The 57,671-nt window shown below is 39.4% G+C and carries 48 protein-coding genes and 1 pseudogene (2 of these 49 running past the window's edge); 23 read left to right on the plus strand and 26 right to left on the minus strand.

Translation table 11 applies throughout. The annotated features are described in order from the left end of the window. A protein-coding gene (locus ABX891_RS17320) for a substrate-binding periplasmic protein (RefSeq protein ID WP_354630213.1) crosses the window boundary here: on the plus strand, window positions 1-468 show its 3' portion. The gene continues 243 nt to the left of window position 1, outside the view; 468 of the gene's 711 nt are visible here — the last part of the coding sequence; its start codon lies beyond the left edge, outside the window; its stop codon occupies window positions 466-468. A 446-nt stretch (window positions 469-914) separates the two neighbouring features. Here ABX891_RS17320 and ABX891_RS17325 read toward each other — a convergent pair whose 3' ends face one another. From ABX891_RS17325 to ABX891_RS17380, 12 genes are all read right to left on the minus strand, one after another. Continuing rightward, complete coding sequence (locus ABX891_RS17325) at window positions 915-1,124, minus strand: cold-shock protein (RefSeq protein WP_002959120.1); 210 nt, start codon at window positions 1,122-1,124, stop codon at window positions 915-917. Window positions 1,125-1,364: 240 nt separating this feature from the next. Then, entirely contained in the window at window positions 1,365-2,081 is a 717-nt protein-coding gene (locus ABX891_RS17330; RefSeq protein WP_354630214.1) for a hypothetical protein, read from the minus strand. After that, complete coding sequence (locus ABX891_RS17335; protein ID WP_354630215.1) at window positions 2,078-2,818, minus strand: iron transporter; 741 nt, start codon at window positions 2,816-2,818, stop codon at window positions 2,078-2,080. Before ABX891_RS17335 ends, ABX891_RS17330 begins: the two co-directional genes overlap by 4 nt. Further along, window positions 2,805-3,158, minus strand: coding sequence for a cupredoxin domain-containing protein (locus tag ABX891_RS17340; protein ID WP_282338269.1), 354 nt, complete (start codon window positions 3,156-3,158; stop codon window positions 2,805-2,807). The genes ABX891_RS17335 and ABX891_RS17340 overlap by 14 nt, the downstream gene beginning before the upstream one ends. Next, entirely contained in the window at window positions 3,151-4,464 is a 1,314-nt protein-coding gene (locus ABX891_RS17345; protein WP_282338268.1) for an ATP-binding protein, read from the minus strand. Before ABX891_RS17345 ends, ABX891_RS17340 begins: the two co-directional genes overlap by 8 nt. Before the next feature lie 26 nt (window positions 4,465-4,490). Beyond that, a complete protein-coding gene (locus ABX891_RS17350; protein ID WP_282338267.1) occupies window positions 4,491-5,150 on the minus strand; it encodes a response regulator in 660 nt (219 codons plus the stop codon). A gap of 7 nt (window positions 5,151-5,157) precedes the next feature. Next, window positions 5,158-5,805: a tetratricopeptide repeat protein gene (locus tag ABX891_RS17355; protein ID WP_182195747.1), complete on the minus strand. Its 648-nt coding sequence runs from the start codon at window positions 5,803-5,805 to the stop codon at window positions 5,158-5,160. 21 nt (window positions 5,806-5,826) lie between these two features. Then, on the minus strand, window positions 5,827-6,597 hold the full coding sequence (locus ABX891_RS17360; RefSeq protein WP_354630216.1) for an SDR family oxidoreductase: 771 nt from the start codon (window positions 6,595-6,597) through the stop codon (window positions 5,827-5,829). Further along, complete coding sequence (locus tag ABX891_RS17365) at window positions 6,594-7,283, minus strand: iron-containing redox enzyme family protein (RefSeq protein ID WP_354630217.1); 690 nt, start codon at window positions 7,281-7,283, stop codon at window positions 6,594-6,596. Before ABX891_RS17365 ends, ABX891_RS17360 begins: the two co-directional genes overlap by 4 nt. Further along, a complete protein-coding gene (locus ABX891_RS17370) occupies window positions 7,276-8,745 on the minus strand; it encodes an AMP-binding protein (RefSeq protein ID WP_354630218.1) in 1,470 nt (489 codons plus the stop codon). The genes ABX891_RS17365 and ABX891_RS17370 overlap by 8 nt, the downstream gene beginning before the upstream one ends. Further along, window positions 8,742-9,395, minus strand: a complete 654-nt coding sequence (locus ABX891_RS17375) for a thermostable hemolysin (RefSeq protein ID WP_354630219.1) — start codon at window positions 9,393-9,395, stop codon at window positions 8,742-8,744. The genes ABX891_RS17370 and ABX891_RS17375 overlap by 4 nt, the downstream gene beginning before the upstream one ends. Before the next feature lie 152 nt (window positions 9,396-9,547). Next, complete coding sequence (locus tag ABX891_RS17380) at window positions 9,548-11,629, minus strand: TonB-dependent siderophore receptor (RefSeq protein ID WP_354630220.1); 2,082 nt, start codon at window positions 11,627-11,629, stop codon at window positions 9,548-9,550. Between the two features lie 168 nt (window positions 11,630-11,797). Between ABX891_RS17380 and ABX891_RS17385 the strand changes: the two genes are divergently transcribed. The 5 genes from ABX891_RS17385 to ABX891_RS17405 all read left to right on the plus strand — a co-directional run bounded on the left by ABX891_RS17385 (window position 11,798) and on the right by ABX891_RS17405 (window position 16,032). Beyond that, the gene (locus tag ABX891_RS17385) at window positions 11,798-12,421 is read left to right on the plus strand and encodes a fused MFS/spermidine synthase (RefSeq protein ID WP_182195735.1); all 624 of its coding nucleotides are present in this window, start codon (window positions 11,798-11,800) and stop codon (window positions 12,419-12,421) included. Beyond that, the gene (locus ABX891_RS17390) at window positions 12,414-13,298 is read left to right on the plus strand and encodes a spermidine synthase (RefSeq protein ID WP_002959148.1); all 885 of its coding nucleotides are present in this window, start codon (window positions 12,414-12,416) and stop codon (window positions 13,296-13,298) included. Before ABX891_RS17385 ends, ABX891_RS17390 begins: the two co-directional genes overlap by 8 nt. A 133-nt stretch (window positions 13,299-13,431) precedes the next feature. Further along, a complete protein-coding gene (locus tag ABX891_RS17395; protein ID WP_002959150.1) occupies window positions 13,432-13,899 on the plus strand; it encodes a MarR family transcriptional regulator in 468 nt (155 codons plus the stop codon). An 8-nt stretch (window positions 13,900-13,907) separates the two neighbouring features. Continuing rightward, window positions 13,908-14,972: an HlyD family secretion protein gene (locus ABX891_RS17400; RefSeq protein ID WP_165723799.1), complete on the plus strand. Its 1,065-nt coding sequence runs from the start codon at window positions 13,908-13,910 to the stop codon at window positions 14,970-14,972. 10 nt (window positions 14,973-14,982) lie between these two features. After that, the gene (locus ABX891_RS17405; protein WP_024605206.1) at window positions 14,983-16,032 is read left to right on the plus strand and encodes a DUF2955 domain-containing protein; all 1,050 of its coding nucleotides are present in this window, start codon (window positions 14,983-14,985) and stop codon (window positions 16,030-16,032) included. A 113-nt stretch (window positions 16,033-16,145) separates the two neighbouring features. On the opposite strand, the gene ABX891_RS17410 is transcribed toward ABX891_RS17405, so the two are convergent. Next, window positions 16,146-17,303 carry a benzoate/H(+) symporter BenE family transporter gene (locus ABX891_RS17410; RefSeq protein ID WP_354630221.1) on the minus strand — a complete coding sequence of 386 codons (1,158 nt, stop codon included), beginning with the start codon at window positions 17,301-17,303 and terminating at the stop codon, window positions 16,146-16,148. Window positions 17,304-17,681: 378 nt separating this feature from the next. Between ABX891_RS17410 and ABX891_RS17415 the strand changes: the two genes are divergently transcribed. Together ABX891_RS17415 and ABX891_RS17420 are read left to right on the plus strand one after the other, a co-directional pair. After that, entirely contained in the window at window positions 17,682-18,386 is a 705-nt protein-coding gene (locus ABX891_RS17415; RefSeq protein WP_354630222.1) for a protease inhibitor BamI-like protein, read from the plus strand. Window positions 18,387-18,506: 120 nt separating this feature from the next. Continuing rightward, window positions 18,507-19,250, plus strand: a complete 744-nt coding sequence (locus tag ABX891_RS17420) for a zinc-dependent metalloprotease family protein (RefSeq protein WP_002959157.1) — start codon at window positions 18,507-18,509, stop codon at window positions 19,248-19,250. Between the two features lie 90 nt (window positions 19,251-19,340). Here the strand turns inward: ABX891_RS17420 and ABX891_RS17425 are convergent, their stop codons facing one another. Then, window positions 19,341-20,561 (minus strand): alkaline phosphatase family protein, encoded by a 1,221-nt coding sequence (locus tag ABX891_RS17425; protein ID WP_354630223.1) that lies wholly within the window; start codon window positions 20,559-20,561, stop codon window positions 19,341-19,343. Window positions 20,562-20,723: 162 nt separating this feature from the next. On the opposite strand from ABX891_RS17425, the gene dgt reads away from it, so the two are divergent. Both dgt and ABX891_RS17435 read left to right on the plus strand, forming a co-directional pair. Next, window positions 20,724-22,190 (plus strand): dGTPase, encoded by a 1,467-nt coding sequence (gene dgt / locus ABX891_RS17430; RefSeq protein WP_165743992.1) that lies wholly within the window; start codon window positions 20,724-20,726, stop codon window positions 22,188-22,190. Between the two features lie 72 nt (window positions 22,191-22,262). After that, entirely contained in the window at window positions 22,263-23,912 is a 1,650-nt protein-coding gene (locus tag ABX891_RS17435) for a cell surface protein (protein ID WP_354630224.1), read from the plus strand. 184 nt (window positions 23,913-24,096) lie between these two features. Here the strand turns inward: ABX891_RS17435 and ABX891_RS17440 are convergent. The 3 genes and pseudogenes from ABX891_RS17440 to ABX891_RS17450 form a co-directional block, all read right to left on the minus strand. Continuing rightward, window positions 24,097-24,950 (minus strand): annotated as a pseudogene (locus ABX891_RS17440) (bile acid:sodium symporter family protein). Window positions 24,951-25,036: 86 nt separating this feature from the next. Next, window positions 25,037-25,618 (minus strand): uracil-DNA glycosylase family protein, encoded by a 582-nt coding sequence (locus ABX891_RS17445; RefSeq protein ID WP_149603756.1) that lies wholly within the window; start codon window positions 25,616-25,618, stop codon window positions 25,037-25,039. Window positions 25,619-25,768: 150 nt separating this feature from the next. Further along, the gene (locus ABX891_RS17450; RefSeq protein ID WP_354630225.1) at window positions 25,769-26,125 is read right to left on the minus strand and encodes a VOC family protein; all 357 of its coding nucleotides are present in this window, start codon (window positions 26,123-26,125) and stop codon (window positions 25,769-25,771) included. Window positions 26,126-26,352: 227 nt separating this feature from the next. On the opposite strand from ABX891_RS17450, the gene ABX891_RS17455 reads away from it, so the two are divergent. Genes ABX891_RS17455 through ABX891_RS17465 form a run of 3 tightly spaced genes read left to right on the plus strand, consistent with a single transcriptional unit; the run spans window position 26,353 to window position 28,623 of the window. Continuing rightward, entirely contained in the window at window positions 26,353-26,694 is a 342-nt protein-coding gene (locus tag ABX891_RS17455; protein WP_354630226.1) for a hypothetical protein, read from the plus strand. Beyond that, entirely contained in the window at window positions 26,691-28,295 is a 1,605-nt protein-coding gene (locus ABX891_RS17460; protein WP_354630227.1) for a PepSY-associated TM helix domain-containing protein, read from the plus strand. Before ABX891_RS17455 ends, ABX891_RS17460 begins: the two co-directional genes overlap by 4 nt. Continuing rightward, on the plus strand, window positions 28,288-28,623 hold the full coding sequence (locus ABX891_RS17465; RefSeq protein WP_354630228.1) for a DUF3325 domain-containing protein: 336 nt from the start codon (window positions 28,288-28,290) through the stop codon (window positions 28,621-28,623). The genes ABX891_RS17460 and ABX891_RS17465 overlap by 8 nt, the downstream gene beginning before the upstream one ends. A gap of 223 nt (window positions 28,624-28,846) precedes the next feature. Here ABX891_RS17465 and ABX891_RS17470 read toward each other — a convergent pair whose 3' ends face one another. After that, window positions 28,847-29,377 (minus strand): lipocalin family protein, encoded by a 531-nt coding sequence (locus ABX891_RS17470; RefSeq protein ID WP_182195711.1) that lies wholly within the window; start codon window positions 29,375-29,377, stop codon window positions 28,847-28,849. 130 nt (window positions 29,378-29,507) lie between these two features. On the opposite strand from ABX891_RS17470, the gene ABX891_RS17475 reads away from it, so the two are divergent. Genes ABX891_RS17475 through ABX891_RS17485 form a run of 3 tightly spaced genes read left to right on the plus strand, consistent with a single transcriptional unit; the run spans window position 29,508 to window position 30,934 of the window. Further along, on the plus strand, window positions 29,508-29,963 hold the full coding sequence (locus tag ABX891_RS17475; protein WP_002959175.1) for a YaiI/YqxD family protein: 456 nt from the start codon (window positions 29,508-29,510) through the stop codon (window positions 29,961-29,963). Window position 29,964: 1 nt separating this feature from the next. Then, the gene (locus tag ABX891_RS17480; RefSeq protein WP_354630229.1) at window positions 29,965-30,522 is read left to right on the plus strand and encodes a DUF6942 family protein; all 558 of its coding nucleotides are present in this window, start codon (window positions 29,965-29,967) and stop codon (window positions 30,520-30,522) included. 19 nt (window positions 30,523-30,541) lie between these two features. Beyond that, window positions 30,542-30,934: an ACT domain-containing protein gene (locus ABX891_RS17485; protein ID WP_354630230.1), complete on the plus strand. Its 393-nt coding sequence runs from the start codon at window positions 30,542-30,544 to the stop codon at window positions 30,932-30,934. Between the two features lie 182 nt (window positions 30,935-31,116). On the opposite strand, the gene ABX891_RS17490 is transcribed toward ABX891_RS17485, so the two are convergent. The 4 genes from ABX891_RS17490 to ABX891_RS17505 form a co-directional block, all read right to left on the minus strand. Continuing rightward, on the minus strand, window positions 31,117-31,773 hold the full coding sequence (locus ABX891_RS17490; RefSeq protein WP_165744002.1) for a class I SAM-dependent methyltransferase: 657 nt from the start codon (window positions 31,771-31,773) through the stop codon (window positions 31,117-31,119). 28 nt (window positions 31,774-31,801) lie between these two features. After that, window positions 31,802-35,452: an AAA family ATPase gene (locus tag ABX891_RS17495; RefSeq protein WP_354630231.1), complete on the minus strand. Its 3,651-nt coding sequence runs from the start codon at window positions 35,450-35,452 to the stop codon at window positions 31,802-31,804. Next, window positions 35,449-36,696, minus strand: coding sequence for an exonuclease SbcCD subunit D C-terminal domain-containing protein (locus ABX891_RS17500; RefSeq protein WP_354630232.1), 1,248 nt, complete (start codon window positions 36,694-36,696; stop codon window positions 35,449-35,451). Before ABX891_RS17500 ends, ABX891_RS17495 begins: the two co-directional genes overlap by 4 nt. 78 nt (window positions 36,697-36,774) lie before the next feature. Next, window positions 36,775-37,011, minus strand: coding sequence for a hypothetical protein (locus tag ABX891_RS17505; protein ID WP_002959190.1), 237 nt, complete (start codon window positions 37,009-37,011; stop codon window positions 36,775-36,777). 579 nt (window positions 37,012-37,590) lie between these two features. Between ABX891_RS17505 and ABX891_RS17510 the strand changes: the two genes are divergently transcribed. The 4 genes from ABX891_RS17510 (at window position 37,591) to ABX891_RS17525 (ending at window position 42,334) form a co-directional block, all read left to right on the plus strand. Continuing rightward, window positions 37,591-40,038 (plus strand): M1 family metallopeptidase, encoded by a 2,448-nt coding sequence (locus ABX891_RS17510; protein WP_354630233.1) that lies wholly within the window; start codon window positions 37,591-37,593, stop codon window positions 40,036-40,038. Further along, the gene (locus ABX891_RS17515) at window positions 40,038-40,532 is read left to right on the plus strand and encodes a DUF6702 family protein (RefSeq protein WP_354630234.1); all 495 of its coding nucleotides are present in this window, start codon (window positions 40,038-40,040) and stop codon (window positions 40,530-40,532) included. The genes ABX891_RS17510 and ABX891_RS17515 overlap by 1 nt, the downstream gene beginning before the upstream one ends. A 313-nt stretch (window positions 40,533-40,845) precedes the next feature. Next, window positions 40,846-41,463 carry an HAD family hydrolase gene (locus ABX891_RS17520; RefSeq protein ID WP_002959195.1) on the plus strand — a complete coding sequence of 206 codons (618 nt, stop codon included), beginning with the start codon at window positions 40,846-40,848 and terminating at the stop codon, window positions 41,461-41,463. A gap of 145 nt (window positions 41,464-41,608) precedes the next feature. Further along, a complete protein-coding gene (locus tag ABX891_RS17525) occupies window positions 41,609-42,334 on the plus strand; it encodes a YebC/PmpR family DNA-binding transcriptional regulator (RefSeq protein WP_002959197.1) in 726 nt (241 codons plus the stop codon). A 200-nt stretch (window positions 42,335-42,534) separates the two neighbouring features. On the opposite strand, the gene ABX891_RS17530 is transcribed toward ABX891_RS17525, so the two are convergent. After that, on the minus strand, window positions 42,535-44,724 hold the full coding sequence (locus tag ABX891_RS17530) for a malate synthase G (RefSeq protein ID WP_354630235.1): 2,190 nt from the start codon (window positions 44,722-44,724) through the stop codon (window positions 42,535-42,537). Window positions 44,725-44,966: 242 nt separating this feature from the next. On the opposite strand from ABX891_RS17530, the gene ABX891_RS17535 reads away from it, so the two are divergent. After that, on the plus strand, window positions 44,967-46,568 hold the full coding sequence (locus tag ABX891_RS17535) for an isocitrate lyase (RefSeq protein WP_354630236.1): 1,602 nt from the start codon (window positions 44,967-44,969) through the stop codon (window positions 46,566-46,568). 819 nt (window positions 46,569-47,387) lie between these two features. On the opposite strand, the gene ABX891_RS17540 is transcribed toward ABX891_RS17535, so the two are convergent. The 3 genes from ABX891_RS17540 to ABX891_RS17550 form a co-directional block, all read right to left on the minus strand. Next, on the minus strand, window positions 47,388-49,406 hold the full coding sequence (locus ABX891_RS17540) for a S9 family peptidase (RefSeq protein ID WP_354630237.1): 2,019 nt from the start codon (window positions 49,404-49,406) through the stop codon (window positions 47,388-47,390). Window positions 49,407-49,561: 155 nt separating this feature from the next. Beyond that, the gene (locus ABX891_RS17545) at window positions 49,562-50,296 is read right to left on the minus strand and encodes a 5-oxoprolinase subunit PxpA (RefSeq protein ID WP_354630238.1); all 735 of its coding nucleotides are present in this window, start codon (window positions 50,294-50,296) and stop codon (window positions 49,562-49,564) included. A gap of 1 nt (window position 50,297) precedes the next feature. Beyond that, a complete protein-coding gene (locus ABX891_RS17550; protein WP_354630239.1) occupies window positions 50,298-52,109 on the minus strand; it encodes a glycoside hydrolase family 3 protein in 1,812 nt (603 codons plus the stop codon). Window positions 52,110-53,115: 1,006 nt separating this feature from the next. On the opposite strand from ABX891_RS17550, the gene ABX891_RS17555 reads away from it, so the two are divergent. Beyond that, window positions 53,116-56,970 (plus strand): S8 family serine peptidase, encoded by a 3,855-nt coding sequence (locus ABX891_RS17555; protein WP_354630240.1) that lies wholly within the window; start codon window positions 53,116-53,118, stop codon window positions 56,968-56,970. Window positions 56,971-57,246: 276 nt separating this feature from the next. Further along, on the plus strand, window positions 57,247-57,671 hold the 5' portion of the coding sequence (locus tag ABX891_RS17560) for a sensor domain-containing diguanylate cyclase (RefSeq protein WP_354630241.1). The gene runs 1,099 nt beyond the window's last position; the window shows 425 of its 1,524 coding nt (coding positions 1-425); it begins with the start codon at window positions 57,247-57,249; its stop codon lies off the right edge, out of view.

Genomic DNA, 57,671 nt, shown 5'->3' on the forward strand with positions numbered 1-57,671 from the left:
TACAGCCTTGCACGTACTTTAGAGCGAGAAGATAAATTTTATTGGATTGGGCCTGTTGGACGTTTCGAACTGGGCTTTATTGGTCTATCAGAGCGTGATGATCTTATTATAAACAATACTGAACAAGCAAAAGTGTATAAAATTGCTATGCAGCGCAATGACTTTTCAACACAAACCCTCGCAAAACTAGGCTTTGAAGTTGTTTTAACCTCTGATATTCAAAAGTCATACTCTTTACTACTAGCTAAAAAAGTAGATTTAATTGTAGACGATCCTTTATATATGCAGCAGATGAGTGACTATTTAAAGCTTGAACCAGGTCACTTAAAATTTGTTTATAAAATTAATGAGCTAACAATTGATGCTTATTTAGCTGCGAATAAAAAAACAGATATGCATTTAATAGAAGCACTGCAAGCTGCATTTTTAAAAATAAAGCAAATAAAAGGGCTCCCTTATGAAAGATAAATCATTGAAGGTAAGTATGCTTATGGGCGACAAAATCATCTTTCATTTTTAACTTTTTATATTCTTTGTTAAATCGCTTTATGACACACAACTACTTACTTATTAAATACGATGCAATTTAGCATGCGCACAAATAGGTAATTTTTGCAGCCTTACAGCACCTTTCCCACTTTATAGTCAAAGGTCCCAGCTAATGCATTACTGTAAATATGAGCCAAGAATTAGATCTATTTTCTTTTTAAAAAATTATAAGAAGAGAAATGGGCGGTATTAATCACAAGCTTAAACTCACTTGCATTAACACAATTGCTTAAAAGAATGGCTTAGAAGAATAGAAAAACAAATACTAGGAGGGGCTAATAACAGGCGTTGCTTGGTTTATGTCAAATTTCAGACACAAAAAAAGCGCCTTAAGCGCTTTTTTTCATTTTACTTAAAAAGTAAAATTATACAGCTGTGATGTTATCAGCTTGTGGACCTTTTTGACCTTGTGAAAGAGTGAACTCTACACGTTGGCCTTCAGCTAAAGTTTTGAAACCTTCGCTTTTGATTGCTGAGAAATGTGCGAAAACGTCTGGGCCATTTTCTTGCTCGATGAAACCAAAACCTTTAGACTCGTTGAACCACTTAACTGTACCTGATACGATGTTAGACATTGTAATATCCTGATATAAAATAAAAAATATGCTCATAAGAGCGGGTGTAGCAAAAAATGAGATGGTACTTTAAAAACTTCAGGACGGTACTACAAGTATTACTTATACAACATCGAAATGGAGATTTATAGCTTACATGCTTTCTTTCTAGCTGCAGCCCACTATATAGATTTTTTAAAACATGTCAAGTACCTATCTATAATCAGAGTAATAAACAACCAAAGTCGCTTTTATTGGTTATTAAAATTCAAATTCTAATGCGAGCCTAAAACTATGGTTTTTTTCTGATTGGCTTATCTCAGTGATGAAACCCGCTTCCCATTTTAATTGCTTTTGCCCATCAAAGCGCTGTAAACCTATAAAGCCAGGCCCTATACCAATAAAGTCTTCACCTACGTAAACCTCAATAGATGGCTGAAAAGCAGAACGGTAGCGATAGCGATATTGCGCTCTAAACTCGCTTTCCCATTCATTTTGAATATCCTGCCCCCACTCGTAAACCAAAAAAGCATTCATAGTTAAGCTTGTTTTGCCAAACTCTTTTTCGATCACAAGACCCGAAGTTGCTTCATACACATCTTCATTATGTTTTTTTTCAAGCTCAAATAATGCCCCCCAATCGGCCCATAATTTACCTTGCTCAATCAATTGCCAGCGTAGTTCAAGCTCATAAGCTTCTAAACCAAAGTCGCCGTTATCATCTCGCTCACCAACTATGTAACCTTCTAGTGCCATTGTATCGTTAATAGCTCCACCACCACCCAAACGCTGCGCGAGTATGTTGCCACTATCTGTTTGGTGCGACACTAACCGCCATTCAAACTCTCGCTCAAAAGGTAAAACATAGGGGTGATATACCTTATCAACAACAATTCCATCGGCCTTTGCTGGGATTGAAAGTACCAATAAACAAAAAACGGTAAAGCTAAGCGCTAAATATAGGTTGAGTGCTTTCATACACGTTCCTTAGTTATTGAAGCCGGAATAACATAACAAAGTGATAAAAATATCACGCTACTTGTACTATATATAAGTACACTCATTAAATCAGGAGTGGCCTCGTAACCAACAAGAGCACGCAATACGCGGCCTAGCTCAGAGTTTTCGCTTAAAAAATCACGTAAATCCCACACGGTTGCGGTGCTGGTAATTAAATCTATTTGGCTTGCCAAATCCAGTGCAACTAATAACTTAGCCGCGCTGTTAAAAGCGAGCAAAGTAAAATGCGGATACATACCAAAGCGGTGCTTAATTGCATTCATTAAAAAGTACAGCAATACGCTAAAACTTAAACAAATTCCAACACCTAATAAAGTGCCAATAAATAAGCTTTGCCCTGCATCATTACTTTGCCAAAAACTGGTGAGGTAAATAATATAGTGGCTTAAATACATTGTTATTGTGCTTATAACAGCAATATAAAAAGCCGCTGATTTTTGTTTTATTGCAAATACTAATACGGCTATAAATATAGTAATACATAGCCCTATTTGTGAGTACTCTAACCCTTGGTGTTCAAACCATTGGCTCACCCACGATGCACTTTGCATGTACAAAAACGACATTAGCGCGCCTATTACTAAAACAGACCCTATTTGCAAAGAGCTCTGTTTTTTAACTACTTGTAGTAGCACTAATAAAATAGCCACCGGTAGTAATTGATTAAGGCTCATGACTAAACTAGTTATTAGCATGCTGCGCCTCCTCATCACCAACTATTACAACGCCCCTTGCTGTATTGGGCGAAAACTCACCAAAAAACTCGTAATGCCCTTTACTTAGCGGTCCTATATAAATAATGCTATTACGATTTGGGTAGAGTACTTTTTCTCTGTTTAGATCAAAGCTATCAAACTCTTCTGGTGTTTTGTCTTGGTTTTCTATCAATAGTTTTACTTTTTTGTTTGCGGGAATAATTATTTGCGAGGGATAAAACAAATGATCTTTTAAAATAATAAGATACTCTTTACTTGCCGCGTTAAACGACAAAAATAGCAAACAACAAAGGCACTGATTAAATAAACGTTTAGTCACTTTTTACTCCTATAAAAGTAACCTTAACGGTTAGTCCGCCTAAAGAGCTATTCGCTAAATGAATACTTGCGCCATAAATAGCAATTATGTGCTGGACAATCGCCATACCTAAACCCGCACCTTGCTCGCCTGATGGATGTTGATCGCCACCCACGCGATAAAAGCGATTGAATATTCGCTCTTTTTGCTCTTCAGTCATGCCCGCACCAGAATCATCAATTTGCCAACTAAAGCCGTTATTACTTGACGCTAATTTAATTATAATTTGACCATTATTGGGGGTGTATTTTATGGCATTGCTAAGTAAATTAGCGATGAGTGTGGTTAATGTAAATTCATCACCATTAATTACAAAATCATCACCTTCGAGGCTAATCGTTTGGTTTTTTCCGTCTATTTTGTCGTATTGCTCCGATACGACTTGCTGAGTAATCGCTAGCAATGACTGTTCACTAAACTGCCTCTGCCATTGCTCAGGCTGAGTGCGCCCTAAAATTAGCATTTGTTCAACAATATTACTTAAGCGATTAATGCCTTGTGACATGGCTTGTAATTCTTGATGGTTTTGCGAGTTACTTTGTTTATTAGCCAAATTATGTACATTAATTTTTAAGCTACTGAGCGGGGTACGTAATTCGTGAGCTGCATCTGAGGCAAAAAAACGCTCTCGTAAGTAAGCTGTTTCTACTCGTTTAAATAAATCGTTTAAACGATTAATAACAGGTTTAATTTCTTCATCGGTTACCTGCCAGTTAATTGGTGTAAAGTCGTTTGCTTGGCGAGTAGCCAGCTGCTTAGATAATCGAGTAAGAGGGGCTAATGCGTATTTAACAAAAAAGCTAATAAAAATAGCAAGCAGAGGGACTGCCCATAGCATAGGTAACATTGCAGATAAAATAACGGCTTCAGCTAATTCAAAACGCTTTGCCAAAGGCTCAGCAACGATGACTCTACGGGTATTTTTTCTCATCACAAACACTCGCATACGCTGCCCTGCTACATTGGCAGTTTGAAAGCCCTCGCTAAAACTAATTTGGTTATTCTTTAAACTCGATGAGCCACTAAGTAAACTATTATTTTGCCAAATTTGATACAACAATTGAGCACTATTATTACTTACTTGTACTGCATCTGTGCTTAGTGCCAATGGTTGTTCAATTAAAACGCCAGCCACTATTTTAAGTTCATTATCAAGCAAGTTTTCGCCGTGGAGCATGCTTTTTTGGTAGCCTTTTACTAATGCTAAAAAACAAGTAAGCACCATCATTGAAAGTAAAATTAAGGTCAGGCGTTTACGAATAGACATTTTCAACCTCGAAATATAAACACACTCTAACGCTTACCAACCACATATCCAATACCACGTAAGGTTTTAATAAAATCGCTAGGGAATTTTTTACGAAGATGGTGAATATGCACCTCTATGGTATTAGAGCCAACTTCTTCACCCCATTGATAAAGTTTGTTTTCGAGTTGTTGTTTTGATTGCACCCTTCCCTGATTTTCCATTAACGCTTTTAAAAGCATGTATTCTTTTCGAGGTAGTGTAAGTGACTGCCCACTTAGCTTAACTGTATGAGCAGAGGAATCCATTACTACATCACCACAGCGCAATAAGCTTGATTGTGTTTGGTTAATACGCCGACTTGCTACACGTAATCGAGCAAATAACTCAGCAGGGTCAAACGGCTTTGCAAGATAATCGTCTGCTCCCATATCTAGCCCTTGGACTTTGTCATCAATACTGCCGCGAGCAGTTAAAATAACCACTGGTATAACTTTTTTTTGTGCTTTAATATGCTTTAAAACTTGCGAGCCATCGCCATCAGGCAATCCTAAATCGAGAATAACAAGTTCAATCTCACCACTAGAAAGGCACTCCAAGGCATATTTTACAGTGCCACTGTGCTCTACGCTGTAGCCCTCTTGGCGCAAAGAGCGGATAAGCCCTTGCGCCACTAAATGATCATCTTCAACGAGTAATAAATGCATTATGTGTTTATCTTTTTAATTTTTTATCTACTTTTTCCAATAGCTGACTTATTGCTTGTTGACGATATTTATCTGCTTTCGCACGAGTATCACGAATTCCCGCCGCTTGTGCTACAAGTAGTCGTGCTCTCGCTTCTTTATAATCGCCTTCGTCATACAAGTATTCACCGTATAAGTAATTAGTATCAATGCCTTCGAGATTAAAAGCTAGCGCTTGTTTAAATAATTTTTCAGCTTTGTCGTCATCACCAAAACCAATTGGCCAGCCAGGTACTTTGCTATAAAGTGTTGCTAGGCTAGCGTAAGCTGAGCCATTGAGTGCAGTGCCATCAATCGAGAGTGCATTTTCGAGTGACGCTTTTGCTTCTTTTGCTAAACCAAGTGCGCCCAAGCCCCCTTTTGCGCCAGCAAAGCTGGCTAACACAATGCCATTCCAAATATGTGTCTGCGCCGAACCTGGATAGTTTTTAACAAATAGTGCACTTTGCTCACTTAGTTGAGTAAACGCGTCTATTTGTGCATCGTCTTCAAGTTCGTAATTAGCAATTGCCCACTTTTGTTGAATATCGGTTAAGTCTTGCGCTTCATCTGCGTGTACTGCAGTCGCAAATACAGAGGTTAGTATTAAATAAAATGCGAGTGTAAATTTATACATAATTTTGCCCTTGTGTGTTTGTTAACTTAAAAAACGTTTAATTTTAGGAAGTTGCTTTGCAATAGCGTTATCAACAACGCTTGGGAATACGCCATTTATGCGTGCAAATAATTTTTCAGGAAAACCAATAAAGCGCCTTGTTTGGTTTGAACTTATAAGAGCTAATAACTCTTGAGCAACTAATTCTGGCGAGTCCATTTTATTGCCGAGCTCTTTATTCATTGCCCGCGCTTTACTGCTATTAATGGATGTATCTGTTGCTCTTGGTGCTAAATAGGTCACTTTAACGCCTGAACCATTCAACTCACGTGATAACGCTTCTGTAAAGCCACGTAAACCAAATTTACTGGCGCAATAAAGCGTTTGAAATGGGTAGCCAATACTGCCAAACGATGATCCCACGTTAACAATAGTGCCTTTGGTATACGCTAACTGCCCTAAAAATAGCTGGCATAATTTAATAGGCACCGACAAATTAGTAATGAGCATATTATCTATTTGCTCATTACTTGTGTGCTCAAGGCTTTGCATTGTATTTATACCTGCGTTATTAATAAGTAATTTAACGCCGCCGAGTTGCTTGGCTTTTATTGCTAGGTTAATACGTGTTGTATCGTCGGTTAAATCGCCCGTAAATATTTCACTGTCTGGGCATGCACGGCTCAGTTTTTCAAGGGCTTGGGTATTTCGCCCTACAAGCAGTAACTTCCACCCTTTTGCATATAGGGCTTTAGCAATCGCTTGCCCTATTCCGCCTGTTGCACCAGTGAGCACACACAAAGAACTACTCATACCAATTTGCCTTGTACACTTGCTTTAAAAAATGGTTCGTCATCGAGTCCACGAAATATATCGCCGTATAAACGATAAAAGCGCTTTGCACCATGAATTATGGCTTGTTGATCCGCCTCGTCTGTTATTTGATTCATTAGGTTTTCAAAAAACTTTACATGCTCTATATCAAGCGCGCCGTGAGAGGTTAAATAACTAAATGCTTTTTTAGGTAAGCCCACAGCATTTGCAATGTTTGAAGCCGCGCCATCAGCAAGCGCTATAGAAGTGCCTTCAAGCACATGCACCATGCCAAAAAAGCTCAACGGATTTTTACGTGCAATGGAGTCGTACGCATACGACACCATCATTTCGGTAGCAAATTGCGGCTGACTACACCGTACTGTTTCTTTGTCAAAACCACATGCTGCAATGTCATTAAGTACCCACTCTTGATGACCAATCTCTTCTTCAATATATTCTGCGACCGCTTCGCGCAGCCATTCTTGATCGTCGGTTAATCGTGCACCAACCGACATCATTAATGGCACAGTGTGCTTAACATGGTGATACGCTTGTGCTAAAAACGAGGCGTATTCTTCAAGTGATGCTTCGCCTTTAAAAACACGCTGAATAATAGGCGCTGCAAGCAGATAGTTTTGCTCTTGTTTAGTTTGCTCTTTAAGGATGTTAAAAAAATCACTCATTAATTACTTCTCCAAGTCGGTAAAATTGCTCAAACACAGCATGGTACTGCTTACTTATGGCATCTCGTTTTGGGCGATTATTTGTTGTTAATAATCTTTGTTGCACACTTAATGGGGCAGCTAAACGATGCCACTTTTGAATTCGTGCATAGTCGGGTAGTTGTTTATTAATTTCGTTAATGTACTGCGCTAACACTGGGTTACTTAGCTTTGTATCGGCGTAAATAATGGCACTGAGAAAAGGTCGCCCCTCACCAAACACAACGGCTTGTAAAATACCGCTTTGACTGAGTAATAGTGATTCAGGCCACTCGGCACTGATGTTACGACCCATGCTGGTAATAATTAGGTTTTTTAATCGGCCTTTAATAAATAAAGTATTTTGATGCTGCTCGACTAGATCGCCGGTTGCATACCACTGGTTTTTATTGTGAGGTTGATGGTTTAAGTAACCTAAAAACAAATCACCTTTTATAAAAAGCTGACCATTTTCAATTTTGGTTTGAATATGAGGTAACACAGAGCCGGCACTGTGGATGTTATCGTTTGTGGACGTATTTAAACTAACGACAGATGCCGCCTCAGAAAGTCCATAACCTTGGTATACTGGTAAATTTAAGCTACGCGCTTTGGTTAATAGCATTTCGCTGACAAGCGCACCACCTACGGCAATAAACTGTAACGAACTAGGCGGTTGCCACCCATCTTCTGCAAAAGTAACTAAGCATGCTAATAGTTCAGGCACTAAAATAAGCGTATTTGGCTTAACTTTATCAATCGCAGCAATAAGCTGTGCGGGCTGTTTTAATGCAGTACCAACAAAGCCTAATTCATTTAACGGCATTAAATGCACTGTACCGCCACTTTTTAAAGGGGCATAAACACCGGCTATATTTTCAAGCAATACAGCAAGCGGCAATAAACATAAATGCACAGGCTTTTTAATATTAATTTTATCGCACAGAGATTGAGCTACCTGCATTTGGCTATTTGCAGATAAACACACGCCTTTTGGTTGTCCAGTCGACCCTGATGTAAACGTTACTTTTTGAGTTTCTGGAAAATAACTGCCGGGGTTAGCTACAACGATTTCGTAAATATATAATGTGTAACACTCAAATAAAGTAATTGATGCGGTTTGCTCCCCAAATAAAGGGTTTAGCGTGTCGCTCATAAATACATTAGCGCCGCATTGCGCTAGTACATATTGAGTTTGTTGTTCACTAAAAAAGTGAGCAATTGGCACAGCCACTTTATTAGAAACCGCAGTAGCGGCATCAATAATAAGCCAAGCTGGCGTATTATCGAGCTTATAAGCAATACATTTGCCGTTAAAGCTTTGTAGTATTTTTACTACTTTTTGTATTTGCTGGTTAAACTCATCACCGTTAATTTCAAGTGTTTGCTCTTTATTGTGGGCAATAATTAATGGCGATATTGCATGGGTATTATAGTAATTCATACATTCACCAATGCATTTACCAAAGAACTGATATTTGAGTGATTTTGCTGCATCAAACTATAAAGCATTGGGGTATTTAATACTTGTTGGTGAGCTTGCTCTAAACTCACAACGCATACGGTAGGCTGATTAGCGTAGTAACTTCCCCAACTTAGCGGATGCTCAACAACAAAACTGTTTGCCACAGCAATTTCAGTGCAGTTAACGCCTAATAAGCGCAGCAGTGCACGCACTTTTTTAGTGGCGCAAAATACTAAATGTTTTGCTCCTACACTTTGCAGGGCTTCATTAACAACAATAAAATGCCCAAGCGTTGCTTTGCGATGTGTAGAGCATAGATTGCCAAGCTCAAATACTTTATTACGCTGAGTGTTCTCAGGTAAAAAATGCTCAATGGGCTGTGCTAAGTATTGCTCTATAAATAGAGGAGCTGTTGCTTGCCTTAAACCCAATGTGCATTGCCCTTCGTTTGTCGTGTATTGGCAAAGTAATGGCATAAAAGAGGTAAGCGTGGCGTTGTAAGCGACTAAAAACCCTTCTTTAACTGTGTTTTCTAACGCACTTCTATGCTCATCATTAACGCGAGCACTAACAAAGCGTGAGTTATTTTGAATATAAACGGGTGATGAAGGTAGGTGTGCTAATTGCATAAACATCGCTCATATAAAGTGTATGTTTGTAACTTAGCGAGCGAAACTTAAAGAAAACTTAAGAAACCTTAATTTAAATAAAAAAGCGCCTTAATTATTAAATTAAGGCGCTTCAGGATGAAAACTGTTTAAAAGCTTAATAAGCTAAGCTATTAAAAATTATAAGCTATCGACATTTTAAATTGCGTAGGCGCCCCCGGATAAACCCACAAAGCGTTGTAACTACTTTGAGCGTAGTCTTCATTAAAAATGTTATTAATGCTCACATTTAGCTCTGTTTTATCTGTTAAATTTAATTGACCAAACAGGCCGACCAATTGGTAACTTGGTAGTCTAAAGCTCAAATCTGCGGCATCACCTAGGCGGCTGCTGGTATATTGGTAACTTGCACCAAACTCAAGCTCTTTACCCATTAATGCTGTTTGATGGCTAAGTGTAAGGTTTAGATTGTTTTTTGGTACATTTACCAGTGGGCTGCCTTTTTCTATTGGCACGCCCCAATCGGCATTAATAATGTCGTTTGCTGTGGTGGCATCTATATAGGCGTACGATAAGTTAAATGCTGTTGCATCGGTAATATAGGTATTTAAATCAAGCTCAAACCCTTTGCTATCAGCTTTACCAATGGGAGCCGAAAAACCAACGTTTACGGGGTCTGCTACTAACATATTACTTTTAGAAGCATCAAAAAATGCCACAGTACCGTTTACACCTAAGTATTCAAACTTAGCACCAACTTCAAACGAGTCGCTGTACTCAAAGCCAAACGGGTCGCCGTTTGCATCAGTACCGCTCAGTGGTAAAAAGCCTTCAGAGTAACTGCTGTAAAAGGTTATTGTATTATTTAGTTCGTACACTACGCCAACGCGTGGGCTTATTTGGCTCTCAGAACTGGTTGAAAACACACCGCTGTTGGTTTCTAAAATATCTTGGTCTACGCTATCAAATCTAAGACCAAGTAAAAGTTTAAACTTATCAGTGATATCTATTTGATCTTGAATGTAAATACCGTAAGCGTTTTGCTCTTCATCATTTTCATAAAGTAGCGAAACAGCAGGACGTTCACCAGAATAATCAGGCTCAAAAATATCAATAGTATAAGTGCCATTACCGCCACGATAACGAGAAAGCGCCGTGCGCAAATCGTATTTATATGCATCAATACCTATTAATAAATGATGCGAAATGCCGGCTGTATCTAAACTTCCACTAACTTCAAACTTTACACTTAAATCTTCTACCTCGTAGTCGCGATAGCGCTGCTGGCGAGTAAGTGTGCGGCCATCGTCAAATAACGATTGGCGCGATGGCGAAAGTTCTGCATCTGACGAAAAACCCGTTAAGCTAGAGTCTCGATAATTTGCACCTACAACGAGTGACCATTCATCGTTAATATCGTGGTTAAGCGTAATTTGGTGGCCTCGAGAGTAAACCTGCGTGTCTCCATCGTTTGGGTTACCTAAATAGCGCGAGCTTGGTACGGTGTCAAAATCGTTATCGAGTACGACAACACCACGGTCGAATAGCTGAGCTAAATCTACGTATTCAAACTCATAAGTTACACTGGTCGATGCGTTTATTTGATGATATATAGACGGCGTAATCACCTTTTTATTGGTGTATACCTCATCGCGGTAGCTGTCACTATCTTGCCATGCGCCATTTATTCTAAACGCGGTGGTATCGTTAATGCCTTGAGTGTAATCGCCTTCAACGCGATTAAAACTGTCGCTGCCTAAGCTTAGTTTTATCTCGCCTTGTGAATCAAACTGTGGCTTTTTAGTTACAATATTTACAGTACCGCCTGGCTCTGATCGCCCATAAAGTGCTGAACCAGGGCCCTTTAGTACTTTAATGTAATCAATGTTAGATACATCACGCGGGCCGCTAAAACCACGCCCACCGCTAAAGCCATTAACTAAATAGCCCGATGGCATATTTTCGTTACCCGAAAGGCCACGAATAGAAAAGCTATCCCACAATGCACCGCTATTGTTTTTACGTGAAATACTAGCTGAAAAATCAAGCGCATCTTGTAGTTGAGTAATTCCTTTTTTATTAAGCTCAGCACTATTAATACTAACTATAGATTGTGGCATTTGCTTTTGAGGAATATCACCGCGATAAGCTTGTTTATAAGTGACAGATATTTTTTCGATTTCTTCTTTTGGATCTTGCGCAATACTGGGCGCACTAATTCCTAGGCAGGCTAAATAAATTAAAGAGTACTTCATGTGATTGATTAACTAAGCAAGTGTTATAGTATAACAAAATTGTAGCATGTGTTACTTTATAACAAAACTTCTTTTTAAAAAATCACTGAGCGATTAATTAATGCACTAGCGACTGCCGTGTCATCACGTTAGTATAGTGTTCTACTTAAGTTACATAACGATAATTACATGAGCATAAAAACAAACGCGTTAATTTACTTTTTAGCTTTTTGCAGCGGTTTTTGCATTATGGGGATTGAACTTTTAGGAGGGAGAATTCTCGCCCCTTTTTTTGGTAGTAGCGTACATATTTGGGGCAGTATAATTACAGTATTTATGCTTAGTTTATCTTTTGGGTATTTACTTGGCGGTAAACTCAGCACTAAAAATGCATCACTTACCAAATATGGTTTAATATTTTTAATAGCCAGCATTATGGTGGTGCCTATTACATTATTTTCGCAGCCAATCATGGAATTTATATTTACCCATATTGAAGATAGCCGCTACGGCTCACTCTTAGCGTCAACTGCTTTATTTTTTATACCTACCGTTATTTTAGGCATGATCTCGCCCTACTCTGTGCGCTTACTGGTAACCGATAGCGATAAAAGCGGCCAAGTGGCTGGGCGTTTATACTTTGTAAGTACACTTGGCAGTGCACTGGGTACTATAATTACCTCGTTTTACTTTGTACTCGCGTTTGACGTAAATACTATTATTAGCGCCTTTGCTTTAACGCTTGGGTCACTGGGTATAGTCGCGATTGTAATTAACACCTTGGCTAGTAATAAGGAGCTTGCTCATGCTTAAATATTTACTACTACCGTTAATTGCATTTTCGGGTTTTGCGTGCAGTAAAGTTATCCACGAAGAGCGCTCGCTTTATCGCAATATTATTGTTGAAGAAACGAGCGACTTACGTTGCCTTAAATTTAATACTAAAAGTAGCCAAACAAGCCAAAGCTGTATGTATAAAAACAATCCCGACAAACTTGTTTTTAATTACACTAAACTGACTTTTGCGAGCCTTTTAGTAGCCGACAATCCTAAAAATGTACTTATTATAGGGCTAGGTGGCGGTACGCTTTCTAACGTTATTCATGAGCTATACCCCACTGCAAAAATTCATAATGTTGAAATAGATCCCGCAGTAACTAAAGTTGCACGCGATTACTTTAACTTTATAGAAAACGATTTAGTGACATCAAGCGTGCAAGATGGCCGTATTTTTATAAAACGTGCCGCTATTAAAAAACAAAAGTACGATTGGATTATTTTGGATGCATTTAACGGCGACTATATTCCGGAGCATTTGCTTACTAAAGAGTTTTTTGAAGAAGTACAAAGCGTATTAGCCGAAGGCGGCGTTATAGCTGCAAATACGTTTTCAAGTAGTAAACTTTATGAACATGAGTCGGCAACTTACCACGCTGTATTTGGCGACTTTATAAATGTAAGTCGCGAAAATCGTAGTAACCGTATTATTTTAGCGGGACTTAAATCAATGCCGAGCGAAGCGCAAATTAACACGCGTGTAAATGCTCTTGCCCCTAAATTAGTAAAATACGGTATAGACATAAAAGCGATTAGCCAATTTATGCAATTTACTAAAAACGACCAAGATTGGCCCGCAGATACAAAAGTACTTACCGATCAATACTCCCCTGCTAATTTACTTAACTTTTAAACTCCTGCCAAACCTCACCATTTTTACAAGTGAGGTTTGGCAAATATTTTACCATTTCCCTCTCTTTCATATATTTACTTAGCAAGCTAAGTAATGATAAAATAGTTAGCTTGCTAACTATGTTGGGATGGCTATGCCTACACACAAACCTTTTCACGAAACGCTCGATTTAACTGTTATCGGTAATATGGGTCGAGTTCATCGCTTATGCCGCGAAGCGGTAACCATTGCGGTTGAGCCTTTAGGGCTTACTCAATCGCGCTGGACTGCACTAATGCATATTAGTATGCGTGGTGAGGGACTAACACAACTTGAGCTTGCTAATAGCTTAGGGATAGAAATGCCTTCATTGACTCGTACGCTTAAGCAATTAGAGGAGCAATCGTTAATTGTTCGCCGTGTAGACAAACATGATAAGCGCAGTAAAAGACTCTATTTTACTGAGCAAAGTGATGCCATTTTACATTCATTGCAAGAGACTATTTCCGATATAAAAAATCAGTTATACAGCGGTTTATCTGTTGAGCAACTAGATGCGATTGCATTTGGTTTGATCAAAATGGAGCAAAACGCCCTTAAATGTATTCAAGTTAATAAGTAAGGCTAAAAATGACACCGGATCAAAAGTTTGCACGCTATGTAAGGTTTTCTCTCATAGGGTTTATCTTAGTATTTATTTACTATTTAGTGGCCGATATGGTTTTGCCTGTGACACCACAAGCACGTGTTTATCACCCTGTTGTGCAAATATCACCGCAAATTAGTGGCCGAGTCACTAGTGTGCAAGTTAGTAATAACCAATCAGTTAAAGCAGGCGATATATTATTTAGTATCGATGAAGGCCCATATAATTTAGCTAAAGAACAAGCTCAACTCGCCCTTGATGATGCCAAATTACAAAATAAACGCCTTGATACCAATGTTAAAGCGCTTGAAGCACAAATTAGTGCTGCAAACGCTAAACAGCATGAGCAAAAACTATTAAAAAGCAGAGGCGAAAAGCTCTATAAGCAAAAGTCTATATCGGAGCAAGAACTTGAAAGCATTCGTGCTAATTTTGAAGCGAGTAAAGCAAATGTTGCAGCCCTTGAAGCGCAGTTAGCTGAAGCGGTTTTAGCTAGAGGTGACTCAGGGAACAAAAACTTAGCCATGCGCCACGCTGCAAACCAGTTAGCGCAAGCTGAGCTAAATTTATCCTACACAAAAGTGCGCGCATTAAGTGACGGCGTAGTTGCTAACTTACAATTATTAAACGGCGCATACGCAGTTGCAGGCAGCCCGTTATTAGCTATTGTCGCTAAAAAGGCAGATTTAGTTGCCGACTTTAGAGAAAAGTCACTCACAAATATGAAGCAAGGCACCCAAGCGCGCGTAGTATTTGATAGCCGTCCAGGTGAAGTTTACGACGCAATACTTGAAACATTTGAAGCAGGCGTTAGCAGTGGTCAACTTAGTGCTAATGGTTTACTAAGTACAACAGAAACCAGTAATCGCTGGGTGCGTGATGCACAGCGTCAACGCATTCACTTAAAGCTGATAAATCATCAAGACTTAATAGCAAACATGCCTAGTGGCTCACGTGCAACAGTACAATTATTACCAGAATCAACAATTGGGCAATGGTTTGGCTCTGCACAAATCAGGTTTATTAGCTGGTTACACTACATTTATTAATGGAGGCTTTATGACTCAAATTGTTAGCCAAGGCCCACAATTAGACTCCAATGGCCTTCGCCAAGCACTGCGCATTGCAGGTGGGTGTACCCTTGGCTTTACCATTAGTAAATTAATGAACTGGCCCAATGGTATATTTTTTACCGTTTATCCTATGTTGATATTGGGCATGGTACCTACGTTAAGTCGTGGGCTTATAAATCAATTTATAGCATCTGCTGCATTTAGCGCACTTATAGTGCTGATAATGCAGGGATTGTTTTCTCACTTGCCAGTCGTTATGACATTGTTAGTGTTTGGTGTTTTCTGCTTTTTATTTCATAAAATGAGTAGCGGTAGTGCCTTTTTATTTGGCGCTTTAGGCGTGATCAGTCTTTCTATTCAGCTACATTTTTCCAGCTATGTTGATCAAGGAAGCAGTATTTATCCATTAATCTTAACTAATGGTTTGGCTATATTTTTAACCGTTATTATTGGAGCATTAATGCATGGCCTATTTCCTGATGTAACCGCAAGGCCCGGGCGAGTAATGCCAGCTAAAGCAAAAGAAAGTATTCGCCATGAGGTATTGTTATGCTCAACCGTGGCTACGCTCTCTTTTGTTGTTTTTCAGGTTCTTGATTTACAAGACTCAATATCTGCGCAGGCAGCTTCTGTGCTTATTTTATTTTCGTTGTGCTGGAAAGCCGCAGGTATGGCCGGTTGGCAGCGAGCAATTGGAACGCTTATAGGCTGTAATGCAGCGTTACTATCGCAACTATTTTTGTATAGTCACTCTGATTTTTTACTTTTTCCGATGGCTATTTTATGGATACTTTCGTTTGTTTTTGCGCGCTTTCATATTTTAGGCGGAGGCATACCTGGCATTGGTTTTGGTGTGTTGACTACATTTGGTATTTTGTTTGGAAATTCACTCGGGCCAGGCCAAGATCTTGTTTATAGTGCAATGTACCGGTTTAGTTCGGTATCTGTGGCTATAATCTCAAGCTTATGTGTTGTGTATGTTATCCATCATATACTTAATCGGTTTAGCGTAACTCGCCATCATACTTATGATTAGGTAAACCCTGTTTGTAAAACTAAAGGCTGCAATTGCAGCCTTTTTAATAAGCGTGGTTAAACTATTTTAATCATCTATATGAGCAGTATTTTCGCTTTACATATTCACAGTTTTTAGTCTTTCCTGGTGATAATAAGCGTTAGCACACCGGCTATAATCCCCCAAAAAGCAGACCCCACTGAAAGCAATGTTAAGTTAGATGCAGTTACTAAAAAAGTGACTATTGCGGCCTCAGTATATTCAGTACGACTAAGGGCTTGCTGCAAACTATTAGCAATGGTGCCAAATAGCGCAATGCCCGCCAAAGCTAAAATAAGAGCCTGCGGTAAACTTGCCACCAAGCCAACTAATGTAGCTGCGCACAGCGCCATTAAAATATAAAATACGCCAGCCGCTATACTCGCCCAATAACGTTTATCATGATTTTTATCCGCCTCATCACTCATACATATAGCTGCGGTAATAGCGGCTAAATTAATAGAGTAGGCTCCAAAAGGAGCGCTAAGCATATTTACAAAGCCAGTAACATTAAGAGATGCAGATATAGGCGCTTTATATTTATGTGCTTTTAAAACCGCAATACCCGGTAAATTTTGCGAAGTCATGGTAACTATATAAAGTGGTAAACCTATACTAATACATGCTTGCAAGTGGAAAGCGGGTTCAATATAAGCAAATTCGCTCATTTTCCAGTGCAGTGCGCTGGTATCAATATGACCCATTTGCCAAGCGAGTAATACACCTATAATAAGCACGCTTAACATAGCAAAGCGGGCAAAAAAGCGTTTACCAATAAAGTACATAACGACCATTAAACCAATTACTAAAGGCATGTCGTTCATAAAATTAAACACATCGATACCAAAGGTAACAAGCACGCCGGCCAACATGGCGCATGCAAGCTCACTTGGAATTCGGTTCATTATTTTTTCAAACCAGCCCGTAACCCCCGAAAAAAACACGAGCAATGCACTGAGCATAAACGCGCCAATAGCCTCATTTAAGTTATACCCTTGGGCACTTGAAATAAGTAATGCAGCTCCTGTGGTAGACCACGCAATTAAAACAGGTACTTTGTAATAGTACGATAAACCAATTGACGTTGTGCCCATCACTAAACCGAGCATTAAAATCCAACTAGCTACTAAATCGGGCGTACCACCAAGGGTTATTACTACCTGATAAATTAATGCAATAGAACTCGAAAAACCAATAATTACAGCCACAAGTCCTGCTGTAATTCGGTTAAGCAACTGATCAGACACCTTCATAAATTCCTCGTAATGCATTTATGCAGCACACAACATACGTGCCCAATAATTACATTGCAATTAGCGATTGGTTTACAAAAGGTGAAATAAATTCACTTTTTATTTTTCATTGTAATTAACGTCAAAAAGTCACTTTTAACCATTGTATTTAACCAAACAAACAAGTACCTGTAACTGCACCAAAGCCCGCGTAAACACTACTAAAAACCAATACTAAAAAGAGCAAAAAACACACCAAAAATAAATATCCTTATATTTTATAAGGAATTATAAAATTAAGAAATAATTCTTTTCGGTTACATTTATTATCTTGATCTAATCCATTTAATAATATAAAACGTAACAAATAGTTAACCAAAAACACTAAAAGAGAAACAAATGAAGAGATCTGTCGTCTTACTAATTGCTATGCCATTATCGGCATTTGCAGTTTATGGGCTATTTTTTAATGCAGATGAAACGGGCGAACCTATCGCGCCTGTTGCTATTGATTTTGTTCCTATTGATTTACAAAAAACGCGCAATACGCATCCCCCTGCACCTATTGATATGAGTAAAGATCCCATTACCGTTAAACCCATTGTTGCCCCTGACAACAGCTTACCGTTTGAAGAATTTGATGCCGTAAATCGCCTATCCGACAAAGCAAAGCAAGTGCTTATAAACGCAAAAGTTTTACCTACCGACTTACATAACGAAGCCTACATTGAGTTTGATTTAAATTCTTTACAGGCGTTAGAGACTGGCGAAAATTTTGATTTAGCTATTCCGCAAACAGCCGAAACATTCACCGCAGAAGTGACTAATGTGGTTGAGTCTGAAAATGGCGATAAGAGCATATTTGGTAAAATAGTGGGTGTTGACGGTCGCATACATAATACCGTTTTAACAGTAGGTAAAGATGCCGTATATGGCCAATTTACTGCGCCTTCTGGCAATTATGTATTCGAAAGTAAAGGTAAGTACGGATGGATTGCAGCAAAACGCGATTTATATAAAAGCCACATAGAGCATGAAGTAACCGCACCAAAGCCCAAATCAGATAAAAGCATCGATATATTTGCACCAAAAATTGATGGCTAACCAAAAAGTATAAAAAGCAATTAAAGCCGCACTATAAGGCAGCTTTAGTGTGTCTGCTTTTTATGATCTCAACCAAGTTAAAAACAGTTCCAACCACAACAAGAGTAAGGAAATACAATAATGAAAAAAGTAATCACAACAACCGCACTGGCTGCGGCATTATGTGCAGCAAGTGTTGCGCAAGCAGAAACAATCGATATCGGTATTTTATATACCGACCAATCAGCTGCTGCAACTAGTAATATTGACACTAAAATAAATCAACTAATTGCTTTTAGTAATCAGGTATATAGCCAAAATGGCGTTGATATAACACTACGCTTAGCTGGCAAACAAAACTTAGGTGACTACGCAGTAACGCCGTCTGAGGATTGGTTAGATTCGGTTACAAATAGCAGCTACGTAGATGGTTTACGCAGCGATTGGAAAGCCGACATGATTGCCGTATTAGGTACTGGCCAAAGTGCTGGCAATGGGCTTATTTCATGTGGTTTAGCATGGGTTGGCCAAGGCACTAATGGCAATCTATATAGCTCAATGAGCAGCCGTATGTACTCAATCACTGCAATTGATTGTGGTGCAACTACATTTGTACACGAACTTGGTCATAACCAAGGTTTAGCGCATTCACGCAAACAAGGTGACACATCTGGCGGTGTATATGTTGATGGCATGGGTCATGGCGTACAAAATGAGTTTGCAAGTATTATGGCTTACCCGCACGTTTACGGTAGCGCAACTCAGTACGATTACTTCTCTAACCCTAACTGGAGCGTAAACGGTATTGCATTTGGTATTACAAACCAAGCGTATGCAATTCGCACGGTTACTGCTACAAAAACAAGTATTGCTAACTTTAAATAAGTAGCGCATTAAAAAGTGGGCTAAATAGCCCACTTTAAAGTTTTAACATGTTCTTCCCTGCAGAGCGCTTACGCGCTCTTATAGATTAAGCTAATGCACAACCACTTTTTGCTTAATTGCTGGCATTAATGTTTTACCATTGCCATCTACTTTGTTTAACAATTTAAGCCCCATCACTTTTGCAAGTACTGGGTAGATATCAAGGTTACTCACTTCTTTAAGGCTTATACCTTGTTTAAATGCAGGGCCTACAGCAATAAATGATGCTGCCATATCCTCGGTATATGCATAACCGTGAGTCCCTAAATAGGTTGGTTTTTTACCATTGGTAAATACCGCTGGCGCTGTAGTTTGCACCACAATATCGCCTACGCGAGTGCCTTTATTGTAATGGTACGCTGCTAACTGCTCGTCAGTTAATACTGTATAGCGACCGTTTGACGCATCCCGTAAGCGTGCTTTGTAACCTTCAATATCAGCATTTTTAGCATCAGGCTGAGTATAAATAAGTAAACGTGGACCGGTGTTTTTAACTAAAAAGTTTTCATCTTTAGGCAGTGTGGTTACATCAATACTTTTATCTGGATCTATACTCGCCATACCATGATCCGAGACAATAACTAAGTTTACCTCTTGCTCTAATTTACTTAAGCGGGTTTGTAATTGTCCCATTAATTCATCAAGTTGTTTAACTGCATCTCGCGTTTGTGGTGCGTCTGGTCCAAACTCATGACCCATGCTATCAACTAGCGAAAAGTAACTCACAATAAAACGTGGGCGCTGTGCTTTTGGTAAACTTAACCACTGAATAATTTGATCAACACGGCTTTGGTAATCGCTGTATTTAGAATAGTGATAAAAGTAATCTGGTGTCATGCCGTTAAATAATGCATCTGACTCAGGCCAAAAATAAGTAGCCGATTTAAGTCCCTGCATTTTTGCTAAATTCCAAAGCGGAATCCCCTTCACCCAAGTGCTATCGCCCAATGCTTTGCCCATGCTGTAACAGTCGTTTTTACGCGCTTTATCACAAAAGCTATTATCAACAATGCCATGGTTTACCGGCAATAAGCCCGTAATAATAGAAATATGGTTAGGAAACGTTTTAGTTGGATAAACAGGTATTAGTTTTTGTGCGCGAACACCGCGCTCGGCCATTGCTTTTAAATTTGGCGCACCGTGTTTTTCAATATAATCCCAACGCAGGCCATCAATTGATACAAGCACCACAGTTTGCTCTTTTGCAGCAAACGCGCTGTTCATTCCTAACATTAGGCAAATTGATACTGCCTTTAAAATCCACTGTTTCATTATAAACACCTATAAATGCACAACAATTACTCAAAAAATTATTTTAAAGCAAGTTGTTACTTTATGATACAAACTGATAGATTAAACCCTGTATATTAAAGACAAATGACTATGTGCTAAAAACTATGCCAGTCATCAATTGTTAAAAGGATAAGTATAAAGATGACCATAGATTTTAGTAAAAAAATAACGCCAGCACGAATGTATCGCACAACCTCTAACTTACAAATGGCGCTAGAAAGCGACCGTGGCCGGATTATTAACAGTGCCGCTATTCGCAGGCTTCAGCAAAAAACCCAAGTGTTTCCGCTTGAGCGTAACGCAGCTGTTCGTTCGCGCTTAACTCACTCGCTTGAGGTACAACAGGTTGGTCGTTTTATAGTGCAACGTATTTTTGCAAATTTAAGCTACCAACAACAAAAAGATTACGGTTTAACCGACCTAGAACGCCCGCTAGAAAGCTTAGTAGAAATGGCCTGCCTAATGCACGATATAGGCAACCCACCGTTTGGACATTTTGGCGAAGCTGCAATAAACCACTGGTTTAATAACAACCTAGCAAGCGTAACACCCGAGCGCTGCAAAGAGCCCAATACCGGTATAGGTGTTGTTTTTAAACACCTTGCGCTTGATATTTGTAACTTTGAAGGCAACGCTCAAGGCATACGTATAATTCATTCGTTGCAAACGCTTAATTTAACTTACAGCCAAAGTGCTGGTATTTTAAAATACACTCGCCCTGCAGGGCTTGATACAAAAGATATACCGCAAAATAAAAACTACTTAATGAAGAAAGTGGGTTACTACTACAGCGAAAAAAACTTTGTTGAAGCGCTACAAAAAGAGCTCACTATTGAGCAATATTGCCGCCATCCAGCAAGTTATATAATGGAAGCCGCCGACGACATTTCGTATTGCCTAGCCGATATAGAGGATGCTGTTGAAAAAGGGATCATAAGCACCGAATTCTTATGTACACAGCTTAAAAGTCATTATAAAAAAGCACTCATAAACCTAACAATAGACGACACTGAGCACCAAACTTTTGTAGATAAAGCAGTTGACTACGCACATGAGCGCGCCAAAGCACAACCGTATAACTTTAACAGCGAATTTTTTATATACCTGCGCGTAGCACTTTTACATCCGCTAGTTGGACATGCTGCAAAACGCTTTATTGAGAACATAGAACCTATTTATCATGGCGATTTTAACCAAGCACTTTTAGAAGATAGGAGCCATCTACACGCTGTAACCAAAATGCTAAAGCAAGTTGCACTTGAGCATGTTTTTTCAAACAAAGAAGTCGAAAAATTAGAGCTGCAAGGTTATAGAATAATTAATGGCTTACTCGATTGCTACAAACCGCTACTGCAATTGAACAGCGATGACTTTAGGCGCGCTCTAAATGGCGATTCACGTTTATTAATTGAGTCGCGACTTGTAAAAAAGCTCTCTAAAAAGCACTTAAATAGTTACCAACACGCAATAGATGCGATGCAAGAAGAGCCCGATCACTTTGCAGCGTACGAATTTTATTATCGCTGTAGATTAATTCAAGATTATATAAGCGGTATGACAGACCAATTTGCTTACGATGAATATCGCAGCCTTATGGTTATTGATTAGTCGTATTACTCTGGATAATTTTCAATTTTGCGCTTAAAATCAAACTATTAATATTTAAGCGCGCATAACTTTATGATATCAAAACTAATTATATTTACCCTTTGCTTTGCCCTATTTTATAGTGCGCAAAGTGCTGCATACAACGAAGCTATGTGCATTTTAATTAAACAAGAAATGCAGCAAAATAGTAATAATAAAGCGAGTCAAAAATATCGTAAGGCAGCGCGTGATTACAAAAACAACTGTAATAAGCCAAAAGAAATTCAAGAACAACCAAAGCCACAGATAATAGAGCCAGAGCCAGCCATTATTACTCAGCCACAACCTAAAATTGTTGAGCCTGCCCCTGTAATACAACCCACTGAAGAAGCTATTAAAGATAGCATCAACGAGCAAACACTTAATTTAACTGATGATCAAAAACAACAAATTAACGATCAGCTAAATACCAACAGTAACGAAATAGTAATTGATGCAGAGCCAACAACAGCAGTACCTGAGCAAGTAGTTACAGAACAAAAAAGCGAAGCCGCAATAGAGCAAGTACAACCGGCAACGCCAAAGCAAAGCGTGCAACCTACGCTTGAAAAGCCTGTACCTGTAAAACCAGCACCTGTGTTAACTAAACCAGCGCCAGTTATTGCACCGCAAAGTGCAGCACAAAGCACAAGCTCATTACTTTTACCCACTTTAATACTTGTTATAGTGATACTTATTGGCGCTATGGTCGTCGTGCGCCTGCGCCGTGCAAAACAAAGTAAAGCGATGGCAGAACCTACTATGGCGGCTCCACCTGAAGTTGAATCAGAAAAAATTGCTACGCCAGTGAAACCTGAAACTAAAACAACAAAAGAGCCAGAGATTGAGCCTGTTGTCATCAACGAAGTAACTCAAGATAATAAACCAGTTAAGAGCAGCGTAGAGGCAAATGAAGAGCCTTTAGAGCCTACGGACACTACGCAAAATGCTGATATTGAACATACACCACCGCAAATTTCAGATGAGCTAAACAACGTAGCTACACAAGTGCAAACAAGCGAAATTGAGCCTACACCGCTTAACTCAATTGATACTTTAGAGCAGACAAGTCCCGCTACGTTTAACGAAGTAAAGCAAAAACCTGAGCCTAATACAGCCGAGTTTGAAGCAGCAGCAAAAACAACCTTAGAGCGTATTAAAAATGCCAGCAGCTTTAATGAGCCAGAAGTACGCGACTTTGATCCAGATGCAAAGCCTGTAAAAAAACAACGTAAGCACCACACAGCGCAAGTAACGGAGCCTGCGCCAATAGAAGCCGAACACAACACTGTAGAGCCGGTTATTAGTACTCCTGAGCCAGTAACAGCGAGTGAGCCGGTTTTAGATTTACACGCACCAGAGCAAATAGCTGACGCTCAATCGACTACATATACAACAGAGCAAGACTTTAAAGAACCAGAGGTACGTACATTTAACCCAGATGCACCATTACCTGGTGAAAAGCCGATGCCTAAAAAACAAAGCGCAACACCTGAGCAAGCACAAACAACACCGCCAGTTGATGAGCCACAAAGTGAGCCTAAAAAAGCAGACAGTAACAATCCATTTGCTAACTTATCGTTAGACTCAAGCTGGGATCCTGACTCAACTGAAAAACCCAAAATAGAAGAGAAAAAACGCGCGCCTAAATCGCAAGCATTAATAGATGCAGAAGAACGCGCTAAAAACATGCAAACCAAATAGTAAGTTTTAAAGTAGCGCCTCATATTTGAGGCGCTGTTTTAGTAACTAAATAATTAACTGCTTTTTTACCGTATTACTTACACTCTTATCCCATCCTAAAATGCGCCTTAGTAATTAGGAGTTTACGTCTACGTTATCCGCAGCCATAAATTAAAGTAACTTGGTCAACATGCCCTAGGTAAGTTTATTTTTTAAGCTTTAACCCGCCAATTAATAGCAGTGGCCCTATAGACATGGCAAGGCCATACACGCCACCGGTAACTGCGTATTCTGGTTTATTTAAAAAGCTAATAGCGATTAAAATAGCTAACGATGCATTTTGAATTCCAACCTCAATTGAAAGCGTCAGCGAATCAGTTAAATTTAATTTTGAACACTTAGCAATTAACCAACCAACAACCATTGAACCAATATTAAGCGCTATGCACGCCCAAAATACACCGTTAAATGAGCTAACTAATAAATCGCGCTCTTTTATTACTAGTGCGGCAATCATCATAAGCATAAAAAACAACGAGAAGCGTCTAAAAAACGGCTCTGCTTTAATGGCAAAATCACTTTTAAAGTGACGTAGCCAAATGCCTATAGCAACTGGCACTAAGGTAATAAAAAATAGCCCTAATGAAGTAGTTAAAATAGAAAAAGTAGCATCGTCTGCTGGGGCAAACTGGCTCATAGCAAAGCCAATAATAAACGGTATGGTTATTATACTAATTGCGGTAGAGGCAGCGGTTAAACTTACCGAAGTGCTAAATTAGCTTTGACAAGCTGACTTACTACATTTGACATAGTACCGCCGGGGCAAGCAGCTAATATCATTAATCCAATAGCGATAGGCGTTGCTAGGTTAAGTAAATAACACAGCCCTAATGCTAATAAAGGCATTGCTACAAGTTGGCCTATTAAACCCATGACAATGCCAAGCGGGTTTTTAAATAGACGAGTAAAATCGGTTGTTGTGAGCCCAAGACCCATACCAAACATAATAAGTGCAAGAGCGAGCGGAAGTATTACTTCGGTTAATATAGATGCATTCAAATTAGACAGCCTCGTTTGTTATTGTTTTTAATTAGAGTGTTAATTTTTAAGTTAACTGTAGCGCTCCTTTACAATAACTAGAAGTATTACTTATTTAAAATAGTCGCAATGCGTTTACCCAGCTCTGGAAGTACATCTTGTTCAAACCATGGATTCTTTTTAAGCCATATATTATTACGCGGACTCGGATGTGGAAGTACTAAATAATTTGGCCAATACTCACGCCAAGATTTTACTAACTCCGTAAGTGGCATTTTTTTAGTCTCCGGTAAATGATACGCCTGCGCGTATTTACCAAGCACTATTGTCAGCTCAATATTTGGTAGTGCAGCCAATAATTGCTCGCGCCATGCAGGCGCACATTCTTTTCTCGGTGGTAAATCACCCGACTTCCCCCTACCCGGGTAGCAAAAGCCCATAGGTAAAATTGCTATATTATTGGCATCGTAAAATTCATCACGTGTTAGCCCAAGCCATTCTCGTAGGCGGTTTCCGCTTGCATCGTTAAACGGCACACCTGTTTCGTGAACTTTGATTCCAGGTGCTTGGCCTGCAATTAAAATACGTGCGTTTGGGTTAAATTGTATAACAGGGCGAGCCCCTAAAGGTAAATGAGGTTCACAGATCACGCATTTACTAACTTGCTCTATTAATTGGTGACTATTCATGTTTATTTGGCCTTAAATGCTTAATATTCATCCTAAATGGCCATTTAGGATGAATGAGTTGGTAAAAAATCGGTTTATTTTAATTAAAACGAACGTTAGTTAGTAAAATCGTGATCTTTAAGCTCATTCGCTCTACAGGCCCTTTAAAACCTAATGTTTCTCTGCCCATACAGCAAATTCATTGCCGCTCGGCTCTGCAAAATGAAACCGGCAACCACCCGGAAATTCAAAAATAGGTTTTAATATTGTGCCACCATGGAGTTGTACTTTTTTATACGTGGCGTGAATCTCGTTACTATAAAAAACCAATAGCGCAGCACCGTTTTGAGTTAGCGATTTAAGCGGCGCATTAAAAAAGCCACCATCAAGCCCTTGGCCACTAAACGCCGTGTATTCTGGGCCGTAATCGGTAAACTGCCAATTAAATGCACGACAAAAAAAGGCCTTTGTTGCGGGTAAGTCGCATGCAGGAAACTCAACGTAGTTTAATTTTTCGTGATCGCTCATCGTTATTCACTCTTTATTTTTACTCAGTTTATTAACCTTAAGCTTTACATAGAGCCTGTGCAATATCATTAAATAATATCAGATCAGTATTTTACTAAGTAATTAAGTAAGCATAACTTACTTAAAAGTTAAATATCATAAATGAGAATAACTATCTTTTGTATTTGTAACATATATAATAGCGCCTTTGTTTTATTCTCAATTTTAAATAAAGGGATTAATTAACTATGCAGGCACCTTTGCACAGTGCGTCATTCGATAAAATTAACGTTATTACGCTTATAGTAAAAAGCGTAAGCAGTTATCGAGTTTTGGTATTTTTACGGTTTTTTATTGCCATAATTGGTGGCTATGCCTTTACGTCTGCAAGTACTGCTTTATTGTGCTTTTTAATGCCAATAGCTAAGCAAGACGCAGTACTGTTTAGTGTTTCAATTAGCATTTTAATTTATGCCGTAGTATTTATTTATGCCTTTAGTGTTAAATCATTAAAAACAGTGTGGATCAGTATTTTACTAAGTACAGGTACGTTTGCCGGATTGCTTGCGTTGCTAAAGGATTGGGTATGAAAGACAGCTTTTTCAGATCAATGACTTGGTTGCACACTTGGGTAGGGTTACTCGTTTGCTGGTTATTATATTTAATATTTTTTGCCGGAACACTTAGCTTTTTTAGAGACGAAATAACGTTGTGGAATCAACCAGCCATTCATAATGTGCAAGCCCAAACACAGCGTATAGAAGCGCAAAAACAACAAATAATTACCGGATTTGATTACTTAGCTAACCATGGAGCTAACTCATCAAGCTGGCGTATTACGTTGCCCGATCCGCGTATTCCTTACCTAGTTTATGGCTATGCAAAACCAAAAGAACCTGGCCAGCGCCGCAGTCAATTTAAAAACACCCAGCTAAACCCTAATACTATGCAAGAGCTTGAGCCCTTTGTAGATACTAAAGGCGGTAACTTTTTTTACCGATTGCATTTTGACCTACATTATATGGATGCAATAACAGCGCGTTGGGTTATATGCTTTGCTAGCTTTTTTATGCTAATTGCCATTATATCGGGCGTGGTTATTCATAAACGTATTTTTAAAGATATGTTTAGCTTTAGGCGTAACAAAGGTAGCCGTACGTGGTTAGATGCCCATAACTTAAGCTCTGTGCTTGCACTTCCTTTTCATTTAATGATTACTTACACGGGCATGATTACACTCATATTTATGTTATTTCCCTACCCTGCGCAAACAGCTTACGATAACGGTATGCGTGACTTTTTTAACGATGTAACCCCTCGCAATACCATGACCGATAAAGCCCAAGGCGAATCATCAATGGTGCCGATTCAAAGTATTTTAGATCAGGTTTATACTAAGTGGCCTCATGCAGATATTACCCGAGTACAAGTTAACAAACCCAATATGGCAGCTTCAACAATTACCGTATTGGTAAGCGCAGGTAAAACACTACGTGACCAAGCACCACGCTTAATATTTAGTGGTGCTACAGGGCAAATGGTCGCTAAAACTGATGACGAGCTAACTAGCAGCAAAGCGCTTTACGAATCACTTAATTCAATGCATACAGGGCGTTTAGCTACGTGGTTGTTGCGCTGGTTATACGTATTAGGCGGTATTGCAGGCTGTGTAATGATTGGCTCTGGCTGTATTATGTGGGCTAAGCGAATTCGCGAGCGAACTAAAAATAACGTTAAACCTTCGTTTGGTTTAAAACTAGTTGAAGGGTTAAACCTAGCCACTATTATGGGACTTCCACTGGCAACGTGTGCATTTTTTATTGCTAACAGACTACTTAGTCCAACTACCGCAGAGCGCGCCGATAAAGAAATACTCGCGTTCTTTTTAACATGGCTAGCGGTTGCTCTTTTAGCACTTATAAAGCGCGACACACTGCAATGGCGAGTTATGGCAGCTATAAATGCTGTTGCATGTTTAAGCGTACCGGTTATTAATGCACTTACAACTAACGGTAATCTAGTTAGCTATTTGATGCACAAACAGTGGGCTTTATTTACTTTTGATGCACTGTTTTTGTTATTTAGTATATTGTTTTTTATACAAACCGAAAAATTACGTACTGCTAAAAACAACTCAAAAATAATCAGCCCTAGTCAATCAATAACCTCAAAAGGCAAAAACCATGATTGATTTACTTGGGTTTAGCCTATGCCTGCTCAGTTTTAACTGTTTTGCGCTGGCTAAGTATAATCATTTTAAAGATGTATTTAAAAAACGTCCTACAGAATCCCAACGTAAAAAGCTGCTATTAGCTGCTTGGATCAGTATTTTACTAAGCTTGGTGCTTTGTATAGTTACTCAAGATGGATATGGAGCATTACTATTTTGCGGATTTATGAGTCTAAGTGTTTTAATTATAATGGTTTTTTATAATTTTTTAATAGGCTACGTAAAGTGGTTTAGTGTTTTAAATAGCGTGTTAATTGTACTAAGTGGGTTGTTTTTAGCATTAAACTAGCCTTAGTTAGTAAAAACGTGATCCGCTACTTTCCCATAGATTAGGCAAAAAAAAATGGCAAGCTATATAGCTTGCCAACAATAGGGGATATTCAGTGTTTCCAATACTTGCTGTCTCACGGCAAGTACACACAATATAACCATAATATATTTAAGTTACTTTACAGTTAGGTGACTCTTTTATTACTACTTTAAAAACGTATATAACTAACTGTAAACCCCCTTTACATAGTCTCTTGGTTTACCCAAATTATTTCATCGGTAGCAAAGCCCAACTCTTTAGCTTTAGTTAAAAAGTGTTCTTTAAGCTCTTTACTAACCGTTGGTGTACGCGACAAAAACCACAAGTAATCTTTGTTGTAACTGGTTATAAATGCATATTGATAATCGGGTTGGTCAAGTTCAAAAATCACATAAGCGCCATAAAATGGACCAAAAAACGAGACTTTAAAATGCCCTGTGTCGGTGCCCTCAACAAACTTGGCTAAGCCTTCGGCGTAATCCCATTTTTTATCATCCGTTAAATACCCTTTGTTAAGGACCTTTACTGTGCCGTCGTCGTTAATTGAATAAGTCGCGGTAACTTGCTCCATCCCTTCTTCGAATGAGTGATTAAGACGCGCTATTTCAAACCATTTGCCTTTATATTTTTGTATATCAAAGTTTTTAACGGGTGTTATTCCCTCAGGAGGGCTGGTGCAGGCACTAAGAAAAAATAACCCTGTAATAAGTAAACCGTATTTTATAGCCTTCATGTAAGCTCCTTTTTAAATTACATAAATAGTACGTATTATCTAAATATAGATGGATATAAAGTTTGCTAGCCGATTAAAAAAATTTGCTATAGGATCATATTAATTCTAAAGCAATAAAAATGACCATAGCATGAAAATTTGGGTAGATGCAGACGCGTGTCCTGTTGTTATAAAAGAAATACTTTTTAGAGCTGCAGAGCGTATGAAAATCGAGACTATTTTAGTGGCTAATCACGCAATGCGTATTCCGCCCTCAAAATACATAAGTCGCGTACAAGTATCGTCGGGGTTTGATGTAGCCGACGACGAAATAGTAAAACGTGTTGAAAAAGGCGATTTAGTTATTACAGGCGATATTCCGCTAGCAAGTGAAGTAATTGATAACGGCGGGCAAGCACTCAACCCACGTGGCGAACTTTATACCACCGAGAATATCCGCTCAATACTTAACGTGCGCGACTTTATGGATACCATGCGCTCAAGTGGCGTAGAAATGAGTGGTGGGCCGCCGCCACTTAGCCAAACCGATCGCCAAAACTTTGCAAATAACCTTGACCGTATTTTAGCGCAAAACAAGGCTAACTAACTTGAATACACAATTAGTTGGCTTAGGTGATACGCAATTTAGCGTGGCGGTATACGTAGCAAAAGCGCCGCCAATGCCGTTTTTTGAAACACTTGAATGCCTAGAACCGGTTATAAATGAGCAAATAAATACCATAAACCAGCACTGTGGTAATGGTTGGCGCAAAGTGTTTAACGTGTATGCAAAAGTGCTATTTTCCCTGCCAAGTGAGCATTACTCATTTGCCAAACAAGCCCCCACTTGGCAACAATATCGCGATGAGTTTTTACTGCAAAAAAACAGTAAAACCGCCCTGCTATTTAGCGCGCCCAACACTACTAGTACTTGTGCAAATAAAGCTTCTAGCAATCAAAACCAGCTACATATAATTGCTGGGCGTACGCACGCTAAAAACTTATTACAACAAGGTAAGTTGCATGCACAATTTGATTGGCTTGACGACGAGTTTGCAATAGACACAACTAACAACATTATTGTGTGCCCGTATTTTGATTATAGACAGTTAAGTAATATAAAAATTGCGAGATTAAGCGAGCTAGTCGCGCAGCTAAAAAAATAGCACATTGTAAGGAACGACCATGGCCGGAATTTTAGAGTTAAACGAATTATTAAGATCAATGCAGCCAGCACTAAAGCAAGGCGAGTATATTTTTTGTTGCTTAGCAGGGAAATTGGCCGATTATGTTCACTTAGAGCCACTTGCCACTTATGTTGAAGAAGAAGGGCTAACCCTTATTTTAAAAGCTGAAACCGCCGATAAAGCAGGTATTACTTACGAGGGTAAATATAATTTAATTACCCTTAACGTACATTCAAGTTTAGAGGCCGTTGGTTTAACGGCTGCGGTATCTGCAAAGCTGACTGAGCATGGCATTAGCGCTAATGTGGTAGCTGCGTTTTATCACGACCATATTTTTGTACAAACAGATAAAGCACAAGCCGCAATGAAAGCACTTGAAGAGATTGGTTAGGATTGCTGACACAGCAACGATTTGAGTAATGTGGATATTAGTGCGTCGGGTGGCACTTCACTTAACCGACCTACGCTTAGAGAAACTTCGGGGTGTAGAGAGGGTTATATAAAAACACCGAGTTTGTTCACTCGGTGTTTTTATTGGTGCTAAATAGCGGGTGCTTGTTTAGCTTGTAACACTTAAACTACATATCCGCTAAAACCTAGGGCTTTAAAATACAGCTTCGGAATGCCAAATTTGCACTCATTTAGCAATTCGCTAAAGCGCATTCTATCAAGCGGGTAAAACTCATTTTCTAAGTCGTGCCCTGTTTGTGTTTTACCTGTTTCGGTTAAACCCAATTGCGCGCAAGTTGTAAGCTGGGCTTCGCGCTCAAAAGAAGTTTCGGGGCGCATTAAATCTGCAATATAAAGGTTGGCGTCTTTTTTAAGGCTTCCTTTAATCGCTTTTAATAACTCTTTTTTATCGCCGTTGTCTTCTAAAAAATGCATTACTAGTAAACATAAAACGGCATCGGCTTTAACCGATAACTTATCAACGGGGCCATTATGTACATCTACGCGACTTGTTATGCCTTGTTCATCAAATTGCTGCTGTGCGATAGCAAGCATATCGGCTGATGTATCTTGCGCAGTAAATTGCCATGTAGGGTTTAGTGCAGCCAGTGAAAGTACTTCTTTGCCTGTGCCTGCCCCTACTACCAAAATATGCGCATTGTCGCTTAGCGTTGCTTGTAGTTGCGCATTAGTGAGCTGATGTAATAATTCATAACCAGGCACTAAACGGGTTATGCGGCTATCGTATTGTGTTGCTTGCTCGCCTGTAAACGTTGGCATTGTATCTCCTTGTTTTCAGTAATGTTGCTTATAAAACTTCAACTGTGGAATATCCACCTGGCTTTTTGGCTACATGCACTTGAGTGGCTACACGCTCGCTCATTTGTGTTACGTGCGATATAACGCCTACTTTTCTGCCTTGTGCTTGCAAAGAATCCAAAGCGTCCATTGCAATGCTTAGGGTTTCGCTGTCTAACGTACCAAACCCTTCGTCAATAAACAAAGAATTGATTTGTACTTTGTTAGACGAAAGCGATGCTAAACCAAGTGCAAGCGCTAGCGATACTAAAAATGACTCACCGCCCGAGAGCGTATTAACAGAGCGTTGCTCGTCGGCCATGTCGCGGTCGATAATTGCAATGTCGAGCGTTTGCGCTATTGCGGTTAATTCGTAGCGTTTGTTGAGTGTTTTTAAATGACTGTTGGCATAGTGCAGTAATATTTTTAACGTTTGTGTTTGTGCTAAGTTACGCATGGTTTTACCCGTTGCATCGCCCAATACTTTATTAAGCAAGTGCCACTGCTCTACCTGTGTTTTAAGCGTAGTTAACTCGGCTTGTTTGCCTTCAAGTGCCTTTGCGTTTTGGTTGTGTTGCTCAATAGCGGTATTAGTTGCTAGTAATGAATTTTGCAGCTGCGTTTGTTGCTCATTTAAGCTGCTTAATTGCGTACTTAAAGCCTCTGCACTTTGTGTTGGCTTATCGCTACTGTTGTGTTTTTCAAGCGTAAGTTGCTGCTGTTTTAAAGCGGCATTTGCATCTGTTAACGCTTGAGTTAACTGCTCGTGTTGATTTAAATGCGCTTTAATAGTCTCGCTACTTAGCGTTAGTAAAATTTTGACCTGTTCGTGCGTTACATCGCTGTATTGCGCTTTAAAGTCAGCAAACCACTGGTTATAACGTGCCTCAAGTGTTGCTAGTTCTTGGCTGTTTTCAAGTAAGCGTTGCTCCACATTTTTAAGCGTTATAGCGTGCTCATCTCGTTGTTTTATCGCGTCGTCATAGGCTTTTTGACTCGCTTGAACCTGCGATTGTTTTTGCTCTAGCTCACTTGTAAGTTTTGCTTGGTAGTCGTCTGCGCTTATTTGCTCGTTATTAAATAAAGCTAAGCGCTCACTTTGCACAGTGCTTAGTAAATTTTTAGCTTTAACAAGCTCTTCATTAAGTGCTTTTAACGATTGCTCGCTTTTACTTACAAGCGGGGTAAGCTGCTTTATTTGCTCACTAGCTTTGTCTTGGCGCTTTTGGCTTTGTTCAAGTTGCGTTTGAGTTTGCTGATACTGCGTAACCTGCTCATGTAGCTCGCTAAGCTCAAGTGTATTGGCTTGTAGTTGCTGCCAAAAATCACTGTTTTCAAATTGATTATTGAGCGTTGTACCCAGCTCGTTAATTTGCGTACTTAGCTCGCTATGCTTACTCGTTATTTGGTTTTTCTGGTGTGTAAGCTCAAGGTGTTTATTACTCAGTTGCTGCTGTACTTGCTGCTCTGCTTTAAGTGCTGCTTGTAGCTCGTTTACTTTGGTTTGCAGTGTACGTTGACGTTTTTGTTGCTCAAAGTATTGCGCTTTTTGCTGCGTTAATTGCTTATAAGTTACTTCAAGCTGATCAGGCGTTAAGTCGTTAAGCTCTGTGCGTGCGCCTTGCATGGTATTTTTAATGTCGAGCTGTTTAGCTTTTGCTGTTTGTATTATTTGCTCAAGTTGTCCGTGTTCAGCAGTTAATACAGCATGTTGAGTTTGATGTTTATGCAGCTCGCTTTGTGCATGGTCAAATTGCTTTTTAGCGGTATTAAAAGCATTTTCAAAATCAGTAATTAAGTTATTTAATTGCTGGTTTTGGTTTACCGCATACGGGTGATCCGTTGCGCCGCACACTAAACAAGGCTCATTAGGGCGAAGCTCAGTGCGTAAATGCTCTACGTTTTCGCTGGCTCTTAAGCGCGCTTGGTTAAGTGCGTACTCGCTGCCTTTAAGTGCTTGCTCACTGGTTATTAAATGCTGATTAAGTAAAGCATGGGCTTGCTGGCTTACATTTAGCTGCTGATTAAGTACGTGTTGGCGTTGAGTGCTTTGTTTTAGTTCTGCGTTAAATTGCTTATAGCGCTCTCGCTGCTCTTTTAAGTAATCAATACTTTTTAGCTGCGCGTCGCAGTGCTCTGCATTAAATTCATTAAGCTGAGTATTTAAAACCTGCAAAGCTGACTGCTCGCTCGTAAGTAACGCCTCGCACTGCTGCACTTTATTATTTTGTGTATTTAAACGCTCGCTCTGACCTGCAAGCTCGGTATTAAGAGTTTGGCTTTGTGCAAGGTTTGCAGTTAATTGCTGTTGTGCATTTAAGTAGGTATTAAAGCTTTGCTGATAGTAGCTCCAGTCTTTTGCTAAAACGTGCAGCGGTGCATGCTCATTAAGCCATTGCTGGCTTTTAATTGAGTCGGTATTAGCGAGCTCTAGCTCGTTATTGCTTTGTTTAAGCTGCTGTGTGAGCTCATCAAGTTGAGTTTGCTCTTTGATTATTTGCGACTCTGCGCCTTTTACAGCTTGAGTTTGCAAAGCAATGCTGCTGTCGAGCTCTCGCGCTTTAGCTATAACGGGCGCTGCATTTTGTTTTTGCTCATTGGCGTTATTAAGTAGCTCAGTATGCTTAGCAAGCGCGGTGTTACGCTCGTTAATTACCGATATATGGTCAACACTTTTAAGCGATGTTATTTGCTGATCCAACGCCGTATTTTGATCGGTTAATTTAGTAAAACGGCTGCGGTTATCTTTTATTTCAAGCGCCTGCTTGGCTTGTTTTGCTTGCTCGCTTTGATCAACGATACTTTCAAGCGCTGAGTTTGCTTGTTGCTGGGTTTGCTGTGCCTGCAGTAAGCTTTGCTCAAGCACTGTAGCTTGCTGATACCAGTTAAGTGCTTTTTCGGTTTTGGTCAGCTCTTTTTTAGTGTGTTCGGTTTGCGCTTTTAAATCGGTTAACTTGGTTTGTTGTAACTCGAGTTCTTCTGGTGTTAATAAGGTATAGCTTTCAAGGCCTGCTTTGAGCGCTTCAAGCTTTGCCACTTGCTCTTTATGGCGCTCAAAAATACGCACACCAATACGGCTAAATTTATCGGTGCCTGTTAAGCACTCTAAAAGTTGCGCTCGCTCATCGCCAGTGGCTTTTAAAAATGCAGCAAACTCATGTTGCGCTAAAAGTACGGCACGGGAGAACTGCTCAAAGTTAAGCCCTATTTTGCTCTCAACTTCTTTTATTGTATGGCTTTTGTCAGCTATTAAGGTTTCGTCTGGCAGGGTTACTAAGGTGTGTTCTGCTACTTTAAGTTTGCCAGTTACCTTTTTATGAGTGCGTGAAACTGTATAACGCGCGCGGTAAAGCTGTTTATCTTGCCCTAAAAAGTCGACCTCGGCGTAGCCTTCCCATGTACCTCTGCGTAGTAGGTTCCGCGCATCATTAAGCTTAATGCTGTCGCCATTAAACTCAATTAAGTTACCTTTATCGCCGCGTAGCCTCGCTGTTTTAGTATAAAGGGCTAAACATATCGCATCTAAAAAGGTACTTTTACCAGCGCCGGTATCGCCTGTTATCGCAAATAAGCCTGCATCTTTTAATGGGGCTTGAGTAAAGTCTATTTCAGCATCAACTATTGAAGCTAAATTATGAATACGAACTGCGGTTATTTTCATAGTTGTTCTTGCTCCGTAAGCTCGTTTATCACATCACTTAAAAGTGCTTTTAGCTCATCGGGTACACTTTGCCCAGCCATGTCTTTATCGTTTGCAAATGCTTGTTCTAATAAGTTAAGCGGGTTGAGCATTTCAACTTCGCTTAAATCTTCAAATACGGTGTTGTCGTCATTTTGCGCTGATTGTTCACGTACACGTTCAATACCACAAAATTTAATATGCTTGCCTTCAAGTGCTTGTTCTATTTGTTCTCTGAAGGTGGTGTCGGTATCGCTTGATTTAAGCTTTACACGTAAATAAGGCGCTGTTGTATTTTGTGCGGTGTCGAGCGCTTTAATTTGCTCGCATAGTTCGCTTAATGGCACACACTCCCCTTTTGGTAAAACAATTACATCGGCAGAGCGCGGAATGTAAAGGGGGTTTACAGTTGTACTAACATGTTGTTTTTCATCAATAATAAACTCAACAATATTTACTTGGTGCGTGTAGTTACGTTCTGAAAACGACATAGGTATAGGTGTGCCGCTGTAGCGAATAATATCGCTTTTAGCGACTTGTTGCGCTTTGTGTAAATGCCCAAGGGCAACATAGTTGGCTTGTTTACCAAATACATTGGCTGAAATAGACTCCTCACCACCTATCACTAAGTTACGCTCAGAATCACTTGAAATATCCCCGCCTTTTGCGTGTAAATGCCCCATAACTATTAATGGTGAGTTTTGCTCGTTTATATTAGTAGCTTGTTCTAGTGCAAGCTCGTAAGCTTTTGCAACGCCTTGAGCATAACTAGGGCCGCTTTCGGTTTGGCTAAGTAAACTTACATCGCTTGCGCGTAAAAATGGCATAGCGACGATTACAGCGCGTTTACCATTGGTATTTATGGTAATAATAGTTTCATCGGGTGTTGCGACATCAAAGCGCCCTACTACGTGCGTATCAAATTGCGCTAATAATGGCTGAGCAGCCAAAATACGATTTGCAGAGTCGTGGTTACCCGCAATAATTACTACGTGTAATTGTGGGGATGCCTTTTTGGCGTCTTTAATAAATTGGTAAAGCTGATTTTCGGCGCTAGCGCTTGGAGTCGCGGTATGATAAATATCGCCAGCAACTAAAAGTAAGTCTATTTGTTGTTCAACAAGAGTGGCTAATAACCATGTAAAAAAGGCTTGATGTTCAACACGGCGGTCGTGTTCGTAGAATTGTTGGCCAAGGTGCCAATCTGAGGTGTGGAGGACTTTCATGTCGCGCTCTTAATTAAACCGTAAGAGCGCCAATATACCCAAGGCAGTTAAAGATGCAAGCCTAAGCCGTGCATTACCTTAGGTTAAACTGTACCAAGCTGAAAAAACAACCGGTAATGCTAAAAGTGCCATTAATAATGGAATTTTTAACGTTTTAGTTTGTTTTGCGTGTAGCGCCTTTAATGCATTGGTTTCGTTGCACGCTGCTACTTTATCGATATAAAAATAACCCGAATCGAGATACTGCTTACAGTTATTCTCACTTGCTGGAATCGCAATTAGTTCTTGTTGTTTTTTTAGGATGTAAAAATCCATAAGCCCACCGCATTTCTTGCTAGTAATCGATATTAATTTGAGGATAAATGTGACGAATTTATTTGCCTCAAATAAAAAGGTTGGCGATTTTAAATATAAACTGCACTAAAGATCAACCTAAAATTGCACTATTTATCATTTATCGTAAAAATAGCGAATATTAAGGAAGTTCGGCAATATTTGAGCCAATAATTCAGCTGTTTTCACTGTGTTTTTGTTCAGTAGAGTGGGCTTTTAGCTCATTTTACTTGTTGCAAATTTGAGGCATTTATACATAGGATTATTGGTTTACCTCATAATGCTAAAGCAATACTTTTTTAGCAAAGTAAGTAAAGTTAATGTGCTTTTTTCAAGCTCTAAAACTTGTATTTAACAGCTCAAAACCATTATTAAATCCCACTTTTGTAAACCCCCTTTACAGTTTTTATTTATTCGTATTTTGTTACAAAATAATTGTACTTTTCAATCTAATAAACTAAGTGAACATCACCCTAAAAATACGGTACTTGGTCGCTAATTTATTGAAGCTAACTGGTATATTTGTCAAAGTATGCTCACAAAATTATATTAGGACTAACAATGAAAAAAATAGGTCTTACGCTAAGTGCTTTTGTATTGCCTTTGGCAATATCTAGTGCGGTTATGGCGTCTTCGGTTGAGCAAACAAAAGGTTCTTTTGTTGATAAATTTCGTCAATTAGACGAAGCGCTTCCTACACCCAACGTTTATCGTAGTGCCGCTGGCGAACCAGGTGAAAAATACTGGCAGCAACGTGTAAACTACGATATTGATGTAAAGCTAGATGAAAAAAAGCACCGTATTACCGGTAGCCAAAGCATTGAATATAAAAATAACTCTCCGCATACACTTAAATATTTATGGTTACAGTTAGATCAAAATATTTTTAAAAGTGATTCTATTGCCGAAACAACTAAAACGTTTAAAAGCACTTTAGAAAGCCTACCAGCTCAAAAGCCTGCTAAATTAAGTTTAGGTGACTTACGCCGTCAGCAATTTATGAGCGACAACGAACTGGGTTATACAATCAGTGGCGTAAAGGATGACGATGGTAAAGAGCTACGCGTAACTGTAGTTGATACTTTAATGCGCATTGATTTAAACGAGCCATTAAAACCAGGTAAAGAAGTAGAATTTAGCATGAACTTTGCCTTCAACATTGTTGAAGAAGATGCTGTAGGTGCACGTTCTGGTTACGAGCACTTTGAAGAAGATGGCAACGACATATTCTTAATTGCTCAGTGGTTCCCTCGCTTAGCGGCTTATACCGATTACGAGGCATGGACAAACAAGCCATTTTTAGGCTCTGGTGAGTTTACGCTTGAGTTTGGTAATTACGATGTTGAGATTACTGTTCCTGCGGATCACATTGTATCGGCAACAGGTAAGCTTGATAACGCGAGCAAAGTACTTACAAGTACTCAGCGCAAACGTTTAAAGCAAGCTGAAACATCTAAGCGTCCTGTGTTTATTGTTAACGCAGAAGAAGCGCTAGAAAACGAAAAAGAAGGCACCGACAAAACTAAAACGTGGCACTTTAAAGCACAGAATGTTCGTGACTTTGCTTGGGCGTCGTCTCGTAAGTTTATGTGGGATGCAAAAGGTTATCAACAAGGTGGTGACGTTCAGCCTTTAGTTATGGCAATGTCGTTCTTCCCTAAAGAAGGTGGTGACTTATGGAAAAAGTACTCAACTGAAGCGGTAGTACACACAATGGAAGTGTACTCTAAGTATTCTTTTGATTACCCGTACCCAACTGCACAGTCGGTTAACGGCCCAGTTGGTGGTATGGAATACCCAATGATTACCTTTAACGGTCCGCGTACTAAGTTACAAGATGACGGTACTCGTACTTATTCTCAGGCTGAAAAGCGCTTTTTACTTGGCGTAGTTATTCATGAAGTGGGTCATATTTACTTTCCGATGATTGTGAACTCAGATGAGCGCCAATGGACGTGGATGGATGAAGGCTTAAACAGCTTTTTAGATGGTGTTGCTGGTCGTGAATGGGATCCTACTATTCCTTGGGGTGTTGAGCCTCGCGATATAGTGAGCTACATGAAGTCAGAAGTCCAAGTACCAATTATGACTCAGTCAGACAGCGTATTACGTTTAGGCCCTAATGCTTATACTAAACCTGCCGCAGCCCTTAATATTTTACGTGAAGTAATTTTAGGCCGTGACTTATTCGACTTTGCATTTAAAGAGTATGCTCAGCGCTGGAAATACAAGCGCCCTACCCCAGCCGATTTTTTCCGCACAATGGAAGAGGCCTCTGGTGTTGATTTAGATTGGTTTTGGCGTGGCTGGTTTTACACCACAGACCATGTTGATATCTCTTTAGATAAGGTATATCAACTACGTTTAGACACTAAAAACCCTGATATTGATTACAGCCGTTTACGTGATATTGAAGCAGATAAGCCTACGTCATTATTTGTTGAGCGTAACCGCGCCGAAGGTAAAAAAACATGGGTTGAGCAAAACCCTGATGTTACCGATTTTTATGACGAAAACGACCGCTTTACTGTAACCAATAAAGAACGTAACTCGTACAATAAGTTTTTAAAAGGCTTAGAGCCGTGGGAGCGTAAAACGCTTGAACGTGCTTTAGAAGAAGATAAAAACTACTACGTTATGGAATTTTCAAACCTAGGTGGTTTGGTAATGCCTATATTACTTGAGCTAACATATGAAGATGGCACAACTGAAGAGCGTTATATTCCTGCTGAAATTTGGCGTCGTAATTATAAAAATGTTCAAAAGCTAATTGTTACCGATAAAAACAAACCGCTTGTATCAGTTACTGTAGATCCTAATTGGGAAACTGCGGATGTAGATATTGAAAATAATAACTACCCTCGTCGCATTATTCCTTCACGTATTGAAGTGTTTAAAAAGGAAAAGAGTAAAGCTAAAGTAAGTCGCGATATCATGCAAGATATTAAAACTGAGCTTAAAACTGATGAGAAGAAAGACGAAAAAGATAACGGTGAGGAGCCGCAATAATGCGCTTTTTGCTTATTATTGTTTGCTTTTTAGCTGCTGCGCCGAGTATGGCGCATCAACTAAAATCGTCAGTTACAACCGTGCTTTTTAATAAACGAACGCATAATGTTGAGTTAATGCATCGTTTTTATTTACATGATACCGAACACGCCGTAGGCACATTGTTTAAAGGCAAAATCGATATTATTAGTAATAAAGCCGACCAACAGCGTTTTGCTAAATATGTTGAATCGCATGTTGCTCTACAAACATTAAGTGGTGAGCCTTTACCACTTAGCTTTGTAGGGGCGCAAGTAGATGGTAAGTTTTTTTGGGTTTACCAAGAAGCACCAATTCCTGAAAACATTGAAGGAATTAAAATGAGCAATGGCGCGCTTCGTGATTTATGGCCATCTCAGGTAAATATGGTAAACGTTGAGGGCAAAGGTAAGATTAAAACCTTAAACTTTGCACAAGATGATACTTGGCTCGAAGCCCGCTTTGAGCCAAATTAGTAGTTCCCCAACCAACGCGCACTGCAGTTAATGTGCGCGTTTTCTTCAAACGTTTAAACTGCGTTCATTTTTGATCTGGTATATGTAAATTTACGTAAAAACTGGAAGTTCAATTTGTATATTTACCATTTTTTGCGCATGCTACAACTACCAATTATATTTACTGTATTATCAATAGATTGATAGCAGTCAAATAAATAATTTAAATATAGTTAGTTTCATTTATCCCTTTAGCTATAACTGGCTTGGGCATAAGCAGTAGAGAATTTTATGTTTAAATTTTATTTAGTAATAACTAAATTCAGGGAATGATATGACTACTCAGGTTGAGGCCATTTTTGGAGTGATTTTTGATTTAGATGGAACATTAGTTTCATCCGAACTAGATTTTACATTAATTAAAGCCCAAATAGGTTGCCCTTGCGAGCAAGACTTGCTTGATTACATTGCTCAGTTGCCCTCACCGTATATGCGTGAAGAGGCAATGAATATAGTTCACCAACACGAATTAATAGACGCACAACATGCCAGTATTTTACCTGGGGTGAGTGAAGCTATTAATGCTTTAAAGTCTAAAAATATACCGATGGCAATTGTTACTCGCAATTTTGATAAAGCGGCTGCAATTAAATTACAAAATAACCCACTTCCTATTAGTACAGTTTTAACAAGAAGCGATGCACCTGCAAAACCAGATCCTAGTGCGTTAAATGCTATTGCTACACTTTGGAACATAAATGCCAGAAACTTACTTTATGTAGGAGATTACCTTTACGATATTCAAGCTGCGCATAATGCAAATATGCGTGCATGTTTATACGCTCCAGAGTTAACGCCAGCTTACGCCGATCAGGCCGATTACGTTTTACATGACTTTGCTGACTTAGTGACATTAGTTGAGAGTTATTCTGAAAAAATAGAGTTATGTTAAATAGCATGCCATTTGATTTATTCTTAAATGAGTATGTAGTTATAAAAGTTTTTATTAATCAAGTTTTGCCCATTGCGGAGCTAGCCCAATACGTTTTGAATTGGTAAAATATCGCAAAACGTAACGTATTCATTAGGGGCACAAAATGGGCAGAGCATTTGTAGTTCGTCAAAGTTCTATGATCAAAACAGCCAATGCAAAAACAAAAGTAAACTCAAAGTACGGCAAAGAGATTTACGTTGCAGCAAAAAGTGGTGATCCCGATCCCGAAGTAAACCAAACACTTCGCCGTCTAATCGAAAAAGCTAAAAAAGACCAAGTACCCGCACACGTTATCGAAAAAGCAATTGAAAAAGCAGCCGGTGGCGCAGGAGAAGATTACTCTGTTGCCCGTTATGAAGGCTATGGCCCTGGTAACTGCATGGTTATTGTTGACTGTTTAACTGATAATCCAAACCGTACTATCAAAGATGTACGTTTACCATTTACTAAAACAGACTCAAAAATTGGTACTCCTGGCTGTGTAGCGCATATGTTTGATCATTATGCGGTACTTGGCTTTGCAGGCGATGACGATGAAGTCGTATTAGAAGCATTAATGATGGCTGATGTTGATGTAAGCGATGTTGAAGCCGAGGACGGTAAAATATCGGTATTTGCACCGCCAACAGAATACTTTAAAGCTAAAACTGCCCTTGAAGACGCATTTGAAGGCATTAACTTTGAAGTAGATGAAATTACGTTTATCCCTCAAGTTAATATTGAAATTGAAGACGAAGAAGTTATTGCTAACTTTGATAAGTTTATAAATATGCTTGAAGATTGTGACGATGTACAAAATATTTATCACAATGCCATTGTAAAAAATTAAACGTAAACGTTTAAAAGCTTTAAAAAGCGTGTTTTGTGTATGCAAAACACGCTTTTTTACGTTTGAATAAATGTTAGATATTCATGTGTATTATCTATATACCTTTAAAATGCCTTAAAAGTGCTGTTATTCTAATTTTAGGCGATAAAAAACCAGCTTAAAAGCTGGTTTAGTACTTAATTTTAACTTTGATTAAGCAGTTAAAGCGTATTCGATTTTTGTACTTTATATTTTATACGGTAGCTATGTAGTAGTGGTTCAGTGTAACCACTAGGTTGCGTTACGCCCTCTAAAACCAGTGCAGTAGCGGCTTGAAACGCAATGCTGTTATTGAGGGTTTCTTCGCTTGTTGCCATGGGTGTATACGCAGTGTCATGCTCGTTTTGTCCATCAACCACTTTGGCCATTTTAGCCATGGTTGATTTTATTTGCGCCTGTGAGCACACGCCATTTAGCAGCCAATTAGCCATATGCTGGCTTGAAATACGCAGTGTGGCTCTGTCTTCCATTAGCCCGATATGGTTAATGTCGGGTACTTTTGAGCAGCCAACGCCTTGATCAATCCAGCGTACAACGTAACCTAAAATGCCTTGTGCGTTGTTTTCTAGCTCGCTTTGAATATCTTCTTTTGAAAGCGTTTTAGGATCAGCCATTAGCGGCGGTGTAAGCAGGTCATTAAGGCTCGCAATAGTGCGTTTAGCTATACTTTGCTGCTCGGTAAATACGTTTATATCGTGATAATGCATTGCATGCAGAGTAGCGGCTGTAGGGGAGGGCACCCATGCAGTATTAGCGCCTGATTTAGGGTGAGCTTGTTTTTGCTCCATCATTAATGCCATTTTATCTGGCATTGGCCACATGCCTTTACCTATTTGTGCTTTATGACTTAAGCCACAAGCAAGGCCAATATCGACGTTGCGATCCTCATAAGCTTGTATCCATGCTTGCTGCTTAACCTGTACTTTTGGAAGCACAACGCCCGCTTGCATAGAGGTATGAATTTCATCGCCTGTTCTATCTAAAAACCCGGTATTAATAAATACAACACGCTCTTTAGCTGCATAAATACAGGCTTTTAGGTTTACAGAAGTACGCCGTTCTTCATCCATAATCCCCATTTTAAGCGTGTTTTTAGGTAAGCTTAGCGCTTCCTCTACTAAGCTAAATAAAGTGTTAGTAAATGCTACCTCTTCAGGGCCATGCATTTTTGGTTTTACTATATTAATACTTTGCGCGCTGGTATTTTTAATACCTGTTTTTTTATTTAGGTCGTGCAGGGCAGCGGTGGCAGTAAACATCGCATCCATAATGCCTTCAAATACCGGTTGATTGTACACATCGGTAATCGCAGGGTTCGTCATTAAATGGCCAACGTTTCTAACAAACATCATGCTACGGCCTTTTAAAGTAACGGTGCCACCATCAAGTGCGGTGTATGTTTTATCACTTTGCAGAGTACGCTCTACAGTTTTATCGCCTTTTTTGAACGATTCAACTAAGTTACCTTGCATCAAACCAAGCCAATTTTTATAAACTTGTACTTTATCTTCTGCATCTACCGCAGCTACAGAATCTTCACAATCCATAATGGTTGTAAGCGCGGCCTCTAACACTACATCTTTTAAGCCTGCTTTATCTGCTTGGCCAATAATGTGGTGGTGATCGATATGTAGCTCTATGTGTAAATCATTGTTTTTTAATAACACTACGGTTGGGTTTTGTGCTTCACCTTGATAGCCAATAAGCTGAGATGGGTCAGCTAATGTGGTTTGAGAGCTATCACGTAACGTAATTAAAAGTGCGCCATCTACTACTGAATAATTAGTGCTTTCTATATGCGAGCCATTAGTGAGCGGCAATGCTTTATCTAAAAACTGGCGAGCGTAGGCCATTACCTTAAAACCACGAACAGGATTGTAGGTATTGCCTTTTTCGGCTCCATCGTCTTCGCTTAACACATCTGTACCGTATAAAGCGTCGTATAACGAACCCCAACGTGCGTTAGCGGCATTAAGTGCAAAGCGTGCGTTACTGACAGGCACAACCAACTGAGGGCCTGCTGTAAGGGCTACTTCGGGTTCTACATTTTGGGTTTCAATTTCAAAGTTGGTAGGCTCTTTAACTAAATAGCCAATATCTTGCAAAAAGGCATGGTACTTAACGCTATCCCACGTTTTATTAGCAAGATGGTAGTCATCTATTTGCTGTTGAAGCAATTCTCGCTTTTCAAGCAGTGCCTTATTTGTAGGGGTAAGTGTTTGAACTATATGTGCAAAGCTTTGCCAAAATTGATGCTCACTTAAGTGAGTGCCTGGTAGTAATTGATTTTTAACAAAATCAGCGAGTTGTGTGTCTACGCTGAGTCCTGAATGTGTGAGAGTGTGGGACATAGTTGCCTTCCTTTAAACGGTCGCGATGTTGTTGTGTGCTTGTGCGTTAAGGCAACAATAACTCAAAAAGGCAATGTTGAGTGCTTTTTAGCCATTCACAAAATGTATAGCCACAATAACAACTATAAATTTACTAAATCTAGAAAAGGAGCCTAATGTTGAATCAAGCGAAACGGAGCACACACTCCTAGCCACTCTCACAACATTAAAATAATTTACACACTCGTTCGAAGGATTTTATTATGACAACATATCAACGCGAAACAGACACACTCTCTACTCTTTGCCAATCACAAGGCAGCGCATGGAAAGCTATTAACCCTGAATACGCAAGCCGTATGCGTTTACAAAACCGTTTTCGTACAGGGATTGAAATTGCGCAATACACAGCAGACGTTATGCGTGAAGATATGGCTGCATATGACGCCGACACAAGCCTGTACACCCAATCTTTAGGGTGTTGGCATGGCTTTACTGCCCAACAAATGATGATGGCTATTAAGCGCCATCAAAAAACAACTAAACGCAGCTATGTATACTTAAGTGGCTGGATGGTTGCAGCGCTTCGCTCTGCATTTGGTCCGCTGCCAGATCAAAGCATGCACGAAAAAACATCGGTACCTGCATTAATTGAAGAAATTTACACATTTTTAAAGCAAGCAGATGCACGTGAACTCGATCACTTGTTTAACGACCTAGATGAAGCAAAAGCGAACGGAGGCGATGTTCAAGCTGTTATTGATAAAATAGACAACTTTGAAACCCATGTTGTGCCAATTATTGCTGATATTGACGCAGGTTTTGGTAACGAAGAAGCAACTTACTTACTGGCTAAAAAAATGATTGAAGCCGGTGCATGTGCCATTCAAATAGAAAACCAAGTATCTGACGCCAAACAATGTGGTCACCAAGCGGGTAAAGTGACCGTTCCACACGAAGACTTTTTAGCAAAAATTAACGCAGTACGTTACGCCTTTTTAGAGCTAGGTATTGATAACGGCATTATTGTGGCACGTACAGATTCATTAGGCGCCAGCCTTACTCAAAAAGTACCTGTGTCGCAAACACCAGGTGACTTAGCAAGCCAATACAATGCATTTTTAGAAACTACGCCAATTAACGGTGTTGATGATTTAAATGAAGGCGATACGGCAATGAAAATTAATGGCCAGTTATGTAAACCAACTCGCCTAGATAACGGTTTATACCAGTTCCGCGAAGGCACTGAAAAAGACCGCGTAGTATTAGATTGTATTACTAGCTTGCAGTCGGGCGCTGATTTACTGTGGATTGAAACAGAAAAACCACATGTTGAACAAATTGCAGAACTGGTAAATCGTGTAAAAGAACAGGTGCCAAATGCAAAACTGGTATACAACAACTCGCCTTCGTTTAACTGGACGCTTAAGTTTCGTGAGCAAGTGTACCAAGAGTGGGAAGAAGCAGGCCGTGACCTTAGTGCTTACCCAAGCCTTGGCGATAATAAAGGCCTTATGGCACCAGAAATGGATGCAACAGAGCTTGCACAAGCAGCCGATTTACTAGTGCAAAACTTCCAGCGCGATGGCGCACGTGAAGCAGGTATTTTCCATCACTTAATTACTCTGCCTACGTACCATACAGCTGCGCTAAGCACTGATATTTTATCAGAAGGTTACTTTGGCGATATGGGTATGCTGGCTTACGTGCGTGATGTACAACGCCAAGAAATTCGCCGCGAGCAAGCTTCTGTTAAACACCAAGACCTAGCAGGGTCTAACATGGGCGATACACACAAAGAATACTTCTCTGGTGATAACGCGCTAAAAGCCGGTGGTGAAGACAACACCATGAACCAGTTTTAATTCCTAACTAGATAGTGTTACTCAAGGGCCAATGGGCCCTTTTTTATTGTTTTAAACAAAGCTTAAACATTGAAGCACAATTACAGATCAGACTTTAACTAGGGCGTGTTGATCTTTGTGGATTGAAATTTGTTCAAACTAGGGGCGATTAAATCGCGGCGCGAGGTTTGTAACCTAGTGGGCTAAGTAAAAACCGAGCAACAAAGAGTTTATCGTCCCTAGAAATAACCCAAAGGGCAGCGCATGTTTGGTATTTATGCTACGTTATCGCCTATTCATGGGGAATAACCACACTACATAAGCTCCGCCTTGCCTAAAAACCAAACATACTGCTGCAAATTAACCCACCAAAGTTCAACACGCCCTTGCCAAATCATTTTGGATCACTATTTAACTACCTGAGTGAATTTACAGATCAGAGTTTAACTAACCTTTCATAAAACGGCATATTTGGGGTGATTTTGCTGTAAAAAGCGTTTACAACAACTTTAAAAGGCAGGTAAGTGACTGATTTTTGCTTTAATAGACAAACTTAGCGAATTTATAAACCGATTTTTTACTAACTTCTCCGTGCGATAAAACAAAATTTTACTAACTGAGAGGCTATAAACAGTGACTCAAACCGATTTTTTACCAACTCAAGTTACAAAAAATGCTATAAACCGAAATTTTACTAACTGAAGTTTTAGCTAAGTCCGATATTTAACTGTCACAGAAGTGTAAAGGGGGTTTACAGTTTGAATACTACGGCGATAAATATAAAAGCCACTTATTTAAAGTGGCTTTTATTTGAGCTATAAATGTTATACTAATTTTAGGTTATTTAGTGTGTTTATCAAACCACCATTGAATATAAGCAACTTTGGTCATTAAGTTTGATGGGCGAGCTGTAATACCATGCGATGCATCAGGAATGCGCACCATTGCAGTATCAACACCTTGTAATTTTAATGCCTGATAAAACTGCTCAGTTTCTGAAATTGGTGTACGGTAGTCAGATTCACCAGTGAGCAACATAGTAGGAGTTTTAACGTTTCCAACATAGCTGATAGGCGAGCGTTTCATGTAGTGCTCAATGTGATCCCATGGTTTTCCTGGAAACCAGTAATCAGCAAAAAACGGGTAAAAATCTGCTGTTAGTACAAAACTGATCCAATTGATAACAGGCTTAGCAACTACAGCTGCAGCAAAGCGATCTGTATGACCCACAATCCATGCAGTTAATACACCGCCACCAGAGCCACCGGTTACAAACAATTTAGACTCGTCAATAAAGCCTTTCGCTATTAGCGCATCAACACCTGTCATTAAGTCATCAAAATCGTTACTTGGGTAATTATGATGAATAGTTTGTGCAAACTCTTTACCATAGGAATCACTACCACGTGGGTTCATGTATAAAACGACATTACCTTTGGCTGCAAACAGTTGAATTTCAGCGCTAAAGTGCGGGCCATAATTAGCGACAGGACCGCCGTGTATTTCTAGTATTAGCGGATATTTTTTGCTGCTATCAAATTCTGGTGGGTAAGCAACCCAACCTTGGATTGGTAGCTCATCATGACTTGATTTAATCCAAATTTCTTCCACTTTAGCCAAAGCTTTGTCGCCCAATGCATCTGCATTAAGGGTAGTTAAACGCTGCACTTTACCGCGTTTAATTGTTGCTATATCAGCAGGGCGCTGGGTATCGGCAAGGGTAAAGGCTACCTCGCCATCTTCGCTTACATCAAAGTCGCCACCAGAATAAGGGCGTCCAAAGGCAACGCTGCCAATTTGAGTTGTTATTATTTTACGCTTGCCACTGCGTGGTTGGTAGGCGAGGGCGGTTTGACCTTTATCGGCGTAACTAAAGTACACACCTTTTGAATTGGCACTCCATTTTATTTGACCTACGCTACGATCAAAATTTGGTGTTAAACTAGTTGTGTTACCTGTTTTTAAATCACGAATATAAAGTTGAGCATTTTCGTAATTAGTGCGTTTATCGTCATAACCTGTGTACGCTAAGTAACGACCATCGGGCGATACTTTAGGTTGTTCATCAGGGCCATCTCGGTTAGTAATTTCGGTTATAGTTTGCGAGGCCAAATCAAGTTTATAAATTTCATTATTTGTGAATTTTAGCTGGTTGTTTGTGTGCCTGTTCGCAGAAAAATAAAGTGATTTACCATCGTTACTAAAGCTTACATCGCCCGCGTTATCAAACTCATCATGAGTGAGTTGTTTAGCATTACCACCGTTAGCATCTATGGAAAATAATTGGCTAAAACCTTTTTGTGTGTAACCGCCACCATCTGAACGGTAATACACATCATCAATAAATTTGGCGGGCTCTGCCCAGGTTGCGCCTTTTGGTTTACCTGGTAAGCTCACTGGCGCTGAATTAGCGCTTGGGACAAACATGCTAAATATTAATTGGTTAGAATCAGGGCTCCATGTAATCGAACGTGGACTACTCGTTAAGTTACTAATTTTTGCCATAGCACCTGTTTTAAGCCATTTAATATATATTTGGCTGCTGCCATCGCGGGTTGATATAAACGCAAGGCGTTCACCATCAGGAGAGAGTACTGGCGAATAATCCATATGTACGCCAGAGGTTAGCGGCTGCATTTGTTTGGTTTTGTAATCAACAGACCAAATATTACCCACTTTGCGATCTGTTTTTATATCCATGCGGTTACGCACAAAATAAACAGTTTTACCGTCTTCGGTTATATCTATTTGATTAGCATATTCTAAATTAAACACGTCTTGCAGTTGTAGTGTATTTGTTTCAGCGTAGGCTAAATTGCTACAGCCTAAAATGAGGCTAAGTGTTAAAAGCTTTTTCATTTTTATCCCTGTTGTTACTTTTTTTAATTTGCTAAGTAGTTATATGTTAGGGATTATTAAATTAACAGTAGGATGCGATGAAGCTCTTATTTAAATCTATGAGTTAAAGCTGTAAAGGGGGTTTACAGCTTCTATTTGTGGTTGTGTAAAAGTGTTTAGTTAGCTGAGTTACACAGGGCTTTTATGTCTTTTATAAGTGCTATGCCATCAGCGTTGTCGCCATGTACGCATAAGCTATGGGCGTTGAGCGTTAGTTTTTTTCCAGTTTGTGTTGTCACGCTGCCATCGGATAAAAGCTGAGTTACTTGTTTTAGTAATGCAGCTTTGTTGTGAACGCTACCCTCAAGTGTTCGTGACACTAAATGCCCGTCATCGGTGTACTGCCTATCGGCAAAGGCCTCTAGTATTAACTCAACTCCTAAACTTTTAGCTATTTGAATGTGCTTATTGGCATTTTTAGTTGCTAAAACCATTAGTTTTAAATCGGTAGGGTAGTTGGCAATGGCATTTATAACGGTTTGTAATATTTGCTCACTTGCCATCATGTCGTTATAGAGTGCGCCATGGGGTTTTACGTAGCTAAGTGTTAAACCTTGTACTTTTGCCATGCCCTCAATAGCGGCTATTTGATAGTGCAGGCAATTTGTAAGCTCTTTTTCACTAAGTGTCATTGAGCGTCTACCAAAGCCTTGCTTGTCTGGGTAGCTTGGGTGAGCACCAATTTGTACGTTATGTTGCTTGGCAAGAGTGAGCGTGCTTGCCATTACATCGGCATCACCTGCATGAAACCCACACGCAATATTGGCCATATCAATATGTGGCATAACGTCATCGTCTAGCCCCATTTTCCACGCGCCAAAGCTTTCGCCTAAATCACAATTGAGTTTCATATTAGTGCGCCTTTTGCGGTTTTATTGTGACAGGTAATACGCCGTTAGCCGGTGCTTCTCCTAATAACACTTTTGCAAGTGCGGTAAAAGCAGGGCCAGATACAATATCGTTTTTATCTACATCAATATTATATGCATACGATGCCAGTACGGCATTTGCATAATCGCCAAATTTAGCAATGTCGTAAGGGGCTCTTAGGCTTATAAAAACAGTGCTTTTATTACTCTGCTTTACCACTTTTAATAATGACTCAAGTGCTTTTGGCTGCTCTGCATTATTAAGTGCAAAATTTGAATCATCTTTTAAATCATCCATACCGCCAATTTCGACCGCACTTTGATTAGGTGTTGCATTACCGGCGATAACTACATCAGCAGCGTGTATTTGTGCTTTTGCGAGTGCTGGGTCGAACCCTTGTAAACTACTACAACTATAGTTAAGTTTTTGCTGGCTGATAGCTTCAATCGCTTGCTGCATTGCCATACATTTACGCGTGTCGGGCATAATAATATGAACATTACTTCCTGCTTTTAAATTAAGTGGCAAAGTACTGTTATTATTTTTAACCTGCGTTATTGCCTCTACAGCAAGCTGCGCTTCTATTTCGCGATGTGCTGCACTGCCAATTGTTTGCTTTGCATTTATGAGCGCGGTAATAGGGTCAAAATTAGTGCTTAATCTAAATTTATTTTTAAGTATAATTATACGCTGTGCCGATTGTGCTATTTCTTGCTCATCAAGTTGGTTTGATTTAACCGCTGCAACAAGATCTTTAATAAGATCATCGAGTTTATTTAAATCATCTGGTGTTCTAATTTCAATAGGCATTAGGGCAATGTCAGCTCCAGCGGCAAATGTATTTATTACCGCTTGAGTTGGTGTGAAGAAGTTACTAATACCAGCCATATCAAGCGCATCAGTTACTACAACTCCTTGGTAATTAAGCTCGCCACGTAAAATATCAGTAATGATTGCGCGCGACATTGTTGCCGGTTTTATCATCGTTTTGCCATTAACACTTATGAACGTTGTGCTATCGAGGGCAGGGTATTGAATATGCGCCGTCATTATCATGCCTGGGTTTTGCTTGGCGATAATGTGCTTAAACGGTGCTAAGTCTTGCTCGTAAATAACTTCTTTTGCATGGTTTACTTTAGGCAAACCTGTATGGCTATCTACGTTTGTATCGCCGTGGCCCGGGAAGTGCTTTAACGAGGTAATAACACCGTTGTTCTCAAATCCTGCAACCTGTGCGGCGCCTAATTTACTCACTAATGCAGGGTTTTCACCAAACGAGCGTACATTAATAACAGGGTTATCGGGGTTCATGTTTACATCAACCGTAGGCGCGTAGTTTACATTGATACCCAGCGAATTTAGCTCTTTAGCTATAACAGTTGCTGTTTTTGTCGCAAAGCTCGTACCGTGTTTTTTGTAGGTTGCGCCAATCGACATATTACCGGTAAATGATGTAGCAACATCGCGTGGTAACCGTGCTACACGTCCGCCTTCTTGATCTATAGATATAAATAGAGGCAGCTTACTACTGGACTTACTTGCAGCTGTTTGCAATTGGCTATTAAGCGTAATTGTTTGTTCTATTGATTGAGTATTTTCAGAAAATAAAATAACTCCACCAATATCGTATTTAGCAATAGCGGTAGCAAGCTCATTAGGTAACTCGGTCATTGGAGTTCGGCATTTATTACTTGCTCCTTGCTGGCAAAAGTAGCGAAAGTCGAGTATTAACTTTTGCCCAAGTTGTTGTTCAAGAGAAAGCACGGGTTTAGCAAGCGAGGATTGTAATGGCATTAAACACCCAGATAAAAAAACGATAGACGGTACAATACACTTATTTAGCAAAACACACTCCAAGGCTAAAAAGTAGATAAATGTATGCAGCTTAACTACTTTTCAGTGCAACTGCAAAGCCATACGCTAAGTGTTTTTACTAATTTAATAGGTGCTTAAGGTTTGTATTTATTAGTAACTTAATTGCATATGAGCGTTATAGTTGGCATGTAAATAAAATATATATTGTTAGGTCGAGCTTATCTTTTGAGGTTGAATTTACTGCTGTGTGTTTGGTTTTTTGACAAGGTGAGGCTTATGCAGTGTAATTATTCGCTATAAATAGACAATAACAAAATATAAAGGGAAACATGCCCTAGCTTCGTATTTTTTACGTTTTTTGCATGCAACACAGTTGCTTTCATTTACCTCTATACAGATTAAAAGTAGCAGCTTAATTTAGGCCTGTTGACACTAGGCATAGCTTGCAAGAGTACCTCAGGATTAAGCAAACTGTAACTATATAAGGTGGACAAACTCTAAGTTCAATGATGGCAGAATGATAAAATATGCATTTTTTATAGATAGAATTTCAATAAAAGCCAAGCCAGTATGTTTCCTCTCAAATAAAATAACGTATTCAAATATACATCATGTAAACGAATGTAAACCTTTGTTTTTGCAATTAATGAAATTTAGTTAACGGTTTATTTAAGCTTGTTCATTGGCGTATTTGGAACAAAATAAATATAAAACCCTTACAAATCAGACTCTAACTTCCCTTTGTAAATTGCTCTCTTTGATCATTGTATGTTTTATTAGTCTATTTAAGCACCTACTTTTTTACTTTTAAAATTACAGTATTCATAAACTACAACCAAAGCTAAAGCACACCATATTTACATTCCAATGACATGTGTTATCTTTCAAAGCAATCTTATTTATTTTAATTTAAATTCACTTAAATTTTTTAAATAAATTACCAAAAATAATAATTACATGCGTACAAAAGCGCAAGGAGTGTTCAGTGAAGACCCAAGTAGCATTAGCTGTTTCAGCAGCTCTATTAACCGTTTCGTTAAGTTCAGCAGCCGGCGGAAGCAGTGTTCATCAACAAATAGCACTTGCAAAGTCAGCAGTCGACAAAACTAAAACATCATCTACTTCAGCTACTCGTGTAGCTAAAGCAGTAAAAAAAATCGTTGTTGAGCCTGATTTAGCATCTGGTGAATATACTTATATTGTTCGCCTAGCAGATCTACCGTTAGCGACCTATGATGGCAGCGTTGTTGGTTTTGCTGCTACAAGCCCTAAAATAGCAAAAAAAGAACTCTTTTCAAAATTAGCTAATAGCAAAATGAGCTCGCAACAGGTACGTAATGAATTACGTTTAGATGTTAAATCTACTGACGCGGTTCAATACACCAACTACCTTGAAGATAAACAACAAAGTTTCCTTTCTAAAGCGCGCCTTTCATTAGGTAAACAAGCAAACGTTGTATATCAATACAAAAATGCATTCAACGGTGTTGCTATGCGCTTAACTCAAGAGCAAGCTGTAAAGTTAGCTGCTTTAGATGGCGTTGATTATATTGAACGTGAACGTATGGAAACAATGGATACTGACACCGGTCCTATTCATATTGGTGCCACCCAAGTATGGCAAGGCGAAGGTAATTCAGCCTCGAATATGGGTGAAGGCGTTATTATTGGTGTAATTGATAGTGGTGTAAATACAGATCACGACTCATTCGCTGACATTGGCGGTGATGGTTACGACCATACTAACCCTTGGGGTGCTGGTAATTACGTAGGTGATTGTGCAGGTGACTTTGTTGAACTATGTAACGACAAATTAATTGGCGTTCGCTCGTATGCAAGTGTTACTGATAACTATGACGATGTAGAAGTTTTTGGTACTACACCGCCAGCTAAAAATGGTGAAGATTACGGCGGTCACGGCTCACACACAGCAAGTACAGCAGGCGGTAATATTTTAAAAAATGTACCGTTAATTGCACTAGAAACTGGTGTGTTAGAAAGTGATGGTATCGTTAATGATACATTTTCGTTTGAACAAATATCTGGTGTAGCACCGCATGCTAACATTGTTGCTTACCAAATTTGTAGCCCAGGTAATGCCGATGATAAGTATACTGGTTGTCCAGGCGCAGCTATTGTTGCCGCTTTAGATGATGCGGTTGCAGATGGTGTAGATGTTTTAAACTACTCAATTAGTGGTGGCGGTAACCCTTGGGCGAGTTCTACTGAACTTGGTTTTTTAGCAGCGCAAGAAGCAGGTATTTTTGCCGCAGTGTCTGCTGGTAACGATGGTCCAGAAGCGTACACTACATCAAAAAATGCACCTTGGTACACGGTTGTTGGTGCCTCTACGCATGGTAGAACATTAGATAGCTTTGTTACATTTAACGACGAGTCGTTTGCCTACTCAAACGGCACAGGTCCTGTATTTTCTGAAGTTGTAACCGCTTTACCTATTACAGCAATGTCTGTTGATGCAAGTAATTTTGAAGGCTGTAATGCATTTGCTGCTGATTCGTTTAAAGATGCTGTTGCTGTAATCAGTCGTGGTGCATGTGCATTCTCAGATAAAGTAACAAATGCTGCTAATGCGGGTGCAACTGCTGTTATTGTTTATAACAACACGGATGGCGATGTACGTCTTACTATGTCAGGCTTAGAAGGTACAACTATTCCTTCTGTAGCTATATCTGAAAACTCAGGTAAAGATTTATTAGATGCATTAGCTTCTACTTCAGGTATGACAATTTCTATCGACCCTGCAATCACTTTGGTTGTTGGTCAAGCTGATGATATGGCTGACTTCTCATCTCGTGGTCCTAACAGCACTACTGCTGATATTATGACTCCTTCTGTTACAGCGCCAGGTGTATCAATTTACGCGGCTTACAATGACCAAGATTTTGGTAATGATGTAACAGCCCCTTCTCCTGGTGACTTTGCCTTCTTACAAGGTACATCAATGTCAGCGCCTCATACTTCGGGTGCTGGTGCAGTATTAAAATCTGCACATCCAACATGGACACCAGATAACATTCGTTCAGCATTAATGATGACGGCTACAACCGATGTGCGTAAAGAAGACGGTTCAACACCAGCTGACGTATTTGATATGGGCTCAGGTAGTATTCGCGTTAATTTAGCGACTAATACGGGTCTTATCATGGATGAAACGTTTGGTAACTACATGAAGGCAAACCCTGCAACGGGTGGCGTTCCTTTATCACTTAACATTCCTTCAATGACAAATACACAGTGTATTGATACATGTACTTGGACTCGTACATTTACAGCAACTAAAGATGCGAACTGGACTGCAACTCCAGTATCAACATCTAATAATATGTCATTAACTGTTTCACCAACTAGCTTTGATATTGAAGCAGGCGAAACACAAACCGTAACTGTAACTGCTGATGTAAGCGCATCTGCTGCAGATGTATGGAACTTTGGTAGCCTTGAACTAACTTCAGCCGGTTTACCCGATGCTCATTTGCCTATTTTAGTGCAAGTAGCTGAAAGTAATTTACCAGAAGCATTATCAATAGCGGCATCTCGCTCAAGCGGTACTTATACATTCACTGATTTAATGTCTAAAAGTTTGAATAATATTGAAGTTGGTGTATTTGATAAAAGCTCTAACTTAGTTGAACCACAAACAGTATTTGTTGAAGATGGTGGTTTAGACTTTGCAGTACTTACTTTTGATGAAGTTGTACCGAATGTAGTATTTAGTACTTCATCAGCAACAGCGCCGGACATTGATTTACGAGTTTTAGATAGCGAGTTTAATAACATTGGTAGCAGTGCTGGTCCTAACTCAAACGAGTCATTAACATTCCTTAATTTACCAGCTGATACTTATTACATTGTAGCAAACGGTTACACTGCCTCAGCACCAGGTGCAACAGATGAAGTTGTAATTAGTGCAGTATCAATCTTAACAAATGACGAATCTAAAAGTGACACTGTTAGTGCTGCCGTTGAAGAAAGCAATGGTTCGTTTGACCTAACAGTTGCATGGTCTGATAACAGCGGTAGTAGCTCATTACTGTCATTGAAATCAGGTGATGGTTCTACAGAAGTTCAAATCCCATTAACAGTATCGTTTGCTAATGATGAAGTAACTGAAACTGTATCTACTGAGTTAGCTGCTGGCAATCAAGAAATGATCGCAGGTAAAGCGCAATCTGTAAGTTTTGATATAGAGCCAAACTTTACCAATGCAGATAAAGTTTATACATTAAAAGCAATGGTTACCGAAGGTCAAGAAATTGCCAATGTAACTAATGATGGTGTTGTAAGCGGAAATATTGCTGAGTGGACTATTACTCGTAAGGCTGGCGAATCAACTGAGTTACTATCTGTAGGTTTTGATTTAATTCCTAGAGAAGTAGGAACTGAAAAAGAGCTAACACTTACAAATACGATTGGCGATAGTACTGTTTCATCTACTTATAGCTTTGGTGTTAATGAAGCTGCACCTGTTGCTGTAATTACAGGTACTTCAAGTACAACTGAAGGTGATGTTGTTATATTTGATGGTTCTGGATCAACAGATGCAAATAATGACGAACTAACTTATACGTGGACTCAGTTATCTGGTACACCTGTTACTATTATTTTATCTTCGGCTTCTGAAGTTAAATTTAATGCACCTAAGGTATCAAGCGATGAAACTATCTCGTTCCAATTAGAAGTTAGTGATAGCAAAGGTAATACAGATACAGCTGTTGCATCAACGTCTATTATTAATAAGAGCTCAAGTGGTTCATTTGGTTGGTTAATGGCCTTGCTTACACCATTGTTGTTCGCACGTCGTAGAAAAAATAATTCGTAAGATTAAATACGTACTATAAATAAAAACCATTAGTTTCATTTGAAGCTAATGGTTTTTTTATTACTTTCTGGAGGATAAAAAATGGCAATGTTGGAATATATTATTTATCACGCCATACCCTAACGCATAGTCGCTAAATTAAACAAACCAACTTAATTAAAAACACTTAAACGGGTATAATACTTAACTTCGTATAATACGCGCTGAATTTGAGTGCTTTGGAATGCAGCTTTGCTATATAAATTACTACCCGCTTTAAATTTAAGATTTCTTATATTGCTACTTGCATTCTCTGCAGCACTGAGCACATTGGTAGGGAGTTTTTATTCTACCTATCAGGTTCAAAAAGAGCAGTTAACATCATACACACTAAAAAGTAATTTAGCCTATGCTCAAAAACTAGCCTCCGCAACTGATAACTTTTTAAAGCCTGCGCTTCAGCAGCTTGAATACTCAGCTAAAATTATTGAGCAATCACCAAATAACTCCAAATTATTAAACGATGAAGCCATTCGTTTAAATCACCAAACTGATAGCTTTAACTCTGTTGTGATTAATTTACATGGCGTAGTTGCAGCGACGTCGCCTCACTTTGAAAGTTTAATAGGCCAAAAAATACAGTCTCCAGGAGCAATAGAAGCACTAAAAGAAAAACGACCATTAATTAGTGAGCCTTATTTATCGGCAGCTGATAATTTAAT

This window comes from Pseudoalteromonas sp. NCIMB 1079, assembly GCF_040567695.1.
GTDB lineage: Bacteria > Pseudomonadota > Gammaproteobacteria > Enterobacterales > Alteromonadaceae > Pseudoalteromonas > Pseudoalteromonas distincta.

Excerpts from the sequence above, each read along its gene's own strand:
- ABX891_RS17325 (WP_002959120.1), bottom strand. The coding sequence starts at position 1,124 with ATGTCTAACATCGTATCAGGTACAGTTAAGTGGTTCAACGAGTCTAAA.
- ABX891_RS17330 (WP_354630214.1), bottom strand. The coding sequence starts at position 2,081 with ATGAAAGCACTCAACCTATATTTAGCGCTTAGCTTTACCGTTTTTTGT.
- ABX891_RS17335 (WP_354630215.1), bottom strand. The coding sequence starts at position 2,818 with ATGCTAATAACTAGTTTAGTCATGAGCCTTAATCAATTACTACCGGTG.
- ABX891_RS17345 (WP_282338268.1), bottom strand. The coding sequence starts at position 4,464 with ATGTCTATTCGTAAACGCCTGACCTTAATTTTACTTTCAATGATGGTG.
- ABX891_RS17350 (WP_282338267.1), bottom strand. The coding sequence starts at position 5,150 with ATGCATTTATTACTCGTTGAAGATGATCATTTAGTGGCGCAAGGGCTT.
- ABX891_RS17355 (WP_182195747.1), bottom strand. The coding sequence starts at position 5,805 with ATGTATAAATTTACACTCGCATTTTATTTAATACTAACCTCTGTATTT.
- ABX891_RS17360 (WP_354630216.1), bottom strand. The coding sequence starts at position 6,597 with ATGAGTAGTTCTTTGTGTGTGCTCACTGGTGCAACAGGCGGAATAGGG.
- ABX891_RS17365 (WP_354630217.1), bottom strand. The coding sequence starts at position 7,283 with ATGAGTGATTTTTTTAACATCCTTAAAGAGCAAACTAAACAAGAGCAA.
- ABX891_RS17370 (WP_354630218.1), bottom strand. The coding sequence starts at position 8,745 with ATGAATTACTATAATACCCATGCAATATCGCCATTAATTATTGCCCAC.
- ABX891_RS17375 (WP_354630219.1), bottom strand. The coding sequence starts at position 9,395 with ATGCAATTAGCACACCTACCTTCATCACCCGTTTATATTCAAAATAAC.
- ABX891_RS17380 (WP_354630220.1), bottom strand. The coding sequence starts at position 11,629 with ATGAAGTACTCTTTAATTTATTTAGCCTGCCTAGGAATTAGTGCGCCC.
- ABX891_RS17385 (WP_182195735.1), top strand. The coding sequence starts at position 11,798 with ATGAGCATAAAAACAAACGCGTTAATTTACTTTTTAGCTTTTTGCAGC.
- ABX891_RS17390 (WP_002959148.1), top strand. The coding sequence starts at position 12,414 with ATGCTTAAATATTTACTACTACCGTTAATTGCATTTTCGGGTTTTGCG.
- ABX891_RS17395 (WP_002959150.1), top strand. The coding sequence starts at position 13,432 with ATGCCTACACACAAACCTTTTCACGAAACGCTCGATTTAACTGTTATC.
- ABX891_RS17400 (WP_165723799.1), top strand. The coding sequence starts at position 13,908 with ATGACACCGGATCAAAAGTTTGCACGCTATGTAAGGTTTTCTCTCATA.
- ABX891_RS17405 (WP_024605206.1), top strand. The coding sequence starts at position 14,983 with ATGACTCAAATTGTTAGCCAAGGCCCACAATTAGACTCCAATGGCCTT.
- ABX891_RS17410 (WP_354630221.1), bottom strand. The coding sequence starts at position 17,303 with ATGAAGGTGTCTGATCAGTTGCTTAACCGAATTACAGCAGGACTTGTG.
- ABX891_RS17415 (WP_354630222.1), top strand. The coding sequence starts at position 17,682 with ATGAAGAGATCTGTCGTCTTACTAATTGCTATGCCATTATCGGCATTT.
- ABX891_RS17420 (WP_002959157.1), top strand. The coding sequence starts at position 18,507 with ATGAAAAAAGTAATCACAACAACCGCACTGGCTGCGGCATTATGTGCA.
- ABX891_RS17425 (WP_354630223.1), bottom strand. The coding sequence starts at position 20,561 with ATGAAACAGTGGATTTTAAAGGCAGTATCAATTTGCCTAATGTTAGGA.
- dgt (WP_165743992.1), top strand. The coding sequence starts at position 20,724 with ATGACCATAGATTTTAGTAAAAAAATAACGCCAGCACGAATGTATCGC.
- ABX891_RS17435 (WP_354630224.1), top strand. The coding sequence starts at position 22,263 with ATGATATCAAAACTAATTATATTTACCCTTTGCTTTGCCCTATTTTAT.
- ABX891_RS17445 (WP_149603756.1), bottom strand. The coding sequence starts at position 25,618 with ATGAATAGTCACCAATTAATAGAGCAAGTTAGTAAATGCGTGATCTGT.
- ABX891_RS17450 (WP_354630225.1), bottom strand. The coding sequence starts at position 26,125 with ATGAGCGATCACGAAAAATTAAACTACGTTGAGTTTCCTGCATGCGAC.
- ABX891_RS17455 (WP_354630226.1), top strand. The coding sequence starts at position 26,353 with ATGCAGGCACCTTTGCACAGTGCGTCATTCGATAAAATTAACGTTATT.
- ABX891_RS17460 (WP_354630227.1), top strand. The coding sequence starts at position 26,691 with ATGAAAGACAGCTTTTTCAGATCAATGACTTGGTTGCACACTTGGGTA.
- ABX891_RS17465 (WP_354630228.1), top strand. The coding sequence starts at position 28,288 with ATGATTGATTTACTTGGGTTTAGCCTATGCCTGCTCAGTTTTAACTGT.
- ABX891_RS17470 (WP_182195711.1), bottom strand. The coding sequence starts at position 29,377 with ATGAAGGCTATAAAATACGGTTTACTTATTACAGGGTTATTTTTTCTT.
- ABX891_RS17475 (WP_002959175.1), top strand. The coding sequence starts at position 29,508 with ATGAAAATTTGGGTAGATGCAGACGCGTGTCCTGTTGTTATAAAAGAA.
- ABX891_RS17485 (WP_354630230.1), top strand. The coding sequence starts at position 30,542 with ATGGCCGGAATTTTAGAGTTAAACGAATTATTAAGATCAATGCAGCCA.
- ABX891_RS17490 (WP_165744002.1), bottom strand. The coding sequence starts at position 31,773 with ATGCCAACGTTTACAGGCGAGCAAGCAACACAATACGATAGCCGCATA.
- ABX891_RS17495 (WP_354630231.1), bottom strand. The coding sequence starts at position 35,452 with ATGAAAATAACCGCAGTTCGTATTCATAATTTAGCTTCAATAGTTGAT.
- ABX891_RS17500 (WP_354630232.1), bottom strand. The coding sequence starts at position 36,696 with ATGAAAGTCCTCCACACCTCAGATTGGCACCTTGGCCAACAATTCTAC.
- ABX891_RS17505 (WP_002959190.1), bottom strand. The coding sequence starts at position 37,011 with ATGGATTTTTACATCCTAAAAAAACAACAAGAACTAATTGCGATTCCA.
- ABX891_RS17510 (WP_354630233.1), top strand. The coding sequence starts at position 37,591 with ATGAAAAAAATAGGTCTTACGCTAAGTGCTTTTGTATTGCCTTTGGCA.
- ABX891_RS17515 (WP_354630234.1), top strand. The coding sequence starts at position 40,038 with ATGCGCTTTTTGCTTATTATTGTTTGCTTTTTAGCTGCTGCGCCGAGT.
- ABX891_RS17520 (WP_002959195.1), top strand. The coding sequence starts at position 40,846 with ATGACTACTCAGGTTGAGGCCATTTTTGGAGTGATTTTTGATTTAGAT.
- ABX891_RS17525 (WP_002959197.1), top strand. The coding sequence starts at position 41,609 with ATGGGCAGAGCATTTGTAGTTCGTCAAAGTTCTATGATCAAAACAGCC.
- ABX891_RS17530 (WP_354630235.1), bottom strand. The coding sequence starts at position 44,724 with ATGTCCCACACTCTCACACATTCAGGACTCAGCGTAGACACACAACTC.
- ABX891_RS17535 (WP_354630236.1), top strand. The coding sequence starts at position 44,967 with ATGACAACATATCAACGCGAAACAGACACACTCTCTACTCTTTGCCAA.
- ABX891_RS17540 (WP_354630237.1), bottom strand. The coding sequence starts at position 49,406 with ATGAAAAAGCTTTTAACACTTAGCCTCATTTTAGGCTGTAGCAATTTA.
- ABX891_RS17545 (WP_354630238.1), bottom strand. The coding sequence starts at position 50,296 with ATGAAACTCAATTGTGATTTAGGCGAAAGCTTTGGCGCGTGGAAAATG.
- ABX891_RS17550 (WP_354630239.1), bottom strand. The coding sequence starts at position 52,109 with ATGCCATTACAATCCTCGCTTGCTAAACCCGTGCTTTCTCTTGAACAA.